Source organism: Luteibacter anthropi (assembly GCF_023699965.1).
Lineage (GTDB): Bacteria > Pseudomonadota > Gammaproteobacteria > Xanthomonadales > Rhodanobacteraceae > Luteibacter > Luteibacter anthropi.
Genome location: NZ_CP077072.1, coordinates 1958377 through 2016047 on the forward strand (window position 1 = coordinate 1958377; position 57671 = coordinate 2016047).

Here is a 57671-nt window from a genome sequence, read left to right on the forward strand (position 1 = left end):
CCCTTATCACCTCGCCGGCCAGCCTGCCTCCGTTCAGGCGGTCGGCGATGACGCCTCCGAACTCCTGGCCGTTCTCGAAGTTATGCAGTACGGCCGACTTGCCGTACAGATCCTCGGCCGCCGATACACGCATGGCAGGGCTGTTCCATGCATCGTTGCCGCCGATCAGCCGGAACGTGGTGCCCTTGGGTATGTCGCGGAGCACGGCCGAACGGGCCTTGCGCGGTGGGCAGCGATGTCCCTTGTCCGAAGCGAAGGACTCCGAGTGGCTGGCCCTGGCCGGGATGGCGCAAAGACGATTACCTGTGCCGCTGACACCATCGAACAGTTCGATCGTTCCCATGTTCAGCGAGCCGGCCACACTGCCGAGTTGGCCGTTGTGGAAGAAATCCACGGCCACGAAGTTCGGTTTGCGTCGCGCCGCCGCGTGGCATTCGTTGTCGATCCGGTTGCGCAGCACGTTGTAGTTGTTGTCGGTGGGCGCATGGTCGCCGAAAGGCGAGGTGTGGAAATGGTTCATCACGAACAGGCGTGACCAGGTGCGGTTCCACACCTGTGCCGTGTCGAGCGGTACCGAGTTCCATCGCGACCGGCACGAATGGTCATGCGTGAAGATGGTGTCGCCGATGCTCCAGTAGTTTTCCACCGTGTAGTCGCTGTCGTACATCACGTGCAACGGTCCGCTGGCGGTATCCATGTCGCCGCTGTTGGCCAGCGTTTGCGAGAAGACGAGCAGTCGTTGGCCGCTGTCGACCATCTGCTGATACGTGGGCCATTGGGCGGTAGCCCAGCGATTGGGGTTGAAGACCTGCGGTGCCAGTCCCGTCACACTGGAAAAGGCATGGGCCAGTTCAGTCCGGTTTACGTAGTCCTCCAGGTGGAGCGTGACGATGGCGTCCGGCTGGCGCGAGAGAAAGGGGAGGATCGTGCCATTGAGCAGTGCCGAGAACGTCGGCTCGGTACCGATGCAACTGCCGTGGCAAAGCCGCACCGCACCTGCGGAATAATGAAGGTCCAGCATCAGGCTGCGGACGCCGGAGTCGAGCTGTTCCCTGATGGAAAGCGTCTGGCTGGGGAGGATCGTGGTAGCGAACGCATTATGCGTCGATATCCACGTGTACTCATTAAACGGCTGGTTCGGGTTGTCGGCGTAAGGAATATCCGCGCGTGCGCTGCTACAGGCGAGCAGTGCCAGCGTTGACAGCATCAACTTCTTCATAAGCATCCATGCTTCGGGTGGGTGCCGGAAAGAATAGATGAGGGTCAGGACTACGCGATGTAGGGCTTCGCCGCGCAGCGGTGTCGGCCTACGGAGGCTTGCCGTTCGTTCAGTGCTGGCAGTTCGGGCAGAAGAAAGATGCTCGCTGTCCCAGTGTCACCACGCGGATCGGTGTGCCGCATACCTTGCATGGTTCGTTGGCACGCCCGTAGGCAAACAGCTCCTGGAAGAAGTATCCGGGGGCGCCGTCGGGCGACAGGAAATCGCGCAGGGTGGTGCCACCGCGCGTGATGGCATAAGCCAGGATGCGTTTCACCTCGTCGGCGAGCTTTGCGTAGCGCTCCCGCGAGACCTTGCCGGCTGCGCGGCGCGGATCGATGCCTGCCGCGAACAGTGCTTCGCTGGCGTAGATGTTGCCCACGCCGACCACGATGGCGTTGTCCATCAGGAAGGTTTTCACCGGCGCACTGCGTCCGCGCGACAGGTGCCAGAGCACGTCGCCGTCGAACGCGTCGGTGAGGGGTTCGGGGCCGAGGTTTTCCAGAAGCTGGTGCGTTTCGCCCGGCTTCTGCCACAGCAGCGCACCGAACCGTCGCGGGTCGGTAAAGCGGAGTACGCGATCACGCTCAAGCACGATATCCACGTGGTCGTGCTTGTTGACCGGCGTGTCGGAAGGCAGCACGCGTAGCATGCCCGACATGCCCAGGTGCAGCAGGGCGGTGCCCAGCTGGGTGCGCAGCAACAGGTACTTCGCGCGCCGGTCTACCGATTCGATAACCTGTCCCGGCAGAAACTGCGTGACCTCGCCCGGGATCGGCCAGCGCAGGTCGGGACGTCGCAGTACGACGTCGCGGATGCGGCGGCCTTCCAGGTGCGGGGCGATGCCGCGGCGGGTGGTTTCGACTTCGGGCAGTTCAGGCATGGGCGAAAGATGGGGTGTTTGTCAGCGACAGGCAAGCACCTGTAGGAGCGCGCCTTGCGCGCGACCGGGTTTTGCGAAAGGCGGGTCGCGCGCAAGGCGCGCTCCTACAGGGGGAGGTTCCGCGTTCTGGGGGCTCTGGGCAGCGCTTGTGCCGCCACGAAAGCGATCCGGTCGCCTACCCGCACATAGCGCTGCTTGCCCAGGGCCGTCATCTCACCGAACTCGATACGTGTCCCGTCGAGCACCAGCACGGCAGCCGGAGAGGCCAGCCCGATCTTCGCCGCATCGAAGTCCGCGGACGGTTTCCATGCGTTCACCGGGGTCGTCGCCAGCGCCGCCAGTTCGTCGGCCCGGCCCTCGTCGGCGGGGATGCCAGAGGTGTCGATCCAGTGCCCCGCGCGACGTTCGAAGCGCTGCGATGGGTAACCCTTCAACGCCACATCGATGCGGCCGATGGTGTCGGGATCGAGCGTCGTCAGCAGGTGGGCGCGTGCGTCGGTTTCGTCGGTGTGCCATTCCCACGCAACGGCGCCGACCAGTATCACCAGCACGAAAAGTGCAGCCAGCCGAGCCTTCATGTCAGCGCTTCCGGCGGCGCCATGCGATGCCCGTGCCCAGCCCGAGCAGGAGCAACGGCAGCGCGACGAGGAAGCCGAAGGTGATGGCGTTGAGTCCGCCCTGGGACAGGGCGATGGCCCGGTCGGGTGCGCCGCGCGAGGGCAGGTTGACCAGTACGTCGTCGCCCAGCAGCCAGTCGATGACCCGCTCGCCGAGCGCGCGGTTGCCACCGTTGCCAGCGAAGGTATTGGAGAGGAAGTCGCCGTCGCCGATCACCACGGCACGCTGTTCGCTCTTTGTCGGATTCGGTGAAAGCCGGTTGAGGGCAAAACCGAAATCCAGCGGCCCCTTCATTTCGCCATGTTCCGGATGAAAGGCGATGGTGGACGGCTTGTCGTTGTCGATGCCACCGAAGGCCGTCCAGCTGCGTTCGCCCGAACGCAGGAAGGGCACCACGGCCCAGTCGTGCGCGGAGACCTGCGCCAGCGCCGACGCCTGCGGAAACAGCGTGGTGTCGCGGAACGCCCGCGTGATCGCATGGAACGGGTAGTCCCCCGGTACGACGATGCGCGGGTCCTGCACGTTCAGCGTGCTGCCCTGGCCATCCACCAGCACGCCCGGCAGCAAGCGTATGCCGAGCACGTCCGCGAGCGGCGCGGTGCCGAGATCGTCATTCGATGGCTCGGTAAGCCACAACAGGTTGCCTCCGTCGCGCACGTAGTCGACGAGGGCCTTCACGCTGCCGGCGGGCAGGGCGACGGAGGGGCTCGCGAGCACGACCAGATCGGTATGCTCGGGCACTCCACGCGTCTGGCTGAAGTTCAACGGCACCGCGCGCACGCCGCGTCGCTCCACCTGGCCCATGAAGGTACCCAGGTCGGCATTGGCGTGGCCGTCGGCCTGGCGTTCACCGTCACCGGTGACGAAGGCGATCACGCGCTCGCCGCCACGCGCCAGTCGTTCGAGGGCATTGGACAGGTTGCGCTCGTTGATCGGGCTTTCCACGCGCTGCTCGCGACCCTTGTAGCGCACCAGCAGGGCACCGTCGCCGCTGATGCCGAGCTGACGTGAGGCGGCGGGATCGAGGTCCGGGTCAATGAAGGAAAGGGTGAGGTCCTTCTTCTCGCGCAGGTAGCGCTCCATGACCCCGGCGATCTGTTCACGCAGGGGGCCGGTCGGCGATAGATAGCCCACCACCTCGACCGGGCCGTCGAGGGTATGCAGCACCGCGATGCTTTCCGGCGCGAGGCTGGCGCGCGCGCCGCGCGTCCAGTCGGCGGTCCACGGACGGCGCGTGCTGAGAAAGCCGATGCAGCCCGCACCGATGAAAAGGGCAATCACGACGAAGAGGCGGTCGAAGCGTCGCATCACTGGCGCTCCCTGTCGGCGCCCAGCCGGCGTACGGCCAGCGTGAGCGCAAGAGCGATCGCCAGCGCGAACCAGACGAGATCGGTGGATGACACGAGGCCGCGCAGCAGGTTCTGGAGATGCGTCGCGAGCGTGAGCCATTCGAGGAAACCGCCGTTCACGCCCGCGGCCTGCGCACCACGATCGATCGTCCATAGCGCCAGGGTGACGATCAGGGCGGCGGCGGCCGCGATGGCGGGAAACGTGGTGGCGGCCGAGCACGCGATGCCGATGGCGGCCAGTGTGGCGAGGGTCAGTGAGGTACCGAACGTGGCAGCGGCAAGCTTGCCCCAGTCGGCCGTGCCCTGGATGCCGACCACGAGCGGCATGGCGAGCGTGGCGAGCAGCCATAACGCCAGCCAGGCGAGCACGGCGAGGTATTTGCCCAGCACGACACGCCAGGGCGAGAGTCCCGTGGACAGCAGTAACGGCAAGGTGCCGGAGCGACGCTCGCCTGCCAGCGCGGACATGGTCATCAGCGGCACCACGAGGAAGGCCAGCTTCACCAGTTCGGCCAGCAGGGGAATGGCGACCAGATCGGTAAAGCCCGGGGCGTCGGCCACGGCGGCCAGCTTCACCTGCGCCCCGAGGAACTGGCCCAGGCCCAGCACGAAGGTCCAGGCCAGCCATGCGATGGTGAGCGCGGCCAGTGCCCAGGCCAGGGGGCGTACGGCAAGGCGGCGCAGTTCGAGGCGGGTCATCGCGGCGAGACTCATGCGGCCGCTCCCGTGGCGATGGCGAAGAAGGCCTTTTCCAGCGTGGCGTGGTCGCCCAGCGGCGCATCGTGGCGCAGGCGCCCTTCGTGGAGAATGACCACGCGGTCGCAGACCGCCACGACCTCACCCAGTACGTGGGTGGAAAGGATCACGGCACCACCTGCCGCCGAGCGCTCGCGGATCAGCTTGCGCAACTCGCCCACCTGCACGGGATCGAGTGCGTTGGCCGGCTCGTCGAGGATCAGCAGCGGAGGTTCGTGCAGCAGCGCGCAGGCCAACCCCAGTCGCTGGCGCTGGCCCTGGGACAGGACCCCGGCAAGGCGGCGGCGCAGATCGCCCAGTTGAAGACGTTCCATGACCGTATCGGCGGCACGACGGGCCTCGGCCCTGCCGATACCGCGCAGCGCGGCGAAGGCGGCGAGGTGTTCGTCCACCGACAGCTCCGGCCACAATGGTGCGGCTTCCGGCAGCCAGCCGACGGTGCGACGGGCGAGGGCAGGGTGGTTGTCGAACCGCTGGCCGTCCAGTTCGATGCGGCCCTCATCAGGGCGCAGGGCGCCTGCGAGCATCGCCAGCGTGGTGGATTTGCCCGCGCCATTGACGCCGAGAAGGCCCAGGACTTCGCCCCGGTTCAGCTTGAAGGAAAGCTCGCTGACGGCCGCACGGCCGGCACGGCGCCGGGAGACCCCGGACACATTCAGGATAGGTGTCGCATTCATGCGGATACGTCGCCCAACGCCGGGTTACGCGCAGCATCTTGCGGACATCTTGCCGCAGCGTGTTGATCTCTCTGAACGGCTTGAGGGGCAATCATCCGGCGATTGTGCGCAAACGGCCGTTGAAACGACAGTCGCCGGCTTCACATTTCTTCTAACACCGTGCTGGTGGGTATGGAAACCCCCCGCTAGACTGGGCCCTGCACATCTCTTTCATCCTTAGCGCGGTACCGACCCGATGCTCGACACCCTGCTCGATTTCCTGGCCAACGGCCTCACCCGCGCAAGCTGGGGCGAGATGCTGGTCTATCTGCTGGTCGTCACGCAGCTCACCATCTTCACGGTGACGCTGTACTACCACCGCAGCGCCACCCATCGCGGTGTCGACTTCCACTGGACCCTCAACGGTTTCTTCCGTTTCTGGGGCTGGCTCACCACCGGCATGGTGGTGAAGGAGTGGGTCGCCATCCACCGCAAGCACCACGCCAAGGTCGAGACCGAGGAGGATCCGCACAGCCCGCAGGTCTTCGGCATCAAGAAGGTCTTCCTCGACGGCGTGGCGCTCTACCGTGAGGCCAGCTACAACAAGGCCGACATGGAGAAGTACGGCCGCGGCACCCCGGACGACTGGTTCGAGAACAACCTGTTCGGCAAGCACCCGTACTGGGGCCCGACGCTGATGGCCATCATCAACCTGTCGCTGTTCGGCGTGGTCGGCATGGCTATCTGGGCCATCCAGATGATCTGGATCCCGTTCTGGGCCGCCGGCTTCGTCAACGGCATCGGTCACTGGTGGGGCTACCGCAACTTCGAAAGCTCCGACACGGCCACCAACATCTCGCCGTGGGGCTTCTGGATCGGCGGCGAAGAGCTGCACAACAACCACCATGCCTTCCCCAGCTCGGCGAAGTTTGCACTGCGCAAGTGGGAGTTCGACATCGGCTGGGCGGTGATCTGCGGCCTGCGTGCCGTGCGCCTGGCTAAGGTGCTGCGCGTGGCTCCCACGCTCAACATCCGCCCGAACGTACACCTGCCGGATGCCGAAACGCTGAAGGGCGTGCTGGCACTGCGTTTCCAGGCCACCACCGACTACTACCGCAACGTCATCCTGCCGACGCTGCGCGAGGAAGCCGGCCAGGCCGGTGAAACCATCAAGGCCGTGCCGCGCCGCCTGCGCCGCGCCCTGGCCGACGGTGGTCGCTGGCTCGACAACGATGCCCGCGAGCGCATGCATGCTGCCCTGGCCAATCGCCCGGCGCTGCGTACGGTATGCGAGTTCCGCGCCCGTCTCGTGGCCCTCATGGAAGAGCGCGGTGCCGAGAAGTCGCTGAAGGCGCTCCAGCAGTGGATCGTCGAGGCCGAGGAAAGCGGTATCCGCTCGCTGCAGCAGTTCGCGCAACGGCTGAAGGGCTATTCGGCGGTGGGCGCGTAAGCGCTCTTCGCCCGGCTCGAAAAAAGCCCGCCATCCGGCGGGTTTTTTTTTGGCTCATCGACGCAACCCGCTTATGTAGGAGCGCGCCTTGCGCGCGACCGGGTTATCGCGACAACCGGTCGCGCGCAAGGCGCGCTCCTACAGAACAGTGCGGTCCATGCATCCGGGAAGCGCCCATAAAAAAGGCCGCCTTGCGGCGGCCTTTTCGCAAGATCACTTGATCTTGCCTTCCTTGTATTCGACGTGCTTCCGGACGACGGGGTCGTACTTCATGAAGACCATCTTTTCCGGGGTGTTCTTCTTGTTCTTGGTGGTCGTGTAGAAGTGACCGGTGCCCGCGGTGGAAATCAGGCGGTGCTTATCGCGCTTGCTTGCCATGGTGCGATCTCCTTAGATCTTTTCGCCGCGGGAACGGAGGTCGGCCAGCACGGCTTCGATGCCGTTCTTGTCGATCGTGCGCAGGGCGTGGTTGGAAACGCGCAGCTTGACCCAACGGTTTTCGCTGGCGACCCAGAAGCGGCGCTCGTGCAGGTTCGGCAGCCAGCGGCGACGGGTCTTGTTGTTCGCGTGCGAGACGTTGTTACCGGTCTGCACACCCTTGTTGGTGACTTGGCATCTACGGGCCATGGTGGCCTCCTTTAGATTCTGTTGGACCGCCCTTTGGCCAGGGTGGCGACGGCCCAGCAACGACCCGGGAAGGGGGCGCCACGCGACGGCTGGAGATGGAACGCTTCCGCCATTGAAGAGGCCCGCATCGCGTAACGGACCCAGCCGACATGTCGGCATGGCATAGGGAAGCCGGGCATTCTCTCAGATTCCGACGGTCTGTAGCAAGTCGGACTGTGCGCTGTCATACGATGTATGAAACAATCCGGCCTTTCGCGCCGCTGGCGTGAATCCACACCAACGACGCATTCGAGGAAAGACCATGGCAGAGATCAACGCCAACGGCCAGGCCGGCCAGCCGCAGCTCGTGCTGCAGAAGATCTACGTGAAGGACGCTTCGTTCGAAGCCCCGAACGCCCCGCAGATCTTCCAGGAAATGGGCGAGACCGAGGCCCAGCCGCAGGTCCAGCTCAACCTCGGCCACAAGGCCACCGACCTCGGCAACGACATGTACGAAGTCGTGCTCAGCCTCACGCTCACCTGCGCCCTGGGCGAGCGCACCGCCTACCTGGCCGAAGTGCACCAGGCTGGCATCTTCGGCATCGCCGGCTTCCCGGAGCTGGACCGCGACGGCATCCTGGGCTCCTACTGCCCGAACCTGCTCTTCCCGTATGGCCGCCAGATGGTCTCGGCGATGGTCCAGGAGGGTGGTTTCCCGCCGTTCCTGCTGCAGCCGATCAACTTCGACGCCCTGTACGCCGAACAGCAGCGCCAGCAGCTCGAGGGCGCCGGGGCCCATCCGCTCAACAGCTGAGCATGAGCGCTCCCTCCCGACCCACCGTCGCCGTCCTCGGCGCCGGTTCCTGGGGTACCGCGCTGGCTGCACTGCTGGCGCGAAACGAGGTTCCCACCCGGTTGTGGGGGCGTGATGCGGATGCGCTGGCGGCCATGGCCGCCGCGCGCCGTAACCTGCGCTACCTGCCCGACCTCGACCTGCCGCCCGAACTCACCTACGAGAGCGACCTCGCTGCCGTGCTGAAGGGCGTGGGCATCGTGCTGATCGTGGTGCCGAGCCATGCTTTCGCGGCCATGCTCGACCAGATCGTGCCGTTGCTCGAACCCGGCGCGAAGGTGTCCTGGGCGACCAAGGGCTTCGAAACCGGTACGGGCCGCTTCCTGCACGAGCTGGTGAACGAGAAGCTGCCGGGTCGTCCCGCGGCGGTCGTCACCGGGCCGTCGTTCGCCCGCGAGGTCACCGCCGGCCTGCCCAGCGCCGTCACGGTGCATGCCACCGACGAGGCCTTCGGCAAGGAGCTGGCCGTGCTGCTGCACGCGCCGAATTTCCGCGCCTACACCGGCCACGACATCCTCGGTGCCGAGCTTGGCGGCGCCATGAAGAACGTGCTGGCCGTGGCCACCGGCGTGGCCGATGGCATGGAGTTGGGCCTCAACGCCCGCGCCGGCCTCATCACCCGCGGCATGAACGAGATGCTGCGCCTGGGCGTGGCCCTGGGTGCGCGTGCGGAAACCCTCATGGGTCTCGCGGGCCTTGGCGACCTCGTGCTCACCTGCACGGGCGACTTGTCGCGCAACCGTCGCCTGGGCCTGGCCCTGGGGCGTGGTACCCCGCTCGACGAGGCCGTGCGCCAGATCGGCCAGGTGGTGGAAAGCGTGGTCACGGCCGATGAAGTAGCCCGCCTCGCGGCGGCCCACGGCCTCGACCTGCCCATCTCCGCCGCCGTCCAGGCGGTGCTCCACGGCGAGGTCACGCCCGCCGAAGGCCTGCGCACCCTGATGGGGCGCGAGCAGAAGGCCGAGTACCCCGTCGACCTCTTTCCGGGTCGCCAGCACTGAAGACGCGGCCCGGTTCGCTGAACCGGGCCGGTCCACTGGGTAAAAAGTCCTACCGGAACGTCATCATCCCTTTGCTAAGCTTCCTGTTTTGGTCGCGCGGGCGGGATCGACACGGATGCATCAACCGGACGACAAACGTAGGCATGCCGGGACGGCGGAAGCCCTGCCACCGGCATGGCGCCGCGTGCTCGGCGACAAGGGCGCGCCGGCCCCCGTCAGCGAGCGCACGGTGCTCGGCTTCTTCCTCGAAGGCGTGAACGACGACCACGAGCCGGCCGCCCGGCTGGATGCAGCTCCCGTACTGCTTTCCGTGGGTGAAGACGGCCGTTACTCGCGGCCGCTGCCGCTGGATGCGCGGCATCTGCCGGAGGTCGCGCTCAGCGTGACCGAGAAGCGGCTGGCCGCCACGGTGCTGGGCCTGCCGCAGACCCTGCGCAAGAGCCGCAGCTATGCCCGCTTCACGGGCACGCTCGGCGATCACCTGCTGGCCGACATCCTCGACAGTGCACCGTGCTTTTTCGGCGGAGTTGCCGGCCTTCAGCTGTCGCGCGGCAAGGCCGTGCCGCTCAACTGGCGCTGGCAACTGGAGAAGGACGGCAGCCAGAAGCTGCTCCCGGTGGTGCCGGCCAGCCAGCGCCTGTTCCGCGTGGGCACGTTGTGGTTCCTCGATGCCGAGCACGCCGAAGTGGGTCCCTTGCAGGGCGACCCGGACGAGAGCGCCTGGCTGGACCTGCCGCCGCTGTCGCCGGAAAACACGGGTGCCTTCCGCGACGGCCTGGTCCGCGCGCATACCGGCGACCGCGTGCCCGCGCCCCAGGTTTTCGGTGAACTGAAGAAAGCCGAGGTCGCGCCACGCCCCATCCTTACCCTGCACGCGCTGACCCGGCATGCCCGCCTGGCAGCCGGTACGCCGCCGCTGGCGTATGGCCGCCTGTCGTTCGACTACGCGGGTGAGCGCCTGCCGGGTCGTGGCGGTGAGCCGCTGGTGCGTCGCGTGCGTAACGGCGTGCTGCTGGAAATCGCCCGTCGCCGCGCCGAAGAACTGGCAACCATGGAACGGCTGGAAGCGGTAGGCCTCAACCCCGCCGTGGATACCGAGGGCCTGCCCTGGGACATGGCCGATACCTTGCCCGAGGATGCCTGGCTGTTTCCCGGCAAAGGCTATGCGGGTGCGCTCGAAGTGAATACCCCCGCACGCTGGCTGGCGCTGCGTCCCAAGCTCGAAGTCGATGGCTTCGTGATGGAGTACGCACCGAGCTTCCCGTTCGAGGTGCTGGAGGGGCCGGTCCACTGGTACGGGCAGGCCAAGGAAGACGACGCCGACCGCGCCTTCGACCTGGAAATCGGTATCGAGGTGGAAGGCAAGCGCGTGAACCTGCTGCCCGCCGTGGCGCAGGCACTGGCCGAACACCAGCTCAGCCTGAGTCCGGCACCGGGCGAGGCTGAGGATTCGGTCTGGTATGCCCCGGTCGACGAGCGTCGCCGCGTGCCGGTGCGCCTGAAGGAGTTGCGTGGCCTGCTTGCGCCGCTGGCCGAATACCTCGAAAAACCGCGCCAGCAACTGCACCTGCCCCGCGTGCAGGCCGGTCGCCTGGAAGAACTCGCGCAGGCGCTGCCCAGCGGTGGTTCGTTCGAAGCGCCGGAGCGTCTGCGTGGTTTTACCCGCCGCCTGCGTGAAGCGGCCGAGCGCGCTAGCGATGCCGTGCCGGAAGCTATCCAGGCCACGCTGCGTGGTTACCAGCGCGACGGCCTGCGTTGGATGAATGCCCTGGCCGAAGCCGGTACCGGTGGCGTGCTTGCCGACGACATGGGCCTGGGCAAGACCTTGCAGCTCATCACCCACCTGGTTGCGCTGAAGGAAAGCGGCTCGCTGAATTCACCTGCGCTGGTGGTGGTGCCGACCAGCCTCGTGCCCAACTGGGTGTCGGAAGTGGCGCGTTTCGCGCCCGGGCTTCGCCTGCTGGCGCTGCATGGCCCGCAGCGTGCGGAGGCATTCGCGCATATCGCGGAGCAGGACGTCATCCTCACCACGTATGCGTTGCTGCCGCGCGATGTAGAGACGCTGAAAAAACAGCCGTTCTCGTTGGCGGTGCTGGATGAGGCACAGCAGGTCAAGAATCCTCGTACACAGGCGCGTCGTGCACTGCTTGCGTTGAACGTGCCGCGTTGCCTGTGTTTGACCGGTACGCCGCTTGAGAATCACCTTGGCGAATTGTGGTCGCAGATCGATCTCGCGGTGCCTGGCCTGCTCGGTGATGAAGGTGCGTTCCGTCGTCACTATCGCGTGCCCATCGAGAAGCATCAGGACATCGCGTGCCAGGAGCGCCTGAATCGTCGCATCGCGCCGTTCATCCTGCGCCGTACCAAGTCGCAGGTGGCATCGGAATTGCCGGCGAAGACCGAAATCACGCGTCGCGTGGTGATGGAGCCGAAGCAGCGTGATCTTTACGAGAGCCTGCGCTTGTCGCTGGCCGAAGAGTTGCGCGAGGTGATCGCGCAGCGTGGCATCGCGCACAGTGGCATCGTGGTGCTCGATGCGCTGCTGAAGCTGCGCCAGGTCTGCTGCGATCCGCGACTGGTGAAGCTCGAAGCCGCGCGCGGCGTGCGCGAGTCGGCGAAGTTCGAACTGCTGATGGACATGTTGCCGGCCTTGCTTGCCGAAGGCCGTCGCGTGCTGTTGTTCAGCCAGTTCACCGAGATGCTGAAGCTCATTGCCCATGAGCTGGATCGCCGTCGCATCACCTACGTGACGCTCACGGGCGAAACGCGTGATCGCGCGGAACCAGTGCAGCGTTTCCAGGATGGCGAGGTGCCGTTGTTCCTGTTGTCGCTGAAGGCCGGTGGCGTGGGTCTGAACCTCACGTCCGCCGATACGGTCATTCACTACGATCCGTGGTGGAATCCGGCCGCCGAGGCGCAGGCCAGCGATCGTGCGCACCGCATCGGCCAGGACAAGCCGGTGTTCGTGTATCGCCTGATCACGGCGGGCACGGTGGAGGAGCGCATCGAGGAACTGAAAACCCGCAAGGCCGAACTGGCCGACGCCGTGCTCGAAGGCGGTGGCAGCCGCGAACGCCTGAGCTTCGACGAAAGCGACCTCGACGCCCTGCTGGCCCCCTCAGCCTGATCCTGTAGGAGCGCGCCTTGCGCGCGACCGGACGTAGCGACATGTCCGGTCGCGCGCAAGGCGCGCTCCTACAAACACGTGTGGTTGCGCGCGACAGCTCGTCAGCGATGCAGCGGCGTACCGCCCGCCTCGACAATCGCCAGGGCGGCGCCGCCGATGAGGCCGGGTTCCGGATTCATGATGGCCTGGGTGGGCACGCCTTCCATGGTGTCGCGGAAACGACCCTTGGCCTCGAAGCGCTCGCGGAAATGACCGGCCTGGATCCAGGGCAGCAGGATCGGGGTCATGCCGCCGGTGAGATACACACCGTCCCACGCACCGAGCGTGAGCACCAGGTCGCCTGCCACGCTGCCGAAGATGCCGGCAAACGTTTCGACGGCGCGCGTGCACATGGGGCAGCTGTCGTCGGCGCCGGACTTCTGGCCCGGCAGCAGTGCGCGCTTGGTGATGTCCTCGGCGCGGATGCTGTCGTCCGGCTTCTGGCCGGCGATCTCGCAGATCGCGGAGTAAAGGTTTTCCAGGCCCTGGCCGCTGATCAGGCGCTCGTTCGAGACACGGCCGTAACGCAGGTTGAGGACCTTGAGGATCTCGATATCGTCGGCGCTGTGCGCGGCGAAGCCGGCATGGCCGCCTTCGGTCTGCAGCACGCTCACCTTGTCACCGCGGATCAGCAGGCCGCCCACGCCAAGGCCGGTGCCCGGGCCCACGACCACGAAGGTCTGTTCTTCCTTCGCGCCGATCTTCGGTACCGGGAGGTTGCCGACGGCTTCCAGCTCGCGGTGACCGGCCTGGTCGACGACCTTGTCGGCGCTCATGAGCATCACGGCCATGGACTGCGCGGCGAAGTCGTTCACCAGGTGGACCCACTCGAGGTCCAGTTCCTTGGCGAGCGCGTGGCCGTTGATGGCCCAGGGATTGTTGGTGACCTTGACGGTCTCGCCGTTATCGATGCGGCCGGCGGCGGCAATGATGGCGCGCTGGGCGGGGTGCCCGGTTTCCTTGAAGTACTGCTTCGCGGCGTCCGCCAGCGAGGGGTAGTCCTTGACGTGGTAGCGACGAATGCTTTCCTGGATAAGCGGTTGTTTTTCTTTCGGATGTGCGATGCCGAACCGCACATTGGTGCCGCCGAGGTCGGCGAGCAGGGTCGGCGCCGCAGCGCTAACGTTGGCCATGTTGAAAAACCTGTCGTGTCACGGATAGCCCGCAAGGTTGCCTCGCGCGGGGGCTGCCGTCCAGTGACGATTTCTTCAGCGGGCTCTTCACGTAATAGCGTGCGAGGCCCTTCATCGACACTTTGACGTAAACGATTACGTCGGCAGAATACTCCATTGTCCGGTGCCTTGGCAGGCTTGCCTTGCGCTTTCCGGACGCATGGGAGAGCAGGTGATGGCAGCGGTCCGCCTCGACAAGGTGCGCAAGGTATACCCCAACGGCCACGTGGCCCTGAAGGAAGCAAGCTTCGACATCGCCGATGGCGAACTGCTGGTGCTGGTCGGCCCCTCGGGCTGCGGCAAGACCACCTTGCTACGCATGATCGCGGGCCTGGAATCCATCTCGGGCGGCACGATGACCATCGGCGACCGCGTGGTGAACGACGTGGCGCCGAAGGATCGCGACATCGCCATGGTGTTCCAGAACTACGCGCTGTATCCGCACATGAGCGTGCGCGAGAACCTGGGTTTCGGCCTGCGCCTGCGCGGCGTGGCAAAGGAGGACATCGACCGTCGCGTCGGCGATGCCGCTGCCATGCTCGGCCTGGATGAGCGGCTGGATCATCGTCCGGCTGCGTTGTCCGGCGGACAGCGCCAGCGCGTGGCCCTGGGCCGTGCGATGGTCCGCGATCCGGCCGTGTTCCTGCTCGACGAGCCGCTGTCCAACCTCGATGCGAAGCTGCGCCTGTCTACCCGCGTGGAGATTGCACGCATCCATCGTCGCGTGGGTGCCACCATGGTGTATGTCACCCACGACCAGATCGAGGCGATGACGCTGGGCCAGCGCATCGTCGTGCTCAACGGCGGTGTCATCCAGCAGCTCGATACGCCGATGAATCTCTACAACAAGCCGGCCAACCTGTTCGTGGCCGGTTTCCTCGGCAGCCCGGCGATGAACCTGTTCCACGGCACGCTGCGTCGCGAGAACGGCCTGCGCCTGGTCATGAAGGATGCCTCGATGGCCCTGGGCACCGATTCACCCGCGCTCGCGGCCTGGATCGACAAGCCGCTGATCGTGGGCGTGCGCCCGGAAGACCTGCTCACCGTGGCGGACCATCCGGGCACCGACGAGCGCCTGCATGCCCATGTGGACGTGGTCGAGCCGGTGGGTAATGAGGTGTTCCTCAACATGCGGCACGGGCAGGACGAGCTGGTTTCCCGCGTGCCCCCGCACAGCACGGTGCAGGCCGGCACCGACGTGGCGCTGGGTTTCCGGCCAGAACGCCTGCATTTCTTCGACCCCGACACCACGGCGCGCATCGACGCATGATCGGTGCCTGGCCGGTTGTTCGTGATCATGTTGTGAATAAGAACCATTCTTATTAAGATGGGTGTGACGCCGCTCACGTAATGCGGTGACCCGACATCCCGGCCGCCAGCCGGAGGCCCCGCCTCCTTCGCAAGCACCCGCCACCGTGCCCTCCGGGGCACGTACGTCCTTAGCGAAGGAAGACATCCGTGTTGCAGAAGAACGCCCTCGCCGCGCTGATTGGCGCGGCTCTCACCTGTGCTGGCGCCGCGCATGCCGCCGAGGCTGCCGCGCCCGCCCCCTCCACCGACGACCTGCCCCGCGTCACGGTGACGGCCATCGGCTCCGCCTTCAAGTTCGATGTGCCGGCCACGGTCACCGTCATCGACCGCCAGAAAATGGACCGCCACCTCGTGGCCGACATCCGCGACCTGGTGAAGTACGAACCCGGTGTGTCCGCCGTGGGCACGGCCGGCCGCTGGGGTCTGGACAGCTTCAATATCCGTGGCCTGGACGGTAACCGCGTCGCGATTCTCACCGATGGCGTGCCGGCATCCACTTCGTTCGGCTTCTCCACCACCGGCATGCGTGCGGGTCGCAGCTTCGTCGATCCCGACACGCTCAAGAGCGCGGAAATCATTCGTGGCCCGGCGTCGGCGCTCGATCCGTCCGACGCGCTTGGTGGCACCGTGCGTTACGTCACCAAGGACCCGGCCGATTACCTGAAGAACGGCAAGGACACCTACGCCTCGATCAAGGAGCGCTACAACAGCGCCGACCGCTCGCTGGGTACGTCAGTAACGCTGGCCGGTGGCACGCCCACCAACGGCGTGGTCTTCGTGGCCGATCACCGTGAAGGCAGCGCGCTGAACAACAAGGGCGACATCTCCACGTCGAACTACCTGCGCACGCGTCCTGATCCGCTGTCGTTCAGCACCACCAGCGTGCTCGGCAAGTACGTGCACATCGCACCGTCCGGCCGCGAGGATCGCGTCACCGTCGACATGTACCGCAACAGCACCACCACCAACGTGCTGAGCGCGCTGGGCCAGCCGGGACAGACCCTCCTGGGTTCGGACAAGGCCGACGACCGAGCCACGCGTTTCCGTCTGTCGGTGGGGCAGCGTTACACCAACATCGACCTGGGCATTGCCGATCGTCTGGAATGGGATGCCTACTGGCAGAAGTCCGAGACCGAATCGACCACGCAGACGCTTGCGAACGTCGTATCACGCAAGGCTACTTATGACCGCACCTTCCTCAGCGATCTGAACGAACGGTTGTTCGGTGGTCGCCTGGCGCTGTACAAGTCGATCACCGGCGGCAGCGTGGAGCAGCGTATCGCCTACGGCGTGGAAGCCTCGCGCACGACGCCCACCGGTTCGCTGGGCGGACAGGGTCGCGATATCGCCACGGGCATCGTCTCAAGCAACACCCCCTACATGCCTGAAAACTATCCGCTGCGCTTCTTCCCGCGCAACGACACCGATCGCTACTCGGTCTTCGGGCAGGATGAAATCGCCATGCTCGACGGGCGCCTGCGCATCACCCCGGGCGTGCGCTGGGATCACTACGCGTTCAAGCCGGACCATAACGACCCGTATTACAACAGCTCGTTCGTGGCGAGCGGCCTCAACGAGGTGAAGAAGGACCGCTTCTCGCCGAAGCTGGGCATCACCTATGCGGTGACCGATGCCATCGAGGTCTACGGGCAGTATGCGCAGGGCTTCCGTCCGCCGCTGTATAGCGAGCTGGCCGTGGCATGGGGCACGCCGCGCCTGTACGGCATCATTCCCAACCCGAACCTCAAGCCGGAAACCAGCAAGGGCGTGGAGATCGGCATCCGCGGCAATGGCGAGCTGGGCTACTTCTCGGCCAGTGCGTACTACAACCGTTATCGCGATTTCATCTTCGGTGGCTATACGCTCAACGACAAGAGCCAGTGGCCGCAGTGGGCAGTCCAGCAGAACCTGCTGATCCTGATGCAGGCCGTGAACTTCCCGAAGGCCACGATCAAGGGCGTGGAAGCCTCCGGTGGCCTGATGCTCGGTGCCTTCAGCGACACGCTGCAAGGCTGGCGCATCGAGGGCAACCTGGCGGCATCGCGCGGCGACAAGCAGGTGGCCGGGCAGCCGGGCTGGACGCCGCTCAACAGCGTCGATCCGCTGAGCGCCGTGCTGGGCATTTCCTACGATGCGAAGACCTGGGGCGCCGAGCTGATCGGCAAGGGCGTGCGCCGCAAGACGCGCCTGGACAGCCCCACGCTGTTCCGCGCACCGGGGTACGCCACCCTCGATTTCTACGCGCACTGGAAGCCCGTCGAGCCGGTGGAGCTGTCGCTGGGCCTCACCAACCTCACCGATCGCAAGTACTGGGACTGGGGCAACCTGCACGGCGGCGTGCTCGCCAATGTCGGCAGCCTCAACGGCGGTGGCGTCGATGACGCCCAGGTCGCCAGCGCCCAGATCGAGCGCCTCACGATGCCCGGCCGCGCCATCAGCGCCTCCGTGCGTTACACGTTCTGAAGGAGTCAGTCGTCATGCAAGAAATCACCGCTCCCCCGACCCCGCGTATCGATATTCCCGCGTTGATCAGCGGCTGGCGCCATCTGCGCGAAACCGAGCCCGGCCTGCGTGCCCGTGACGCCGCCGAGCGCCTTGGCGTGAGCGAAGGTGCCCTCGTGGCCAGCCGCGTCGGCGACGGGGTGACCCGCCTGGAAGGCGACCTGCCTACGTTGATTCGCGATCTGCCTCAGCTGGGCCGCGTGATGGCACTCACGCGCAATGCGTACTGCGTGCATGAGAAGAAAGGCCAGTACAACAACATCGACATCGGCGGCACGATGGGTATCGTGCTGGACGAGGAGATCGACCTGCGCCTGTTCCTGAAGCACTGGCGCTATGGCTTCGTGGTACGCGACCAGTCGCGTGGCCGCGAGCTGGAAAGCCTGCAGTTCTTCGATGGCGATGGTCGCGCCGTGCACAAGATCTACCTCACGGACGAAACCGACCGTTCGGCATGGCGCATGCTGGTGCATCGCTACACGGCGGCGGTGCAGTCGCCGCTGATCGATTGCGTGACAGTGGAAGAACCCCTGCCCGAACAGCTTGCCGACGATGCCGTGGATACCGCTTCGTTGCGTGACAGCTGGCGTGCGCTGCGTGATCCGCACGATTTCTTCGCCATGCTCCGCAAGCACAAGGTCACCCGGACCCAGGCCTTGCGCCTGGTGGGTGACGAGTTCGCGGACCGTGTCTTCGACGACGCCCTGCGCACCGTGCTGGAAGCCGCTGCCGAAGGCGGCGAGCCGCTGATGGTCTTCGTCGGCTCGCCAGGCGTGGTGCAGATCCATACCGGTGCCGTGCAGAACGTGAAGATGGCCGGTCCCTGGCTCAACGTGCTCGACAACGGTTTCAACCTGCACCTGCGCACCGATGCCATCGACAGTGCGTGGATCGTGCGCAAGCCGGTACCGGAAGGCGTGGTGACCTCGCTGGAACTGTATGCCGCCGATGGCACGCAAATCGTGCAGGTGTTCGGCCAGCGCAAGCCAGGTATCCCGGAACGTGACGACTGGCGTGCGTTGCTCGCACGCGTGGAGAAAAAGGCATGAAGATGAAGCGCTATGGCCTGTTCGTGGCCCTGATGCTGCCGCTGGCGGCCACCGCCGCCACGCGCGTGGTGTCGCTCGGCGGCGATGTCACCGAGACGATCTATGCGCTGCATGCGCAGGGGGATCTTGCCGGTGTCGACTCCACCAGCCTGTTCCCTGCCGATGCGACGAAGCTGCCCAACGTGGGTTATGTGCGCCAGCTCAGCGCGGAAGGCGTGCTGGCCCTGCGCCCGCAGCTGATTCTCGCCACGCATGATGCGGGCCCGGATAGCGCGATGGGCCAGATCCGCGATGCGGGAGTGCGTATCGAGACCCTGCCGGTCTCCCGCACGCCGGAAGACATCGAGAACAAGATCCGCACCATCGGTCGGTTGCTCGGCCATGAGAAGGATGCCGCCACGCTCGCCGACCAGGTGGCAGCGCGCTTCACCGAACTGGCGAAGGCCGTGGCCGCCATGGGTACGCATCCGCGCGCCGTGTTCCTGATGTCCACGGGGCAGGGCAGCCCGATGGCCGCAGGCAAGGACACCGCCGCCGACCGGGCCATCGTGCTCGCCGGCGGCGTCAATGCGGCGACCGGCATCGAAGGCTACAAGCCGGTGTCGCCCGAGGCACTGGTGGGACTCAAGCCCGACGTGATCCTGCTCATGAAGGAACGCGAGGATGCCGTGGGTGGTCTCGACGGCGTGCTCAAGCTGCCGGGCGTGGCCGATACGCCGGCCGGCAAGGCGAAGCGGATCTACTTCGTCGAAGGACAGGCCTTGCTCGGCTTTGGCCCGCGCACGGCAGAGGCCGCCTCGGACCTCCAGCGCCGCTGGGCGACGACCGCACGATGAATGCCGTGACCGCCGCCATCCCGCGCGTACGCTCCCGTCGCGGTGTCGCCCTCGTGGCCCTCGTGGCCCTGCTGCTGGCGACATCGCTGTGGAATCTTTCGCGTGGCGCCATCGATATCCCGGCGAGCCAGATCATAGGGGCCCTGGCTCGCTGGTTCGACGGGATGGCGGCGGTCGGGGATGACAACGTGGTGCTGATGCTGCGCCTGCCACGGCTGGTGCTTGCCGTGCTGGTGGGTTCGGCGCTGGCAAGCGGCGGCGCATCCATGCAGGGCCTGTTCCGCAATCCCCTGGCCGATCCCGGACTCATCGGTGTGTCGTCGGGTGCGGCGCTGGGCGCGATCGCCGCCATCGTCATCGGCGGGCAGGCCGGTTCGTGGCTGGTGGCACTGTGCGCCTTCATGGGCGGCCTCATCGCCACATCCACGGTGTACGTGCTGGGCCGCCGCCGCCCGGGTGTGGCGAACCTTTTGCTGGCCGGCGTGGCGATCAATGCCATTGCCATGGCGGGCGTGGGCCTGCTCACGTATATGGCGAACGAACACCAGCTGCGCGACCTTACGTTCTGGACGCTGGGAAGCCTGGGTGGCGCGGGCTGGTCGAAGGTGGGCATCGTGGCGCCGTGGATCCTGCTGCCGCTGCTGTGCCTGCCGAAGGCAGCGAATGCGTTGAATGCACTCCTGCTGGGTGAAGGCGAGGCGTCGCTGCTGGGTTTTCGACCGGAGCGTTTGCGACCGTTGCTCGTTGGCCTCGTCGCCTTGTCAGTCGGCGCGGCGGTGGCGTTTTCGGGTGTGATCGGTTTTGTCGGTCTCGTCGTGCCGCATCTGCTGCGCATGATGTTCGGTCCCGATCATCGCTTCCTGTTGCCGGCTTCGGCACTTGGCGGGGCATCGTTGCTGGTGGCAGCCGATGCACTCGCGCGCACGGTGGTGGCGCCGGGCGAACTGCCCATCGGCGTGCTGACGGCGCTGGTGGGTGGCCCGTTCTTCCTGTGGCTGCTGATTCGTCGCAACGTGGGGGAGGGTGTGCGATGACAGCCTGTCTGGTAGCAACCGAGGTTTCATTGCAGCGCGGTGGGCGCCTGGTGCTGAAGAAGGTTTCGATCACGGCGTGGCCCGGTCGTCTGCTCGTCCTTGTCGGGCCGAATGGTGCGGGCAAGAGCACCCTGCTCGGCGTGTTGTCGGGACGCCTTGCACCGGAAACCGGCAGCGTGACACTCGACGGCCGTTCGTTGCAGCAGTGGCATCCGCGCGACCTCGCGCGTCGACGTGCGATGCTGTCACAGCGTGTCGATCTTGAATTCGGTTTCGGCGTGGATGAAGTGGTGGCGCTTGGTCGCAGCCCGCATGCCGCCGATACGCTGCGCGATGCCCGCATCGTCGACGGCGCGCTGCGCGCTGCGCACGCGTGGAATCTCCGCGGCCGCAGCTACATGGGCCTTTCCGGTGGGGAGCAGCAGCGTGTGCAGTTGGCCCGCGTGCTGGCCCAGGTATGGGATGGTGCGGCGGAAGGCAGCTGGTTACTACTGGACGAACCCGAAGCCGGTCTCGATATCGCGCACCAGCATTTCATCCTGCGTCGCGCGAAGGAATGCGCAGAGCAGGGTTTCGGTGTCATCGCCGTACTGCACGACCTCAACCTGGCCGCCCGCTACGCGGACGACATCGCCGTCCTGGCCAACGGCGAACTCCATCGTTACGGCGCCCCCGCCGAGGCCCTCGACACCGCGCTGCTCTCCAGCATCTACGGCATTCCCCTGGCCCGCCACCCCGGCATCGACGCCGCCTGACCCGTGCAGGAGCGCGCCTTGCGCGCGACCGGTATGGCCAGTAAATCCACGTTTTCGCGATAACCGGTCGCGCGCAAGGCGCGCTCCTACAGGGAGCCGCTGCCTGCGCCTTGTTGAAAACCGTTCCCTTCCGCTGGCAGAGTGGCTGACGCACGAAGATAAAAGCCTCGCAGCGAAGGAGACGGCATGACGGAACAGAGCACCCTTGATAGCTCGCAGGCCTCGCCCGCGAAACGCGGTATCGGCCTGATCCCCGCGGCGCTGATCGCTCCACTCGCCGTGCCTGCGGCTTTCCTGGTCGTCCTGTTGATCTCGGCCGCCGCGAACGGCAATTTCGGCGCGTGGCATGGGGTGGATACGCTGCTCCTGGTGATCACCATCCCCACGTATGCCTGCATGATCGTTTTCGGCCTGCCGCTGGCGTTTTTCCTTCGTAGCTGCGGCATGCTCAATGCGATTCTGTTCTGCCTCGGCGGAAGTGTCGTGGGTGGGATTGCCTCGGCGGTGATCATGTCGACACTGTTCGGTGCGTGGCAGCAGTCGCAGGCGGTTTATCTCGAAGGGGGTATCGGGGCCTTGCTGGGGTTGGTCGTGGCCGTGGCGTTTTGTCTGCTGGCGCGGGTGCCGGTGTTTGATGGGAAGAGGGCAGGGGGCGAGCCCTGAGGCGACCTGGGTCGCGGACGAGGCCCGCTCCTGCACATTCCGGGCTGCGACGCTTTGCCCGGCGCCAGGGGCGGGGTGGGGAGTAAAATGGGTGGATCGCCACCCAGACAGGTCGCCACCATGAGCTTTCCCGCCGTTCGCATGCGCCGCATGCGTCGCGATGCCTTCTCCCGCGCTCTCATGCGTGAGAACGTCCTTACCGTCTCCGACCTGATCATGGTCGCCTTCGTCGTCGAGGGGCAGGGCGTGCGCCAGCCGGTGCCGTCGATGCCGGGCGTCGAGCGATTGTCGATCGACGAGCTGGTGAAGCTGGGCGAGGAGTGCGTGGCCCTGGGTATCCCGGCGCTGGCGCTGTTTCCCTCCGTGGACGCCTCGGTGAAGACCGAGGATGCCCGCGAGGCATGGAACCCGGACGGCCTGTTCCAGCGCGCCACCCGCGAGCTGAAGAAGCGCTTTCCGGAGCTGGGTCTCATCGGTGACATCGCGCTCGACCCGTACACCACGCACGGCCAGGATGGCCTGATCGATGAGAACGGCTACGTGATGAACGAGCCGACGGTGGAAGCGCTGATCAGGATGTCGCTGGCCCAGGCCGAGGCAGGCATGGATTTCGTGGCGCCCTCGGACATGATGGACGGCCGCATCGGCGCCATTCGCGAGGCGCTGGAAGACGAGGGCTACATCCATACCCGCATCCTGGCCTATTCGGCCAAGTATGCATCGAGCTTCTACGGCCCCTTCCGCGATGCCGTGGGCTCCGCCGCCAACCTGGGCAAGGGCAACAAGCACACGTACCAGATGGACGTGGGCAACAGCGACGAGGCCCTGCGCGAGGTGGAGCTGGACATCACCGAGGGCGCCGACGCGGTGATGGTGAAGCCGGGCCTGCCGTATCTCGACATCGTGCGTCGCGTGAAGGACACCTTTGGCGTGCCGACCTTCGTGTACCAGGTAAGCGGCGAGTACGCGATGATCAAGGCGGCCGCACAGAACGGCTGGCTCGACGAAAAAGCCGTGGTGCTCGAATCGCTGCTGGCGATGAAGCGCGCGGGCGCAGATGCGATCCTGACCTACTTCGCCGTGGACGTAGCGCGCTGGCTGAAGAACTGACGTTTATACATGGCCCCATGACGCGCCGGATAGCTACGGCGCGTCGGGCGATGTGATCCCATCGCGGTCGCTGTCCTCCCTTGCATGACATAATCCCCGGCAGCACGTCGGGAGTCGCTGGATGGACGGACATCACTTTCTCGAGACGGCGGTCGTCTTTCTTCTGGCGACGGTCATCGCGGTCCCCTTGACCAAGCGATTCCGGCTCGGTGCGGTACTCGGCTATCTGCTGGCCGGTGTCGCCATCGGGCCTTCCGCGCTCGGGCTGGTCAGCGACACCGAAGGGGTCGCCACCATCTCCGACTTCGGCGTGGTGCTGATGCTCTTCGTCATCGGCCTCGAACTCTCTCCTTCACGACTCTGGGTCATGCGCCGCGCCGTCTTCGGCACGGGCAGCCTCCAGGTGGTCGCCTGTGCCACGGCACTGGGGGCCATCGGATACTTCCTCTTCGGCCTGACCTGGAAGGCCGCGCTCATCGTCGGTGGCAGCCTGGCGCTCTCATCCACGGCGTTCGGCTTGCAGATCCTTGCCGAACGCAAGGAAGCGGGCACGGTGTACGGACGCCAGGCCTTCGCCATCCTGCTGTTCCAGGATCTGGCCGCGATTCCGCTTATCGCAGCGGTGCCTCTGCTGGGCGGAGCCGTCGCGCGTGACACCCATGCACCCGACCTGATGAGCGTGCTTCGCGTGGTGGGCACCATTTTCGCCGTGATCATCGGCGGCCGCGTGCTGTTGCGCCATGTGTTCCGCTTCGTGGCCCGTGCGAAGAGCACCGAGGTGTTCACTGCCACGGCCCTGCTGGTAGTGATGGGCACGGCATGGCTGATGGAAGTGGCGGGCATTTCCACCACCCTGGGTGCCTTCCTCGCTGGCCTGCTGCTGGCGGATTCGGAATACCGTCACGAGCTCGAATCGAATATCGAGCCCTTCAAGGGTTTGTTGCTCGGCCTGTTCTTCGTCAGCGTCGGCATGTCGGTGGATCTCGCGTTGCTGGTCGCCAAGCCGCTGCTGGTCATCGGCATGGTGCTTTTGCTGCTGGCCGTGAAGGCGGCGCTGATCGTGCCGCTGGGGCGTCTGGTCGGCTCACTGACCGGAGCCGATTCCGTTCGATTGGCGGCGGTGCTCGCCAGCGGCGGCGAATTTGCCTTCGTGATCCTCAACCTGGCGCAGCAGAAGCGCCTGATCGACGACAGCCAGCGCGGGCTGATGGTGATGGCGATCTCACTGTCCATGGCACTTACACCGCTGCTGGTGCTGGCCGCATCGCGGCTGGTGCACGAGAAGGTGCGCAAGCCGGATCGCGAGTTCGATCACATCGAAACGGATACGCCGCGCGTCATCATCGCCGGCTTCGGGCGCATGGGGCAGATCGTCGCCCGTGTGCTGCGTGCGCAGGGCATACAGTTCGTGGCGCTGGAAAGCTCGGTCGAGCAGGTGGAAACCTCGCGTCGCTTCGGCGGTACGTCGCTGTTCTTCGGCGATCCGGCGCGTCCGGAAATGCTGCGCGCCGCGCAGGCGGACAAGGCCGAGGTGTTCGTGATTGCCACGGACGATCCTGAAGCCAATATCCGTACGGCGCGACTTATTCGCCGCCAGTATCCGCATCTGAAGATCGTGGCGCGTGCGCGTAACCGTCAGCATGCGTTCCGGCTGATGGATATCGGCGTGGAAGACCCGGTGCGCGAGACGTTCTATTCCAGCCTGGAAATGACCCGTCACGTTCTGGAGTCGTTGGACATGCCGGCCGACGTGGTCGAGAGTCGCATCAAGCGTTTCCGCAAGCTGGACCACCAGACCCTGCGTGCGCAGTACCTCGTATATGACGACGAGGCCGCACTGGTGCAGACCTCGAAAGAGGCGCTGCACGATCTACAGCAGCTGTTCGAGGCCGATGCGGCGGAAGAGCGGGAGCGTTCGGAGAAGTAGGCTTCCCAGCCGGTTGGCATACCCGCTTGTGTAGGAGCGCGCCTTGCGCGCGACCGTTTGAAACGTCCCGCTGCCGACCGAAAATCCCTCCCTGGAAGGCGTGGGAGCCAATCGCATCGGCGATGGGTGCTCGCGAAAGCATACCTATCGCACCGTCGCCATCGCCGACACGCTCGGTTCACTCCGCCGGTCGCGCGCAAGGCGCGCTCCTACAAAAAAGCCCCCGCATGCGGGGGCTTTTGCGTCAGTCCGGCTGGGCCGGTTGCCGGAGGGTCTGGCGCACGCTGGGCACAGCCCCCTGCCGTACACCGAGTTCGTGGGCGATGTCGACATATCCAAGATGGCGGGCCACATCGCCGGCCGTGCGTCCGAAGGCATCCGCCGCGTTGCGGTTGGCCCCGCGATGCAGCAGCACGCGCGCCGGTGCGAGCAGGGCATGCATGGCGCACGCGTGCAACGCACTGACGCCACGATGGTCGGCGTGTTCCATCTTCGCGCCGGCATCGAGAAGCACAGGCACCAGCGCACCCAGGTGCGTGGCATCGGCATCACTGCCGGGGCGCATGTGCGAGCCGAGCAGCAACAACAGGGACGTGGCGCCGTCCTTGTCGGCCTTGTTCACGTCGGCGCCCTTGCCGATGAGGATGTCGAGCAGGCGTCGTGCACGCAGGCTGTCGCTGCTGCTGAAGCAGTACTGGGCGGCAGCATGCAGCGCGGTGTGCCCGTGTGCATCTTCGGCGTTGGCTTCGGCGCCGCCCGCGAGCAGGCGTTCGACGATATCCGGATAGCCAAGGGCGGCCGCGATCATCAGCGCCGTGGTATCGCCAGGCAGGCGCTGGTCCGCGGCGACGCCGCGCGAAAGCAGTAAGTCGACGACACCGTCGCGACGCGTGTTGACCGCAGCAACGAGCGGCGTGACACCCGACGTGGCGCTGGCGCTCGCGTCGGCACCGGCATCGAGCAGGCGCTGCACGACGTCACGCTGGCCGGCACCTGCCGCGCGCAACAGGCCGGTGGCACCCTGCGCATCCCGGCTGTCCACGGCGAAACCGAGTTCGAGCAGGCGTTCTACCGCATGCACATCACCGGCGGCGGCCGCGGCGGGAAGGTCGTCGGCGCGCAAGGGACGACGCGGAGGCTGCCAGACGGGCCAGCTGAGCCAGCGCTCGATCTCGCCCTGGCCGATGCCGAGACCGTAAGGCGTTTCGCCGTTGACGTCGGCAGCTTCCGGGTCGGCACCGTGCGAGACGAGCAGGCGGACCAGCGGCAACGGATTGCCGCCATGTTCGAGGGCGGCGTGCAGCGGCGTACGGCCGCCGCTGTCGCGGGCATTCGGATCGACGCCACGGGCGAGCAGCGCGCCGAGGATGGCGGCCTGTCCCGTGGCGGCAGCCATATGGACCGGCGTGCGGCTGCGGGCATCGGCACCGAACGGATCGGCGCCGGCCTCCAGCATCGCCAGCGGCAGGCGGGCGTCCACGCCGTCGAGACGACAGATGGCCTGGCCCAGCAACCCCGTGCCTGCGGGAGATGCGCCTGCACGCATCAGTTGCAGCAGGGCATCGGCGGAGTGCGGAAGCTGGGGCAGCAGGGCGTCGAACAGGCGCCGGCCAAGGGCCGTGTCATCCCCCGGGGCGGTGGCGAGACGGGCGTCGGCGGGCAGGCCGTGGTCGAGCAGCCAGGCGCGGGCAGCGTCGTGGCCGCTGCCGGCAAGATCCACATACAGCGCAGCCAGTTCTTCCAGCGGCCACTCGCGGACCTTTCCATGGAACGTGGAAGCCACGGCCCAGTGTCCGAAGCGCAACGCGTCATAGAGATGCTGCGGCGAATCGGCACCGGCCTCGGGTAGCACGGCTTCGCTCAGGGAGGTGGGTAGCGGCGTATCCGGGTCGAGCAGGGCCACGAAGTCCCAGCGGCCGGCCGAGGCGGCGTGGTCCAGTGCGCTGCGTCCGTCGGCGCCGGTTTCCTTCGGCTGGGCGCCGAGGGCGAGCAGGGCACGGACAGTGGCGGCCTGCGCGCGGGGCGACTGGCAGGCCAGGGTCAGCGCGTCGCGGCCATGGGCATCACGCGGCGACGCATCGGCCTGGGCCTCGGCCAGCAACTGCACGATGCCGTGTGCGCCCGAACGGGCGGCTTCCATCAGGGCAGTGGTGCCGTGGCGATCGGCGAGATTCGGATTGGCGTGGGCCTGGAGCAGCGCGCGGACGATCTGCTCGTGGCCTTCCGCGGCGGCGGCGATGAGAGCGGTGCGACCCTGCTGGCTCACGACATTGACCGAGCCCTTGTGGCGCAGCAGCACCTTGATGCCTTCGGCGTCGTCGTCGGCAATGCCGGCGGCTGCCACCAGTGCCGGCTCGGCACCTACCGGCGCGGCCTTGGCACCGTGTTCGAGCAGGAAACGCACGAGTGTCCAGTTGGCGGTGCGCGCGGCAATGGCCAGGGGCGTTTCGCCAGCGCCATTGATCGCATCCACGGGGGCGCCGGAGTCGAGCAGCATCGCGGCGATGGTCGGCTCCGCACACAGCACGGCACCGTGCAGGGCCGTGTTGCCTTCCGCATCGGTGGCGGCGGCGTTGGCACCATTGGTGAGCAGGGTCAGCACGGCTTCCGGGCGCCCATGCCAGCTGTCGCGCGTGGCGGCGAGCAGGGCGGTGAGGCCATGGTGGGGACGATCCACCTTCGCGCCACGCGCGATCAGTGCGCGCAGCAGGCGGGTATCCGGCGAGAGGGCGGCCAGGGTGAGCACGGGGCGCTGGTCACGGTCGCCGGGCTCAGCCTGCGTGTTCGGATCGGCGCCTGCTTCCACCAGCGCCACGGCGCGGGCGATATCGCCACTGCGCACGGCGGCGAGCAGCTCGCGCTCGCGCACGCCCGGCTCGCTTTCTTCCTGGCTCAACACCGGAATGGGCTCGGGCGTGGGTACGGTATGGACCTGGCTCAGCTCCACCACCGGTTCGCGGCGGGGTTCGGCACGTGCGGTGCGGATATGGCCGCGGCGGTCACTGAGCAGGGCGCGCAGCGTGCGATTGGCGATCAGCATGCAACCCAGCGGCAGCAGCACCACGCCATAGATGCCCAGCGCGGCGATGCGCAGCTCGGACGGGAACACGCCATACAGGCCGGACAGCGCCACGGCACAGAACGCCAGCACCAGCAGGGCGAGGGCGGCGGGCAGGAAATGCGAGAAGAAACGTTCCTCGGCCGAGAGGTGACGCCCAAAGCTGACCGAACGGGCCACGGCGGTGAAGATCCAGGAGCCGTTGCCGCCGTCTTCCGGATAGGCGTCATCCCACAGGAACAGCAGGCCGAAGGCCGGCCACATGCGCCACAGCGCAGCCAGGGCCACCACCAGGGTGCCGGCCAGCAGCAGGGCGATGCCGAGGCTGGGTGCCTGGGTCAGGCGAAGCAGCGGCCACGCCACCAGAACGAACACCACGAACGTATAGACGGTGAAGATCACCACGTGCGCGGCGCCCCGGCGCAGGGCTGTGCGCAGGTAGCTGGATTCAGGGTCGAAGCCGATGGCGTGGCAGACCGCGCCCATGGCCAGGGCATTGGCGAGCAGCAGGGGTATCAGCGCCAGGGGTGACGCCGTGAGTCCGGCGCACGCGACGGCGACCAGGGCGGGAAGGAACCAGGGCAGAGCCTTGATGAGCGGCGGACGTCGACGTTTGGGATTGGCCATGCGCAGGAGTATACGAAGCAGGTTTGGGCAACGCGGTAACGTGGTGTTAACCCGCGTTCCACATGGCCAGGATGTGCATTTTCGGCCGGATCAGTTCCGGACGGAAGGATCGATGTCGAGTTCGCGGTTGTGATTGGGCCGGTTGCAGCTCACCAGGGTTTCGTTGGGTGGCGTCTGCAGGTGCCAGCCCTGGTCGCGCAGGCTGTCGAGGACGCGCTGGGTGTCCTCGTGGGGCAGTTTTCGCTGTGGAGTGAGTTCTACCTCAAGAGCGAAGCGCAGATCGCCCAGCATCAGGGCCAGGGTTTCGGGCAGGAGGTCGAAGCCGTCGCGGCGGCTGAGCCATACATAGGTATCGGGCTTGCGCAGGCTGGCGTAGACGAAGCAGTGCATGACGGCAGGTCTCTCGCTGCGGCTCTTGGTGCATAACCCTAGCAAAAAGCGGGTGCCAGATGGGGGCAGAACTTGCGATCGTTTCAAGGTTGTTGCGGTTGCACTTGCAAAAACTGCGTCAAGTCGTCCAGAGTTCAACCCCGGATTGTTAAACGCGCGTATGAAAACGGATAAGTTTTCAGATAACGCGACATCAACACAGAAGAAGAAGCAGGAGCCCCGCATGCAGATGAAACTCCGTACCCGCCCGCTGGCCGTCGCCGCCCTCACGCTGGCCATCGCCGGCGCGCTCGTGGCTCCGCAGGCCGCCCACGCCAGTGCCTTCCAGCTGAAGGAAAACAGCGCCAAGGCTCTCGGCCGCGCGTTCGCCGGTTCCACCGCCGCGGGCGACGACGCCTCGGTCATCGTGAACAACCCCGCCGCCATGAGCCTGCTGCAGGGCAACGTGTTCCAGGCCGACGTCACCGGCATCAACTTCAGCACCAAGTTCAAGGGCACGGCTTCCGACGCCCAGGGTCGTCCCATCTCGGGCGGCAACGGCGGCGACGCAGGCACCACCATGCCGGTCCCGGCGCTGTACTTCGCCACCCAGGTGGCCGACAAGTGGCACTTCGGTCTCGGCCTCACCGCCCCGTTCGGCTTCAAGACCGAATACGACAACGACTGGAAGGGCCGCTACAACGCCATCAAGTCCGACTTCAAGTCGCTCGATGCCACCCTGTCGGCCTCGTATGACGTCACCGACAACTTCGCCCTGGGCGTCAGCGCCATCGCGCAGAAGACCAGCGCCGAGCTCACCAGCGCCATCAACTACAACACCGTCGGCCTGGGCCTGATCCAGCGCGCTGCCGCCGCTGGCCAGATCTCGCCGGCCGCTGCCCGCCAGCTCGCCACCACCTATGCCACCGTCGTGCCCCCGGGCAGCGACGGCATCGCCCGCGTGAAGGGCGACGACTGGGCCTACGGCTGGCAGATCGGCGGCCTGTGGAAGATCACGGCGAACGATCGTCTCGCCCTGAACTACCGCAGCAAGATCAAGCACACGCTCGACGGCACCGGCAACTTCACCATGCCGTCCAACGTCACCGCCGTGCTGTCGAACCCGGCCGTCGGCGCCCTGCTGGGCACCGGCCAGCCGCCGTTCACCCACACCGACGGCACCGCCGGCTTCACCACCCCGGCCGTTGCCAGCGCCAGCTTCTGGCACCAGGACGTCAAGTTCGGCCTCGGTTTCGACCTGTCGTGGACCAAGTGGGATTCCTTCCAGAACCTCACCGTCAACTACTCGAACCCGAACCAGCCGCAGACCACCGAGAAGTACGCCTGGCGCAACAGCTGGTTCGTCTCGGTCGGTGGCGAGTACTACGTCAACGATCGCTTCACCGTTCGTGGCGGTGTGGCCGTCGACAGCACCCCGACCTACGACGACACCCGCTCGCCGCGCGTGCCGGACTCCACCCGCAAGTGGCTCGCCTTCGGTGTCGGCTACAAGGCCACCGAGAAGTTCGAGATCAATGCCGGCTACGCTCACATCTTCGTGAACAAGGCGCACATCGGCGGCGTGAAGAGCTCCACCAACGACCTGCTGGTCGGCGAGAACGACGACAAGGGCAACCTGCTCTCGGTCTCGGCCAAGTACCAGTTCTGATCCCCTCTCGGATCAGGGTCTGAAAAAAAAACCTCCCCGGCAACGGGGAGGTTTTTTTATGTGCCGAGGCCCTGGCTTGTGTAGGAGCGCGCCTTGCGCGCGACCTGTCTGGCCGAAACGATGAACCTGTTCGCGATACCCGGTCGCGCGCAAGGCGCGCTCCTACAGGGGGCGTGGTCGGGTGGTTGATCGCCGGTTCGGTCGCGCGCAAGGCGCGCTCCTACAGGAGGGGGCTGGAGGTTTGTGGGGTTAGTCCTGGTTGCCGCAGCACTTCTTGAACTTCTTGCCGCTGCCGCAGGAGCAGGCGTCGTTACGGCCGACCTTGGCCGTATCGCGGCGCACGGTCTGCCCGTGCTGCGGATGACGGCGGCGGTACAGCGTGGCCAGCTGGAACGGAATCTCGTTGAGCAGGGTCATGCGCTCTTCGAACGACGGCAGCGCAACCTCCGGCGTACCGGGCACCGGATCGGTCTGGTCGGCCGTAAGGGTGAGTAGCATGCCGACAAACGGATAGAGGCTTTCGTCCATCCATTCGGACCAGGCTTCTTCCCACTCACCCATGGCCATGCGGAAGCCGAGCGCCCAGTCGCTGGCGATGGGAAAATCGCCCGTATACGAGCTTACGTCGTCGATCTCATCGAATTCTTCCGGCGAATCGATGAAGGGCAGCGAGTCTTCTGCCAGTGCGATCGGGTCACCAGCAACACGCGCGGCGATGACCGCCCAGAACTCGTTGAGCAGCGCGTGGACTTCATCACGCACCGCATCCGACGGCCACGGCAGGGCATCGTCCTGTTCCAGGACCTCCATGCACTCATCGACGCCAACCTCGACGGGCCCCACCAGCGCAGCGGAGAACAATCCGTCGAGCGTTTCGAGCGAGTAACGGTTGGTGGTGGCGAGAAGTTCGTCCAGCCGGCCGAGCTTCGTATCGTTCATCTGCATCATGCAATCTCAGTAAGCGTATTCGCGAAACAGCGGATCGACGCTGCCGTGCCACTTGCCGTGGAACAGTTCGAGCTTCGTATCCGCCTGGGTCTTGCCGGAAAGGGCGATCTCAAGCAGCGGTTCGAGGTAGATCGATTCGTCGGCGCCGCGCGAACCGTGTTGGTTGCGACGCTTCAGGCCGTGCTCGGCGATCTTCAGCGACTCCAGTGCAAGTTCACGCACATGGTGGCCACGGAACGGTAGCGCGAGCGCATGCTCGGGCACGCCATCGCGCAAGGCATGGCGCTCGGCCTTGCTGAAATCCTTCACCAGGTCCCAGGCGGCATCGAGGGCCACATCGTCGTACAGCAGGCCGACCCAGTAGGCCGGCAGCGCACACAGCTGGTTCCAGGTGCTGGTGTCGGCACCACGCATTTCCAGGTACTGCTTCAGGCGCACTTCCGGGAAGGCCGTGGTGAGGTGGTCGGCCCAGTCCTTCATGGTGGGCTTCTCGCCCGGCAGGGCGCTCAGCTCGCCGCGCATGAAGCGCTTGAAGTCCTGGCCCGAAAGGTCGATGTACTTGCCATCGCGATAGCTGAAGTACATCGGCACGTCGAGGATGTAATCCACGTAACGCTCGTAGCCGAAGCCTTCTTCGAAGACGAAGTCGAGCATGCCGGTGCGATCGGCATCGGTGTCCGTCCACACGTGCGAGCGATACGACTTGTAGCCGTTGGGCTTGCCTTCGGTGAATGGCGAGTTGGCGAACAGCGCCGTGGCGATCGGCTGCAACGCGAGCGCAACACGGAACTTCTTCACCATGTCGGCTTCGGTCGCGTAATCGAGGTTCACCTGCACGGTGCAGGTGCGCGTCATCATGTCCAGGCCGAGCGAGCCGACCTTGGGCATGTATTCGCGCATGATCTTGTAGCGGCCCTTGGGCATCCACGGCATCTGGTCGCGACGCCACTTCGGCTGGAAGCCCATGCCGAAGAATCCGATGCCGAACTCGTCGGCAATGGAGCGCACTTCCTGGAGGTGGGTGCTGACTTCGTCGCAGTTCTGGTGAATGGTCTCCAGCGGTGCGCCGGAAAGCTCCAGCTGGCCGGCCGGCTCCAGGGTGATGTTGGCCTTGCCCTTGGTGAGCGCGACGGGCGTGTCGCCTTCACGCGCAATTTCCCAGTCGTAGCGCGACGCCAGCCCTTCGAGAATGGCGCGGATGCCCGGACGCTCTCCCTCGAACGGCGGCGGTGTCAGGTCGTCGGTGTAGAAGCCGAATTTCTCGTGTTCGGTGCCGATGCGCCACTGTTCCCGCGGCTTTTCGCCCTCGGCGAGGTAGGCGACCAGGTCGTTGCGGTCACCGATGGGCGTGCTCTTGGCTGCGCTGGGGATGGACACGGACTTTCCTTGGAGAATGAACGGCTGCGATGCCGGAGCCGCTCATATGGGGGCGGTCCTGCCGGGAAAAAGGGATCATCCCATGGCGCCGCGGCAGGGTAGCAAAAAGAAGCCAACTTCGTGTCGCTACAGGCCTTTTTCCTGTACTGATTTGCCTTCCCAGTAGCTGAAAAGCAAAAGGCCCCGGTGCATGCACCAGGGCCTTTGCCGGCCGGGAGCTCCCAACCCTTTCGATCGTCGGCCGGGAACTCCCAACCGACGCGTTACGACTGCCAGACGACTTTTTGAATTATCGGGCAGTGGCGGCGTTCGTTTATCGCTTCATCGAATTGAAGAACTCGTCGTTCGACTTGGTGTTCTTCATGCGGTCGAGCATGAACTCCATCGCGGCCAGCTCGTCCATCGGGTGGAGGAGCTTGCGCAGGATCCAGATCTTCGCCAGGAGGTCCGGCTCGATGAGGAGATCTTCGCGGCGGGTGCCCGAACGGTTGATGTCGATGGCGGGGTAGACGCGCTTCTCGGAGATGCGGCGGGACAGGTGCACTTCCATGTTGCCCGTGCCCTTGAACTCTTCGTAGATCACCTCGTCCATCTTCGAGCCGGTGTCCGTGAGGGCCGTGGCGATGATGGTGAGGCTGCCGCCTTCCTCGACGTTGCGTGCCGCGCCGAAGAAACGCTTCGGGCGCTGCAGCGCGTTGGCGTCGACACCACCGGTGAGCACCTTGCCGGAGCTGGGTACCACGGTGTTGTAGGCACGGGCGAGGCGGGTGATGGAGTCGAGCAGGATCACGACGTCCTTCTTGTGCTCGACCAGGCGCTTGGCGCGCTCGATCACCATCTCGGCGACCTGCACGTGGCGCACGGCCGGCTCGTCGAAGGTGGAGCTGATCACTTCGGCGCGGACGGTACGGGCGATTTCCGTGACTTCTTCCGGACGCTCGTCGATCAGCAGCATGATCAGGTGGACGTCGGGATGGTTGTACTGGATGGCCTGCGCGATGTTCTGCAGCATCATCGTCTTACCGGACTTCGGCTGGGAGACGATGAGACCGCGCTGGCCGCGACCGATGGGCGCCACGAGGTCGAGGATGCGGCCCGTGATGTCCTCGGTGGAGCCATTGCCGCGCTCCAGCTTGAATGCCTTGCGCGGGAACAGCGGGGTGAGGTTTTCGAACAATAGCTTGTTCTTCGACGCTTCCGGCGGATCGCCGTTGATGTCGTCGACCTTGAGCATGGCGAAGTAGCGCTCGCCTTCCTTCGGGTGACGCACGCGTCCGGTGATGTAGTCGCCGGTACGCAGGTTGAAGCGGCGGATCTGGCTGGGCGACACGTAGATGTCGTCCGGGCCGGCCAGGTAGGACTCGTCGGCCGAGCGCAGGAAGCCGAAGCCGTCCTGGAGGATTTCGAGCACGCCCTCGGCCCAGATGCCGCCGCCCGAACGGGCGTGGGCCTTGAGCACGCTGAAGACGACGTCCTGCTTGCGCTGGCGGGCCACGCCTTCGCGGATACCCAGCGACTCGGCGAACTCCAGGAGCTGGATCGAGTTCTTGCGCTTGAGTTCGGTGAGGTTGATCAGGCGATCGTTGCTGCCGGCGTCGGCGTTCTCGTCGTCGTCGACGGGGTAGCCGTTGTTATTGTTGTTGCGCGGATGCTGGTAATTGCCGTTGTTACCGTTGTTGCCATTACCGTTGCCACCCTGGCGCTGCGGCGGACGGTCATTGCGGTCGTTACGGTCATTGCGCTCGTTGCGACGGCGGCGGCCGCGGCCTTCGCGATCGTTGCGATTGCCCTGACCCTGGCCACCCTGGTTGTTGCCGCCACCCTGGTTCGGGTTGTTGGTGGCCTGGGCGACGGGCTGGTACGGATTGGGCTGCTGGGCCGGTGCGTTGCCACCCTCGCGCGGCGCTTCGGCCGGAGCGGGGGCAGGGGCCGACTTCGCCTCGACAGGAGGCAGCGGGGGCAGTTGCAGTTCGGCCTGCGGTGCGGGAGCCGGAGCGGGCGCCTTGGCCGGAGCCGGTGCGCTCGTCTCGACCGCGGGTGCTTCGGCGGCCGGCGCCGCCTTGCGGCGCGTGCGGGGACGCGGTTCAGTCGCAGGCGTGTCGCCGGCGCCCTTGGCGTCGATGGAGTCTTTGGTTTCGATATCGGACACGGGCAAACCTCACGGGGCGCCGTTGGAAGAAAAATGGGAGAGGGTTCGCAGCGAAGGGGACAAGTGCATGTCCCGGCGAACACCTAGAGCCTAGCATCGCGTGAGGCGCGAGGTAAAGCGCCCCACGCGGCGGCTGTGTAAAGCGTCAAAGCTAAAGCGTAAAGAAAGCCTTAAATGGACTTTTCGATCAGCTGGGCCAGCTGGCTCTTGCCAACGGCGCCGATCTGGGTGCCCGCGACCTTGCCATCCTTGAACACCATGAGGGTGGGGATACCACGGATGCCGAACTGGCGCGGGGTGGCCTGGTTTTCGTCGATATTGATCTTGACGATCTTGATCTTGCCTTCGTATTCGCCGGCGAGCTGATCCAGGACCGGAGCGATCGACTTGCACGGACCGCACCACTCCGCCCAGAAATCGAGCAGCACGGGGGTTTCGGACTCAAGCACGTCCTTCGAGAAGGCGGCATCGCTGGTATGGGTGATCTTGTCGCTCACCGTGGTCTCCAAAAAAAGTGAAAAAGGGGGGTTGACGACCCTGACGCTGGCATCGGCTACACTTAGGAGCCCCATGTCGCGGGTCCAACCGGAACCGAAGGTCTTGGCCATTGCAGCCGGCGGCCCTCATTCCAACCCAACTAGGGGCGCGATTCAAGCAATTCAAGGCCACCGCCGGGTGGTTTCCGTTGACATAGGTGAACCGGTTTCCGTAGCCGGTTCACCTATGCCAGCGGAAGCCGTCGGGCCGGCCACCTCCGCCTCCGGCCTTCGCGCGCCGGGCGCGTCGACAGCCCGCCGGACTGACAACCGGCCGCTCCCGACTCTCCCGTGACGCCGGCCGGATCATCCTCTCCGTCCCGTGGTGAACTTGCCGCAGGGACGGCGCCGCGTATGCGCGGCGCGTGCTTCCAGGCTTCCCATACACCATGTCCGAAACCGTTCTCACCGACGTCTTCTACGAAAACCTCGACCTCCACCCGCTGCTTCACCAGGGCCTTGCCGCCGCCGGCATCACCCGTTGCACGCCGATCCAGGCGCTGACCCTCCCGGTCGCCCTCACCGGCCGCGACGTGGCCGGCCAGGCCCAGACGGGCACGGGCAAGACCTTCGCCTTCCTCGTCGCGCTGGTCGATCGCCTGCTCAAGAACCCGGCCCACGCCAACCGCAAGGATTCCGATCCGCGCGCGCTGGTGATCGCGCCCACCCGCGAGCTGGCGATCCAGATCGAGAAGGATTTCCGCACCATCGGCAAGGCCACCGGCCTGCGCAGCGCCCTCATCTACGGCGGCGTCGACTACGACAAGCAGCGCCAGCAGCTGCGCGACGGCTGCGACATCATCATCGCCACCCCGGGCCGCCTGCTCGACTACTACAAGCAGGACGTCTTCGGCTTCGGCAGCGTCGAGGTGATGGTCATCGACGAAGCCGATCGCATGTTCGACCTGGGCTTCATCAAGGACGTACGCTTCATCTTCCGTCGCCTGCCGGCCCGCGAGCAGCGCCAGGTGCTGCTGTTCTCCGCCACCTTGAGCCACCGCGTGCTGGAGCTGGCCTACGAGCACATGCACGAGGCCGAGAAGCTGGTGGTGGAGACCGAAAACGTCACCGCCGACCGCGTGCGCCAGGTCGTCTACTTTCCGTCGAAGGAAGAAAAGATGCCGCTGCTGTTCAACCTGCTCGAACAGAGCAAGGCGGAGCGCAGCATCATCTTCGTGAACACCAAGGCCGCTGCCGAACGCATCACCGACCGCCTGAAGCGGCATAACTTCCGCGTGGGCGCCATCTCCGGCGACGTGCCGCAGGTGAAGCGCCAGAAGCTGTTGCAGCGTTTCCAGGACGGCCAGATCGACATCCTGGTGGCCACCGATGTGGCCGCGCGCGGCCTGCACATCCCGGCCGTGAGCCACGTCTTCAACTACGACCTCCCGCAGGACGCCGAAGACTACGTGCACCGCATCGGCCGTACCGCGCGCCTGGGTGCCGAGGGCGATGCGATCAGCTTCGCCTGCGACCTCTACGCGATGGGCCTGCCGGACATCGAGACCTACATCAACCAGAAGATCCCCACCGCCTCCATCGAGGCGCAGATGCTGGTCATGCCGGCACCGCGCCCGCGTGCCGATGGCGTACAGGATGAAGTGGACGATCCCAACGACAACGACGGCCACGTGCCCACCCGTGGCGCACCGCCGGAGAAGGGTGGTCGTGGTGGTGGCCGTGGCGGTCGCAGTGGTTCGCGTCCGGGCGAGCGCTCGGGCGAACGTTCCGGCAGCCGCGAGCGTCGTCCGCGCGTGCCGCGTGAAGACAAGCCGGTTTCCACCGAAGTGCCGGTGAAGACCGTGGTGGTGGCCGAAACCGTCGCCGATCTGCCGGCCGCCGCCGAAGCCATCGGTGCCGATGGTGCCGCGAAGAAGCGTCGCCGTCGTCGTGGCGGTCGTGGTCGCGGCCAGCGCGAAGGCGGCGAGAATTCGGCACCGCAGACGCAGAACGGTGGCCGTCCGCAGGCTGAGCCGCGCCAGTCGCAGGCCTCGTCCACGCCGGGTCAGCGTCCGTCGCGCCAGGTGGCCGCCACGCGTCCGGGCAGCAGCCCGAGCCCGGCGCCGGCTGCGCCGGTGAAGGAGAAGGTGGGCTTCTTCCGTCGTATTGGGCGGTTGTTCGGCGGTAACTGAGGCGGGTTTTCGCTTTGTAGGGGTCGCGCGCAAGGCGCGCTCCTACAAGGCGGCTTGTGTAGGAGCGCGCCTTGCGCGCGACCCCTGCAACACGACCTGCCCCGATGAACACCACCTCGCGAACCGCGACCCAGCTTCCCGCAAACCCCCGCCACATCCCGTATCCTCTAGGCCTTCACGGGACAACGGGTAACGCGGTGATCGGTTTCGATCTGGTGAGCAAACGATACGAGGGCGACCACCAAGCCCTCACCGACGTGTCGTTCCGGGTGGACGCGGGCGAAATGGCCTTCGTCACCGGGCACTCCGGCGCCGGCAAGAGCACGCTGCTCAAGCTGCTGGCGATGATCGAACGCCCCACCAACGGCGTGGTCACGCTCGACGGCCAGAAACTCAACACCGTCCGTGCCCATGACATCCCCCGTCTGCGCCGCAAGCTTGGCATGGTCTTCCAGGACCACCGCCTGCTGCTCGATCGCAGCGTCTTCGGCAATGTCGAACTACCCCTGGTGATCGCAGGCGTCGCCCCGTCCGAGCGCAGCCGCCGCGTGCGCGCCGCGCTGGAGAAGGTGGGCCTGCTCAGCTACGAGAAACAGCTGCCGTCGGCCCTGTCCACGGGCGAACAGCAACGCGTGGGTATTGCGCGCGCCATCGTGGCGAAGCCGGCGGTGCTCATCGCCGACGAACCCACCGGCAACCTCGATCCGCAGCTGGCCATGGAAATCATGAGCCTGTTCGCCGAGTTCCAGCAGGTGGGCACGGCCGTGCTCGTCGCCAGCCACGACCTGATGCTCATCAAACGCATGAAGAAACGCGTGGTCGTGCTCGACCACGGCAAGCTCGTGGCCGACGTGCCCGCGACGGAGGTCCAGTGAATACCGTGCGTGAGCCGCGTCGCGCGGCCGAACCCGAAAAGACCCGCCGCAGCGAACCGCACAAGGTGGGCGCATGGCGCGAACACCACGCATGGAGCCTGTCGATCAGCCTGCGCCGGCTTCGTGCGCGGCCGCTGGGCACCCTGCTCACCGTCGCCGTGATGGGCGTGGCGCTGGCACTGCCCCTGGCGTTCTACCTGCTGCTCGGCAACGTGGAGCGCATGGGCGATGCGCTGGGCCGCAACCAGGCCATCAGCGTCTTCATGAAGCCAGGCCAGAACGCCGGCATGGCCGATACGGCAGCCTCCGCGCTGCGCGGGCGCCCCGAAGTCGCGGACATCACTGTGCGCACGCCGAAGGACGGCCTCGACGAACTGGCCGAAGTGCAGGGTTTTTCCGGCGCACTGCAATCGCTGGATGCCAATCCGCTGCCCTTCGTGCTTTCCGTGCAACCCAAGCCGGGCCTGTCCGCCGATGACGTGGCGCGGCTCGTCGACGCCATGAAGAACACCCCGGGCGTGGACATGGTGCAGGACACCGGTGCATGGCGACAGCGTCTCGATGCCCTGCTGGGCGTCGGCACGCGGGCAGTGACCCTGCTCGCGGGCCTGCTCGGCATGGCCGCCTTGCTCGTGGTCGGCAACACCATTCGCGTGGACATCCTGAGTCGCGCCGAGGAAATCGGCGTGCTCCTGCTCATCGGTGCCAGCAAGCCTTTCGTGCGTCGCCCCTATCTCTATACCGGCGTGTGGCTCGGCTTCCTTGCCGGCGTACTCGCCGTGGCGCTCGCGGTGCTGCTCGAACTGTCGATGGTCGGCCCGGTATCGCGTCTGGCGGCCGCCTACGACGGCAGTGTCAGCTTCGGCGGCCTGCCTGCGTGGCTGCTGGTGTCCGTGCCGTTCGCCGCGGCCTTGCTTGGCTGGCTGGGTGCCCGCCTGGTGAGTGCGCGGCAGATCCGCCGCATGGCGGCTGCCTGAGGAAACGACGATGGGGGCGGGCACTCGGATCGGTTCGGCGGCGGGGGCCGCGCCGCGCATCCTGCTGGTGGACGGCTCGAAGGTCGTCCGCCAGCTGATCACCCGCGTGGTGAAGGCGGAGGTGCCCGATGTCGAGATCGTGGCCGTGGCCACGGGCGCCGATGCCCAGGCCGAACTCCAGCACGGCGTTTTCGACTTCATCACCGTCGCCCTGCGCCTGTCCGACATGGATGGCCTGGCACTGGCGCGCTACGTGCGCGAATCCGCGCCGCAGATCTACATGCCCATCGTGGTGGTATCGGGTGACGTCGAGCAACGCCTGCAACGGCGCGAGCTGGGCGAGTTCGTCACCGATTACTTCGACAAGTCGCTGGGTTTCCAGGCGCTGGCGGAATTCATTCGCGGCTATGTGTCGCCCGAAGGCGGCGCGGAAGGCGAGGTACTCTACGTCGAGGACAGCCGCGTGGTGGCGCTTGCCACGCGACGCATGATGGAAAAATACGGTCTCACCGTGCACCACGTCATCAGCGCCGAGGATGCACTGGCCCATCTTCGCGCGGCGAAGGCGCGGGGTGAGATGGGCGCCGACGTGGTCCTCACCGATGTCAGCCTCAAGGGCGAACTCACCGGTGGCGATCTCGTGGAACGCATCCGCAATGAATTCGGTTACGGCAAGGGGCGGCTGCCCACCCTGGTCATGACCGGCGACGAAAACCCGGCCAACCAGACGGCCCTGCTGCGTGCGGGCGCCAACGATCTGGTGGAAAAGCCGGTGGAGGAAAGGCTCTTGATCACCAAACTGCTGTTCCAGCTGCGCGTGGCGCGGCACCTGCGCGAAAGGACCGAAGGTTGAACGATCGCGTCCGCCTCGAACCCTCCTGGAAGGAGCGTATCGGCTCCTATCTCGACCGCCCCGACATGCATGCGCTGTCGACCTTCCTGCGTGACGAGAAGGCCCAGGGCAAGGTCATCTACCCGCCGGGCCCGGAGATCTTCAACGCCTTCACCCATACGCCGTTCGATCGCGTGCGCGTGGTGATCCTGGGGCAGGATCCGTATCACGGCCCCGGCCAGGCCCACGGCCTCAGCTTCTCCGTGCGCCCCGGCGTGCGCGTACCGCCGTCGCTGCTGAACATGTTCAAGGAGATCGAGGATTCCCTGGGCATCCCGCGCCCCGACCACGGCTGCCTCACCCCATGGGCCGACCGCGGCGTGCTGCTGCTCAACGCCTCGCTCACCGTGGAGGCCGGGCAGGCCGCCTCGCACCAGGGCAAGGGCTGGGAAGGTTTCACCGACGCGGCCATCGACGCCCTCAACCGCGAGCGCGAGGGCCTGGTCTTCATGCTGTGGGGCAGTCACGCCCAGAAGAAGGGCCAGCTGATCGACGGCAAGCGCCACTGCATCCTGCGCAGCGTCCACCCATCGCCCCTGTCGGCCCATCGGGGCTTCATGGGCTGCGGCCACTTCGCCAAGGCCAACGACTATTTCGCCTCCCGCGGCGAGCCGCCCATCGACTGGTCGCTGCCGCAGCGGGCGGAACTGGACGTTTCGTAAGCGGCCGGGGCCTCCTGGCCTTGGCAAAAGCGCATCCCGCCCTAGATAGGGGTGTAAGCCATGTCCTGGCACATCCCGTAGGCCCCCCGTCGAAACGGGCTCCCGATTGTTGACGCCCAGGACTATCGCTTTTGCGCGAGGCGGTTGAAAGCGTTCCGGTCGTCCCCATATTTTCCTTGCGCGACAGTTACATGGACGCGCCGACGCTGCCCGCCGGGTACCTCCTGGCCCGGTCGGGCAGTTGTCTGTCGGCTGAATCCCCCGGGCCTCCAACTGGACAATGAGGGGTGGTTTCTGTACTATTGAGTACAGCTAACCGCCCTGGAAGCTCATGTTGAACTTCCGGCGGGGTTAGCACTCCCTAATGGGGACTGCTAACCTGCACCAAGATTTCAGGAGGTTCCACTCATGTCCCAAGCTCTTGCTACCCGTAACTACGGGCTTCCGAGTGTCGTTGGCAGTCTGGATTCCTACATCGCGGCCGTCCATCGCATTCCGGTGCTCAGCCTTGACGAGGAGCAGACGCTTGCGCGGCGCTTCCACGACGACGCCGACCTCGACGCCGCCAAGCAGCTCGTGATGTCCCATCTCCGCTTCGTGGTCCACGTGGCCCGCGGCTACAACGGCTACGGCCTGCAGCTCTCCGACCTGATCCAGGAAGGCAACATCGGCCTGATGAAGGCGGTGAAGCGTTTCGATCCGGACCAGGGCGTGCGCCTGGTCAGCTTCGCTGTGCACTGGATCCGTGCCGAAATGCACGAGTTCATCCTGCGCAACTGGCGCATCGTGAAGGTCGCCACCACCAAGGCCCAGCGCAAGCTGTTCTTCAACCTGCGCAAGAGCAAGAAGCGCCTGGGCTGGATGAACGCCGAAGAAGTCCGCGTGGTTGCCAACGACCTGGGCGTGCCGGAAGCCACGGTGCGCGAGATGGAATCGCGCCTGTCGGGCCGTGACGTGGGCTTCGAAGCCCCGGCCGACGCCGATGACGACGACAAGCCGGCACCGGCCGCCTTCCTCGTCGACGAAGGCGCCGACCCGTACGACAACCTCGCCGAGGCCGATGCGTCGAGCAACCAGATGGGCGCCCTGTCGTCCGCCCTGGCAAACCTCGACAACCGCTCGCGCGACATCATCCAGCGCCGCTGGCTGGCCGAAGACAACAAGGCCACCCTGCAGGATCTGGCTGACGAGTACGGCGTTTCGGCCGAGCGCATCCGCCAGATCGAGGCGAATGCCATGAAGAAGATGCGCGTCGCCATCGCCGCCTGAGCGGCAGGAACGGCGTAAGATCGGAAACGGCTCCCTCCGGGGAGCCGTTTTCCGTTGTCCCCCAGCGTGGAGTCACACAGGATGCCCAGGGCCCTGGTCATCGAAGACGATGAAGTCACCGCCCGCGATATCGTCGCGGAGCTGGGCGCCCACGGCCTTACCGCCGACTGGGTGGCCAATGGCCGCGACGGCCTGCAGCGCGCCCTGGCCGATGGCTACGACATCATCACCCTCGACCGCATGCTTCCCGGCATGGACGGCATCGACGTGGTCTCCGAACTGCGCAAGCGTTCGGTGGAAACACCGGTGCTCATGATCAGTGCCTTGTCCGACGTGGACGAACGCGTGCGCGGCCTGCGTGCCGGTGGCGACGACTACCTCACCAAGCCCTTTTCACCGGACGAACTCGCCGCCCGCGCCGAGGTGCTGTTGCGCCGCCGTCGCAGTGCGGCCAGCACGCCGGAAACCCGCCTGCGCGTGGACGACCTGGAACTCGATCTGGTCCGTCACAACGCCTTGCGCAAGGGCAAGCCGCTCACCCTGCTGCCCACCGAATTCCGCCTGCTCGAATTCCTGATGCGCAACGCCGGCCAGGTGGTGACGCGGCAGATGATCTTCGAGCACGTGTGGGGCTTCCATTTCGATCCTGGTACCAACGTGATCGATGTCCATATCGGCCGGCTGCGTCGCAAGATCGACGGTGCCGGCGAACAGCCGCTCATCCGCACGGTGCGTGGCTCGGGGTATCTCCTTGCGCCCGCTGACTGACGCCTGGCGTTCGGCCACCTCGCGGCTGATCCTCATCTACGGGGCGCTGTTCGCGATCTGGTGCATCGCGCTGGTGGGCGTGGTGCAGTGGGAGTCGTCGAACTACCTGTCCAACGTGGTCGACCAGATGCTGGTCGCGCGTATCCATTACCTTGAGAACACCGATCCCAGGCGCCTGCCGGATACGGTGGATGCCGCGAGTGCCATCGATATCCAGGGCTTCATGTGGGTAGGCCTGTTCGATGCGCAAGGCCACCGCCTTGCCGGCAATATCGACGGCGTGCCCAAGGGTATGTCCGAGGATGGCGTGGTTGTTCCCATCAAGGCGAGCCTTGTCGATTCAAAGCGCGTGGGGCTCACCCGTGCGCGCGGCATTACCCGTGAATTGCCGGGTGGCCAGCGGCTCGTGGTGGCGAAGGAAAGCACCACCATCGACGGCCTCACGGCGATCATCTGCCGCGGCCTGCTCTGGGGCCTGTCACTCACCCTGCTGCCTGGCGTACTCGGCGGCATCCTCATCGCCCGTGGCCCCGCGCGGCGCATCCGCGCCATCCAGCAGGCCATGGAGCCCATCCGCCAGGGCGACCTGAGCGTGCGCCTGCCGGTCTCCCGCGGCGGCGACGAGGTCGACCTGCTGGCCTCGACCGTGAACCAGGCGCTGGGCGAGATCGAGCGCCTGCTGGGCGAGGTGAAGGGAGTCACCGACAACATCGCCCACGACCTGCGCACGCCGCTCACGCGTATGCGCACGCGGCTTTACCGCCTGCAACAGCAGTTCGACGGGCGTCCCGAAGGCCAGCAGCTCGACGACTGCGTGGCCGAGATCGACACCGTGCTGGCGCGCTTCCGTGCCCTGCTGCGCGTGTCGGAACTGGAAGACCGCCAGCGCAGCGCCTGTTTCGCGGCGATGGACCTGGGCACCGTGCTGCGCAACGTGCATGAGTTCTATGCGCCGCTGGCAGAAGACCGCGACCAGTACTTCGAGCTGGACGTGGACCACCTGCCGGCCCTGCGCGGCGATCCGCAGCTGCTGTTCGAGGCGCTGGCGAACCTGGTCGGCAATGCCATCAAGTTCACCCCCAATGGCGGCAGCATCCGCCTGCGCGCGTTCACCGATACCACCGGCGACGCCCGCATCGACGTGGCCGACACCGGTCCCGGCATTCCGCCCGACGAACGCGAAGCCGTCTTCCGGCGCTTCTACCGGAGCGACGAAACGCGCGCCAAGCCCGGCTGTGGCCTGGGCCTGGCCATCGTGAGCGCCATCGTGCGCCTGCACGGGTATTCCCTGTCGGTGGGCGGCGACGAGCGCGGGGCGGTATTCACCGTGCTGTGCCCGGCGGAGCTTCCGCCCCTGGCCGGACGGCTTGCCGCAGCATCCGTCGCTCCGTCCCGGGTGAAAGCGGCCGAGGCGACGCCACTGGGCGACACCCTGCCGGACGTACGCCCGGTCGTGCATTGACGGGCGCAACTCCTTAGCCGGTCAGGCATTTCCGGTGTCCGGCTGGACGTCTAAATAAATCTTAACTACGCCGCAGGAAGGTACGGGCGCAGAATTCGCCGCGACGCAACATTCGCGCACGGAATCCGTCCTCCATGATTGGCATCGTCCGGATCGCACTCTCGCGACCGTATACCTTCGTCGTCCTCGCTCTGCTGATCCTCATCGTGGGTCCGCTGTCCGCGATGCGTACGCCGACGGACATCTTCCCCGACATCAAGATCCCCGTGATCGCGGTGGTCTGGCAGTACACCGGCCTTCCGCCCGACCAGATGGTGGGTCGCGTGTCGTCGCCGTTCGAGCGCGTGCTCACCACCACCGTGAACGACGTGGAGCACATCGAGGCCAACTCGATCTCCGGCTTCGGCATCGTGAAGATCTTCTTCCAGCCCACGGTGGACATCCGCACGGCGAACGCGCAGGTCACCGCCGTCGCGCAGACCCTGCTCAAACAGCTGCCGGCAGGCAGTACGCCGCCGCTGATCCTGAACTACAACGCCTCGACGGTGCCGATCATCCAGCTCGCGCTGTCGGGCGATGGCCTGACCGAGCAGAACCTCGCCGACCTTGGCCTCAACATCATCCGTCCGCAGCTCACCTCGGTGCCGGGCGCGGCGATCCCGTATCCCTTCGGCGGCAAGACCCGCCAGGTGCAGATCGACATCGATCCGGCGGCCTTGCAGGCGCGTGGGCTGTCGGCGCAGGACGTGGCCAACTCGCTCGCGGCGCAGAACCTGATCACGCCGGTGGGTACGCAGAAGATCGGCGACTTCGAATACACCCTGCAGCTCAACAACTCGCCCTCCGTGGTCGACGAACTGGGCAACCTGCCGGTGAAGGTCGTCAACGGCGCGACGGTGTTCATCCGCGACGTGGCCCACGTGCGCGATGGTTCGCCGCCGCAGACCAACATCGTGCACGTCGATGGCAACCGCTCGGTGCTGATGACGGTGCTGAAGAACGGTTCGGCATCGACGCTGGCGATCATCCAGGGCATCAAGGATCGGGTGGCGGGCATGAAGGATGCCCTGCCCGAGAACCTCAAGATCAGCCCCATCGGTGACCAGTCGCTGTTCGTCAGCGGCGCGATCGCAGGCGTGGCACGCGAAGGTGTCATCGCCGCCGCGCTCACCAGCCTGATGATCCTGTTGTTCCTCGGCAGCTGGCGTTCGACGGTGATCATCGCCACGTCGATCCCGCTGGCCATCCTGGGCGCCATCGCGATGCTGTCGGCGTTCGGCGAGACACTGAACATCATGACGCTGGGTGGCCTCGCGCTCGCGGTGGGCATCCTGGTGGATGACGCCACGGTGACCATCGAGAACATCAACTGGCATCTCGAACACGGCAAGGACGTGGAGACGGCGATCCTCGATGGCGCGGCGCAGATCGTGACGCCGGCCTTCGTCTCGCTGCTGTGCATCTGTATCGTGTTCGTGCCGATGTTCTTCCTGGAAGGCGTCGCCCGCTTCCTCTTCGTGCCGATGGCCGAAGCGGTGATGTTCTCGATGATCTGCTCGTTCATCCTCTCGCGCACGCTCGTGCCGACGATGGCGAAGTACCTGCTGCACCCGCATTCGCATGAAGACCCGCACGGCGAGCACGGCAAGGTGTCGCGCAACCCACTGGTTCGTTTCCAGCGTGGTTTCGAGAAGCGCTTCGAGGCGATCCGCCAGAGTTACCACGGTCTTCTCGAACTCGCGCTGCGCAACAGCCGGCCCTTCGTGATCGGCTTCATGGCCTTCGTGATCCTGTCGTTCGCCCTGGTGCCGATGCTCGGCCGCAACTTCTTCCCGGCGGTGGACTCGGGTCAGATCCTGATGCATGTGCGTGCGCCGGTCGGCACCCGCGTGGAAGAAACCGCCAACCTGTTTGCGGCGGTCACCCGTGAGGTGCGCAAGATCATCCCGGCCGACGAGCTCGGTACCGTGGTGGACAACATGGGCCTGTCGTCGTCGGGCATCAACAACACGTACAACAACACCGGTACCGTCAGTTCTGCCGATGGCGATCTGCAGATCTCGCTGAAAGAAGACCACCGGCCCACGGCGGATTACGTCCGCCAGCTGCGCGAGAAGCTGCCGCGACTGTTCCCCACCGCCACCTTCTCGTTCCCGCCGGCGGACATCATCAGCCAGATCCTGAACTTCGGCTCGCCCGCGCCGATCGACCTGCAGATCCGCGGTCCCAACGTGGCGGCGAACTTCAAGTACGCGGACACGCTGCTGCGTGAGATCCGCCGCGTGCCGGGTGTCGTGGACGCGCGCATCCAGCAGTCGCAGTCCAGCCCGACCTTCAACGTCGACGTGGACCGCAGCCGCGCACAGCAGGTCGGCATCACCGAGCGTGACGTCACAAACAGCCTGGGCGTGAACCTGGCCGGTTCCAGCCAGATCGCACCGACCTTCTGGCTGAACCCGCAGAACGGCGTGTCGTACCCCATCGTGATGCAGACGCCGCAGTACGCGATCGACACGCTGCCCGACCTCGCCAACGTGCCGATCAGTCCCAGCGCGGGCGCGGCAGGTTCGCAGATCCTCGGTGGCCTGGCTTCGTTCAGCCGCACCACCAGCAGCACCGTCGTCAGCCAGTACAACATCAACTCGATGGTGGAAATCTTCGCCACCACGCAGGATCGCGATCTCGGCGGCGTGGCCGCGGATATCCAGAAGATCGTGGACGCGCACAAGAAAGACCTGCCGAAGGCGTCCAGCACCGCGCTGCTCGGTCAGGTGCAGACGATGAACAGCGCCTTCACCGGCCTGATCTTCGGCCTGCTCGGCGCCATCGTGCTGATCTACCTGCTGATCGTGGTGAACTTCCAGTCGTGGGCCGATCCGTTCGTGATCGTCACCGCGCTGCCCGCCGCCATCGCCGGCATCATCTGGATGCTGTTTGCGACGCATACGACGTTGTCGGTGCCCGCGCTCACCGGTGCCATCATGTGCATGGGCGTGGCCACGGCCAACTCCATCCTGGTGGTGAGCTTCTGCCGCGAGCGCCTCGCGGAAACCGGCGATGCCTTCATCGCGGCGTCGGAAGGTGGCTTCGTCCGCTTCCGTCCCGTGCTGATGACCGCGCTGGCCATGATCATCGGCATGCTGCCGATGGCCCTGGGCCTGGGCGAGGGCGGCGAGCAGAACGCGCCGCTCGGTCGCGCCGTGATCGGCGGCCTCATCTTCGCTACCACGGCCACGCTGCTGTTCGTGCCGGTGGTCTTCAACATCGTCCATGGCCGTCGTGGCCACGCCTCCAAAACCCCGGTGAATGCTTCCGGAGAGCCCGCCCATGTCGTCTGATACGAACCACACTCCTCCGCCGCGCCGTCTGCGCCTTGCCGGCGTCATTGCCGCCATCGTGATCCTGGCCATCGTCGTCGCTGGTGTGGCCACCCGCGCCAACGAATCGCGCAACCTGCGCGAGTGGACCAACGAGCAGGCCACGCCGTCTGTCACCCTGGTCAGTCCCGAGGGCGGACAGGGCGGTGGCGACCTCAACCTGCCGGGCCGCCTGCAGGCCTATGCCCGTGCGCCCATCTATGCGCGTACCAGCGGTTACCTGAAGTCGTGGAAGTACGACATCGGGCAGAAGGTAAAGGCCGGCGACGTGCTGGGTGAACTCGAAACTCCCGACCTCGACCAGCAGTTGCTCCAGGCCAAGGCCGACCTCGCCAGCGCACGTGCCAACGAAGCCCTCGCGAAGACGACAGCCACGCGCTGGCAGTCCATGCGCGATTCCGATTCGGTTTCCAAGCAGGAAGTGGACGAAAAGACCGGCGACTACGACGCCAAGCGTGCGCTGGCCGAAGCGGCCCAGGCCAACCTCGAACGTATCCAGGCCACCAAGGGTTTTGCCAAGCTGGTGGCGCCGTTCGACGGCGTGGTCACGGCGCGCGAGACCGATGTCGGCGCCCTGATCAACGCCGGTGGCGGCGGCCAGGAATTGTTCGTGGTGTCGGATACGCACAAGCTGCGCATGTACGTGAACGTGCCGCAGAACTATGCGCCCTCGATCAAGCAGGGCGCGACCGTGAAACTCAGCGTACCGGAATATCCGGGACAGACCTTCGAGGGCAAGGTGGAATCCACGTCGTCGGCGATCAATGCTGCCAGTGGCACCACACTGGTCCAGGTGGCGGTCGACAATGACGACGGCAAGCTGCTTCCCGGCAGCTACGCCAGCGTGATCTTCGACCTCCCGGCCAATGCCGCGCTCTTCCGCGTACCGGCCAGCGCGCTCGTGTACGACGGCAGTGGCCTGCGCGTGGCCGTCGTCGACGCGCAGAACAAGGTCAGCTTCAAGGACGTGACCATCGCACAGGACTTCGGCAAGACGGTGCAGCTGGCCTCGGGCATCGCCGCGGGCGATCGCCTGATCGAAAGCCCGCCCGACGGCCTGGCCAATGGCGATACCGTGAAGGTGATCCCGGCGAAGAAGGAAGGCGGCAATGGCAAGGCGTGAACCCTTGCGGCTGCTCACGGGCCTGCTGCTTTCAGCGGGTCTCGCGGCCTGCTCGATGGCACCGACGTACAAGGCCCCCGAGGTGCCCGTCGCCCCGCAGTTTGCCAACACCGATTCGCCGTGGGTGGAGGCAAAACCGGCCGATCACCTTGATCGTTCGAACTGGTGGGCGCTGTATGGCGATTCGCGCCTCGATGGCTTGCAGGGCCAGTTGCTGAAGAACAACGCCACGCTGGCGGCTGCCTATGCGCATTACCAGCAGGCGGAAGCGTTCACCAAGCAGGCGCGCGCGGGATTGTTCCCGACGTTTGGCCTGAACGGCAACGCCACACGTAACCGTGAGTCGGACACGAAGCCCCTGCGCGGTGCCACGTCGCCTGCGTATTACAACTCCTACACCATCAACGGCCAGCTCGATTACGAGGTGGACCTGTGGGGGCGCGTGCGCGACACCGTCGCGGCGGGCACCGCAGAACAGGTCGCCTCGGCCGCCGATCTGGCGGGTGCGCAGCTCAGCCTGCAAGCCCAGCTCGCGGACAACTACCTCCAGCTCAATGGGCAGGATCGCCAGATCAAGGTGCTCAACGAAAGCATCGTCGCCTTCACCAAGGCACTGGAACTGACCCAGTCACGCCATGACGGCGGCATCGCATCGGGGCTGGACGTCGCACGTGCGCAGACCCAGCTGTCCAACGCGAAGTCGCAGCTGACCCAGGCGCAGGCGCAACGCGCGGTGGTATTGCATGCCATCGCGGTGCTGGTGGGCGACAACGCGTCCACGTTTGCCCTCGACACGAAGGATGACGTCGTCAAGGTACCGACCATTCCGCTGGAAGTACCGTCGGCCCTGTTGCAGCGTCGTCCCGATATCGCGGCGGCGGAGCGTCGTACGGCTGCGGCCAATGCACGCATTGGCGTAGCGCGCGCGGCATTCTTCCCGCAGATCACGCTGGACGGGCAGGGCGGCTGGCAGAGCAGTGCGTGGGGCAACATTGCCACGGCACCGAACCGCTTCTGGGCCATTGGCCCCACTGCGTTGCTGAACATCTTCGATGGTGGCCGCCGCAAGGCCGCAGTGGAGTCGGCGAAGGCCGCGACGGATGAAGCGGGCGCGAAGTATCGTGACGTGGTGCTCAACGCGTTCGCGCAGGTGGAAGACAACCTCACCCTGCTGCGCGATCTCGGCACGGCGCTGACCGACCAGCGCGCCGCGGCCGACGCTGCGCAGAAGTCGGTGGACCTGTCGCTCAATCGCTATCGCGAAGGCGCCGTGGGTTACCTCGACGTGGTGCAGGCGCAGACCTCCGAGCTGGATGCGCGTCGCAGCGTGATCGACCTGGAAACCCGTCAGCTCCGTGCCAGCGTGGCGCTGATCCGCGCGCTGGGTGGCGGTTGGTCCACCGGCGCCTGACGAGCCATCCTGCGTTCTCTGCGCCGCCCGATGGCGGCGCCCTTGTAGGAGCGCGCCTCGCGCGCGACCGGTCATCGCGAACCCAATCAACGCCTCGCCGCGGACCGGTCGCGCGCGAGGCGCGCTCCTACAACAGCATCCGGGGTGTTAGCCTCGGCGGATGCAGGACATCCTCAACCTCCAGCGCCACGCCCAGCAGACCGAAGGCACCCCGGGTGCCGCCGTTCGCATCGATCGCCTCGACCGTGCCATCGGCATCCTTGTCGACCACGCACGCGAGATCGCCGAGGCCCTGCGCGAGGACTTCGGTCACCGCTCCATCGAAGGTTCCCTCATCACCGATGTCGCAGCGTCCATCGAGCCGCTGAAGCACGCCAGGCGCCACGTCAGGCACTGGATGCGACGCGAGCGTCGCGCGGTGACACCCGCAGCCCTCGCCCTGCTCGGCGCACGCGCCTGGGTGGACTACCAGCCCAAGGGCGTCGTGGGCGTCATCGCGCCGTGGAACTTTCCGTTCAACCTCACCTTCTCGCCCCTGGCAGGCATTCTCGCGGCAGGCAACCGCGCGATGATCAAGCCCTCGGAATTCACGCCCCGGTCGTCGGCGCTGATGCAGTCGATGGTCGCGAAGGCTTTCGATCCTGCCGAGCTGACAGTCGTAACCGGTGATCAGTCGGTCGGCGAGGCATTCGCTGCGCTGCCGTTCGATCACCTGCTTTTTACCGGTGCCACGCAGGTCGCAAAACATGTGATGCGCGCCGCCGCAGCCAACCTCGTGCCGGTGACGCTGGAACTGGGCGGGAAGTCGCCGGCCATCATCGGCCCCGATGCCGACCTGGACATGGCGGCCGATCGCCTGCTCTTCGGCAAGACGCTCAATGCCGGACAGATCTGCGTTGCGCCGGATTACGCGCTGGTTCCCCGGGGAAAGGTCGATGCCTTTGCCGCTGCGCTGGCGCGCAGCTTTGCACGCATGTATCCCTCGGTACGCAACAACGCGGCGTATACGAGTGTCGTCAACGAGCACCATCTCGAACGCCTGCAGTCGTATCTATCCGATGCCAGGGAGAAGGGCGCGTCAGTGCGCTCGCTGGATGCATCGATCGACATGGTGGAAGACCGTAAGCTTCCCCTTCATCTCGTGCTGGATGTCAGCGATGACATGCGGGTCATGCAGGAAGAGATTTTCGGCCCGATCCTTCCTGTCGTCTCCTATGGAAAGCTGGACGATGCGCTGGCTTATGTCAATGCACGACCAAGGCCTCTGGCGCTGTATTACTTCGGCCAGGATCGTGCGATGCAGGAAGCATTACTGGCGGGCGTAGTAGCCGGTGGCATCACGATCAACGATACCGTGATGCATCTGACGATGGATAACCTGCCCTTCGGAGGTGTGGGGCCTTCCGGCATGGGGTCATATCACGGCTTCGACGGGTTCCGCACCTTCAGTCATGCACGTGGTGTCTATCGCCAGGCATGGCTTGATGTGGGCAAGTTCTTGCGGCCGCCTTACGGCAAGGTGGTCGACGCCGTGCTGAGAGCAAAGCTCAGACGCTGAGAGCTTTTGTAGGAGCGCGCCTCGCGCGCGACCGGTTGTCGCGAAACCATCCCTCGCCCGCAAAGCGCGTTCCTGCAGTTATTCTCAAGGGCCGGGCCCATCGTGTAACGTATAGGCTCATGTCGGGGGACAGGGGAAAAACATGGGGTCAATGGACTGGATCGTGGCGCACGCTCCACTGGGCACATTTGCGTGGATCGTCCTGGGGGCGATGTTTGCTTGGATTGTTTTTGTCGAGCCGTGGCTGGGCATCAGGAGCCACCGGGGCTTTCTTGCCGAGTTGACGCAGCACGCCGATGCGCGCCGGCGTTTCTATCTACGCTGGACGATTCTTCTCGTCGTGCTGGGTGGCGTGGTGCTTGCGGCATTTGCCACATTACCGGGTCTTGACTGGGCGGCGCTCGGGCTGCGTGTGGATACGTCACGTGCCAGTCCGATGATGATTGGCGCGCTCGCAGGAGGCGTCATCGTCGGGGGACTGGCTTCGGCATGGATCGCGCGGCGACGAGGTGAGGCCGTGCCTCTTGTCGGCGACATCGAAGCCATGTTGCCGACGACGGCCGTTGAACGCCGGTATTTCATCCTGCTTGCATTCGCCGCGGGGATCTTCGAGGAAATCGTCTGGCGCGGCATGGTGGTGTTCGCCGTGTATGCCGTGGCACCGGATGCGGCCGTGTACTGGCCAGTGGCGATATCCGCCGTCGCGTTCGGCATCGTCCATGTCTACCAGGGCGTACGCGGCGTGCTTGCAACGACGTATCTGGGTGCGTTCCTGTGCGTGCTTTACCTGTATTCGGGAAGCCTGCTGCTGCCCATGGCATTGCACGTGCTGATCGACCTGCGGGTGGCCTTCGTGCGGCCGTTGCGGCAGCAGACGCCCGTGGCCGTGTAGGAGCGCGCCTCGCGCGCGACCGTTTGATACGCTGCACCACCGATTAAAGCGGCCTCCCTACCGGAGGTGTGGGGAGCCGATCGCATCGGCGATGTTGCGCGCTGTAGGAACCCAGCCCATGTGGTGTTTCGCTTCGTAGGAAGGGCTCGCCAATCGCCCTCGCATCGGCGCTGGAACGTGACATTGCAGAGGCGACGGGGGCGGCCCTTGGCGCTCCGGCCTGCGGTGTCCCTCGGGAAAGGAGGAGCCGCTGCGCGGCTCAGTGTCTTATGGCTTGCGCCCCTTCGGGCACGGGGAGCGGGCGGGGTTTCTCGACTCGGCCTCCGTGCCTCGGCGAGAAAGACGGGTCTTCCTGACCCGTCCCCTTCGGGCCTTATCCGCCCACTCCCCTCACCTCCATCAAGTCACGCCAAGGGCCGCCCCCGCCGCCTCTGCCGAACGTGATCGCGGCGTGTTGTAGGAGCGCGCCTGCGCGCGACCGATTGTCGCGAACATCATCATCGTTCCGATCCATCCGGTCGCGCGCAAGGCGCCCTCCTACAGGGATCGGGTTTTACGGTATCGGTCGCCGGGTTCCTAGGAAACATCGACCGCATTTTCAGACCAGTCCTAAAGACATTCCCCTTCGCATGCCTACACTGGGGAACCTCTTCAGTCACTGACGAGGTCGCCTCCCTTGAGGCTGCGCAACAGGCTCTTTCCGGTGATCGGCATCGCGCTGTCGATCATGGCGGCCCCTTATCTGGCCGGCCAACTTACGCTCTGGCTTCTCAGCCTCACCGATCCTCCGGTGACCTGGCACCTGTGGTCGGACTACGCCCGGGTGATGCATCAGGCCGGTTATGCCGCCTACGCCTGGCGCATCCGTCTCGCCGGTGGCCTGGGCTTCGGCATACCGCTGCTGGTGATCCTCGCCTGCGTCGTCGCGTTGATTCGTACTTTTCGCGCTCATCGTGCCTTGCGCCCGACACCGCGCTTCGAACCCCTGACCCACGTATCGGCAGCTTTCCGGCATGGCGTCATCCTCGCGCGCGGTATCGCCACGGATCATTCGGTACTGGTCGTCGCGCCAAATGCCCGCCGCGCACTGCAAGGCACCCTCGTGCCAACCCTGCGCCGCGCGCGTGGCCCCTGGCTGCTCGTCGGCACCCCGGAGGTCATTGCTGCCGCTGCGTCGCAGACCCGAGGCCGGCCTGTGGTTCGCGTCGCTGCGTTCGGCCACGGCCATCGCTGGAATCCCTTCGCGGCAGCGTGGAGCGAAAACGGGCTGCACCTGCCTGTGCTGGAAAGTCTCGCCGAACGCTGGTTTCCGGTCACCGACCCTCGCCAGCGCTTGCTCACCAGCCATGCGCGGCAGGCGTTCGTGGCGCTGGTCCGGGCCATCGATGACGTACTTCGCCATGGTGGCGAGGTGGTTATCCCGGCGCCGGGTGACCTTCAGCGTTTCATTGAGCCTTTGAGTAGGGATTCACGCCGGTCCTATCTGGATCACCTCATCGCGGCACCGGGTATCTCGGAAGCTACGCGGCAGGCGCTGCAGCCCTGGTGCGCCCTGGACGACAAGGCCTTCGCACGGGTCAGCGAGGCCTTGCGGGGTGGCCTTGGCCTGTTCAGCCGTCCGCTGGCCGATGCGGCGACCCGGGGCAATGACCTTGCCGGCATCGACCTGACGAAGGCAGTCGTCCTGTTGGAACTTCCGGCCGACATGCAGCGACAGGCCCGGCCTCTGGTCGATGCCTTCATCGCGTGGTGGCGACATGCCACGCGCGAGGTACCGCATCGACGGCTGATCCTCGATGGACTCGACCACCTTGGCCACCTGCCGGTGCTGCTCGACGGCGACGTGTCATGCCTTGCCACGACGCGCCGCCTGTCGAACCTCCGCACGGTCTACGGTCGTGACTTTTCCGCCTTGCTTCAGCGCTTTCCCTGCGTGGTCATGCAGACCGCCCCCGATCAAACCACCGCGGAGGCTGAACAGGCCGCACTGGAAGCTTATGTGTCCGTGCATGAGCCGCACCGGCATCCACCGACGCGCCCGGCGACGACACGCGATATGTGCGAACTGAAGGCCGATCACCAACTCGTGCTGATTCGTCCGCATTCGATACCGCGTCTATGCCGCATACCCACTATGCGCTACCGGCCTGCCACCTTGCCAGACCGTCCCGATGGAGATGCCATGCCTTTCCCCCGTTCCCTCGCCGGCCTGCTGGCCTCACTGATGGCAGCGTGCTCGGCAAAAGCGCCCGAAACCACAGTGCCCCCGTCCGCAACGGCTTATGACAGCAACCGTCGATGCGATATCTCGAGCGGCATTGAGGGCCAGCCGGCATTCATTGGAGCGTGCCTCGGGCGGCATCGATTCCGTCTTCCTCTCAATTTGTTTGAAGGGCAAGTCTGGCAGGGCTCAGATCCAAGGCGTCTTGGTCTGGTTTTGCTGTGGCCCGAACTGACACCTGTACCGCCAGACGTGGACTATCACGATTCCACGGATATGTTTCTTTCGAGCGTGAGAATTACGCTGAGACATCTCTCGCGGCTTTCAGATGACAAATACACATCCACGCTGCGTCGCATGATGGAGCCGTTTGATAGCCAGAAAGAGAATCCAGATTACAACCTGAGCTTGCGCATCAAAGGCGACCCTGTCGACGGACTCACACCTTATTACGCTGATTTCAGAAAGCTCGTCTCGTATTACGAGAAGAAGTTTGGCTTCGCATCGAGGGAGACCCTGAATGCCACTAAACCTGATGGGCATGAGGATTGGTACGTGGCGATGGGAAAAAATAACCTACCTTCGACCTTCATTAGATGCAGCGTGAAAGCAATACCTGACGGAGTAAAGCTCGTTAATGGGCGGATTATGGATAACCCGGAAGATCGCCGGCGATCAACCTGCTCTCATTTTTTCTTGCTGCCAAAGTACAAGGCGATAGTGGAAGTGGGCTATTTACGTGCTGTGATGTTCGATTGGAAACGCATCGAACAGCGAGTCACGTCCATCATGGAAGGGGCTGAGGTGAAATAATGAATGACCATAAAGAGTCTTTAACTCAGCACGATATTAATATTTTGTCGTCGTATACCGCATCAGGAAATCGAGAATTGTATTGGAACTACCTCGCTGGCGTTCCAGGAAATGATGGGTATGGCGCCTTGGCGTTAGGTGTCGTACGAAACGACAATATGCCCGGTGCCACCGCGAATGCTTATGCTCAGGCCTATGCGCGTGAGCATAGCGGGAAAGTGCTTACCGAGCGGGAATGGGATTCTTTTGGCGTTGACCTGATGCAGCGCGATTACGCCGCTCGAGCCGAACACTTTCAGTTCGGTGAGACCGGCCTCGCGTTGAATCTTCCTGTCGGTGACATTCAGGCCGTTCACGACTTGTCATTCACAAAAATCGAGATCGACCCAAATGCCTGGACGCCCCGCAAGCTACTGGAAGCCGCTCACAAACGGGACATGGTGGAGGATGGCCTCATCAAGCAAGGCCAAATGCGCCCCGAAGACGCCGGGCATCACGCCCACACGCATTGGTCCACGATGCTCAACAACGGCTACGGCGGACTGCACCGCATGAGCGCCACGGCCCTGCAAGCGTCGGTCGATCGCGTCATGTCACCGGACGACCAGAAGGGCTACATCACCGACATGGCAGCAGCGTACTTCACGGCCATGAAGGATCGCTCCCATCTTTCACCCGACATCATCGGCCAGAAGGATCACTACTTCGGTCGTGACCGCAATGGTGACTGGAGCGAATTCCGTACCCTGCATACGGCAATCGGCACCGAGACCGACATGCGGGACGTTACCGATCCGAAGACCATCCAGGAGCTGGAAGACACCCGCAGCCTTCGCCTGGAACGCAAAGCCGCTCGCGAGGCGTTTCATCCGGATGATCCAGGTAAGCTGCAGGCGTCGCCGCATCCGCTGGCGGATAGCCGGCCGTCGTCGAGCTTTCCTTCAGAGGCAGATGATCCTGTCTACGCCAGCATGCGGCTCCAGCTGCCGCTGGACGTATCCGATGAGAAGGTGGCGCAGATGGCGGTGCGGGCGAGGGGTATCGGCATTCACCACGAGCGTGATCTGGCCGGGGTGGATGTCGAGGGGAGGGAGCTGGTGTGTCGGGGCGTGCGACCGGGGAGCGAAGTAACGGTAGCGATGGATACGCCGGCGCCGCCCAAGGAGCAAAGCATCGCACTGGCACGGGGGCTGGATCAGCAGGTATTTGAGCAATCGCAGCAGCAGGCCCAGCAAATGGCCATGCAGCAGGAAGGCCCGGTCATGCGGTTGTAGGAGCGCGCCTTGCGCGCGACCGGTTATCGCGAAAACCATCAACGCATTCGCCTTACCGGTCGCGCGCGAGGCGCGCTCCTACAGGGGTTGCTTTAGAGCTTCGCGCCCAGCAGTTCTTCCAGCTTGCGCTGGTCAACCGCGAACTTGCGGATGCCTTCGGCCAGCTTGTCGGTGGCCATCGCGTTTTCGTTGTGGCCCCAGCGGAACTTCGCTTCCGTGAGCTTCTCCGGTGTGGCTTCGCGGCGGCCGGCGTCCTTCAGTGCCACCGGCAGGTCGG

The 57671-nt window shown here is 65.5% G+C and carries 45 protein-coding genes (2 of these 45 only partly in view); 29 read left to right on the forward strand and 16 right to left on the reverse strand.

All coding sequences use genetic code 11. The features are described from left to right. The 6 genes from KR767_RS08710 to KR767_RS08735 all read right to left on the reverse strand — a co-directional run. Positions 1-1219, reverse strand: partial view of a phosphatidylinositol-specific phospholipase C domain-containing protein gene (locus KR767_RS08710; protein ID WP_250878840.1) — the 5' portion only. The gene continues 23 nt to the left of window position 1, outside the view; only the first 1219 of its 1242 coding nucleotides appear in the window; it begins with the start codon at positions 1217-1219; the stop codon falls past the left edge of the window. A gap of 109 nt (positions 1220-1328) precedes the next feature. After that, positions 1329-2141: a bifunctional DNA-formamidopyrimidine glycosylase/DNA-(apurinic or apyrimidinic site) lyase gene (gene mutM / locus KR767_RS08715; protein ID WP_250878841.1), complete on the reverse strand. Its 813-nt coding sequence runs from the start codon at positions 2139-2141 to the stop codon at positions 1329-1331. 104 nt (positions 2142-2245) lie between these two features. Next, complete coding sequence (locus KR767_RS08720) at positions 2246-2719, reverse strand: DUF4340 domain-containing protein (protein WP_250878842.1); 474 nt, start codon at positions 2717-2719, stop codon at positions 2246-2248. Position 2720: 1 nt separating this feature from the next. Further along, a complete protein-coding gene (locus KR767_RS08725) occupies positions 2721-4067 on the reverse strand; it encodes a GldG family protein (RefSeq protein ID WP_250878843.1) in 1347 nt (448 codons plus the stop codon). Next, positions 4067-4822: an ABC transporter permease gene (locus KR767_RS08730; RefSeq protein WP_250878844.1), complete on the reverse strand. Its 756-nt coding sequence runs from the start codon at positions 4820-4822 to the stop codon at positions 4067-4069. The genes KR767_RS08725 and KR767_RS08730 overlap by 1 nt, the downstream gene beginning before the upstream one ends. Further along, the gene (locus KR767_RS08735) at positions 4819-5541 is read right to left on the reverse strand and encodes an ABC transporter ATP-binding protein (protein ID WP_250878845.1); all 723 of its coding nucleotides are present in this window, start codon (positions 5539-5541) and stop codon (positions 4819-4821) included. Before KR767_RS08735 ends, KR767_RS08730 begins: the two co-directional genes overlap by 4 nt. A 235-nt stretch (positions 5542-5776) precedes the next feature. Here KR767_RS08735 and KR767_RS08740 point away from each other — a divergent pair, with 235 nt between their 5' ends. After that, a complete protein-coding gene (locus tag KR767_RS08740; protein WP_250878846.1) occupies positions 5777-6970 on the forward strand; it encodes a DesA family fatty acid desaturase in 1194 nt (397 codons plus the stop codon). Between the two features lie 213 nt (positions 6971-7183). Here KR767_RS08740 and rpmG read toward each other — a convergent pair whose 3' ends face one another. Further along, positions 7184-7348: a 50S ribosomal protein L33 gene (gene rpmG / locus KR767_RS08745; RefSeq protein WP_036109728.1), complete on the reverse strand. Its 165-nt coding sequence runs from the start codon at positions 7346-7348 to the stop codon at positions 7184-7186. 12 nt (positions 7349-7360) lie between these two features. Then, positions 7361-7597, reverse strand: a complete 237-nt coding sequence (gene rpmB / locus KR767_RS08750; RefSeq protein ID WP_089981369.1) for a 50S ribosomal protein L28 — start codon at positions 7595-7597, stop codon at positions 7361-7363. Positions 7598-7898: 301 nt separating this feature from the next. Here rpmB and secB point away from each other — a divergent pair, with 301 nt between their 5' ends. The 3 genes from secB (at position 7899) to KR767_RS08765 (ending at position 12557) form a co-directional block, all read left to right on the forward strand. Then, positions 7899-8390 (forward strand): protein-export chaperone SecB, encoded by a 492-nt coding sequence (secB, locus tag KR767_RS08755; RefSeq protein WP_166946327.1) that lies wholly within the window; start codon positions 7899-7901, stop codon positions 8388-8390. 2 nt (positions 8391-8392) lie between these two features. Continuing rightward, on the forward strand, positions 8393-9430 hold the full coding sequence (locus KR767_RS08760) for an NAD(P)H-dependent glycerol-3-phosphate dehydrogenase (protein WP_166946329.1): 1038 nt from the start codon (positions 8393-8395) through the stop codon (positions 9428-9430). 115 nt (positions 9431-9545) lie between these two features. Next, the gene (locus KR767_RS08765; RefSeq protein WP_250878847.1) at positions 9546-12557 is read left to right on the forward strand and encodes a DEAD/DEAH box helicase; all 3012 of its coding nucleotides are present in this window, start codon (positions 9546-9548) and stop codon (positions 12555-12557) included. A gap of 101 nt (positions 12558-12658) precedes the next feature. On the opposite strand, the gene glk is transcribed toward KR767_RS08765, so the two are convergent. Continuing rightward, the gene (glk, locus tag KR767_RS08770; RefSeq protein ID WP_250878848.1) at positions 12659-13729 is read right to left on the reverse strand and encodes a glucokinase; all 1071 of its coding nucleotides are present in this window, start codon (positions 13727-13729) and stop codon (positions 12659-12661) included. A 214-nt stretch (positions 13730-13943) separates the two neighbouring features. Between glk and KR767_RS08775 the strand changes: the two genes are divergently transcribed. The 9 genes from KR767_RS08775 to KR767_RS08815 all read left to right on the forward strand — a co-directional run bounded on the left by KR767_RS08775 (position 13944) and on the right by KR767_RS08815 (position 24955). Further along, a complete protein-coding gene (locus tag KR767_RS08775) occupies positions 13944-15038 on the forward strand; it encodes an ABC transporter ATP-binding protein (protein ID WP_250878849.1) in 1095 nt (364 codons plus the stop codon). A gap of 188 nt (positions 15039-15226) precedes the next feature. Then, entirely contained in the window at positions 15227-17542 is a 2316-nt protein-coding gene (locus KR767_RS08780; RefSeq protein ID WP_250878850.1) for a TonB-dependent hemoglobin/transferrin/lactoferrin family receptor, read from the forward strand. Between the two features lie 14 nt (positions 17543-17556). Continuing rightward, positions 17557-18630: a hemin-degrading factor gene (locus KR767_RS08785; RefSeq protein ID WP_250878851.1), complete on the forward strand. Its 1074-nt coding sequence runs from the start codon at positions 17557-17559 to the stop codon at positions 18628-18630. Beyond that, complete coding sequence (locus tag KR767_RS08790; protein ID WP_250878852.1) at positions 18627-19466, forward strand: heme/hemin ABC transporter substrate-binding protein; 840 nt, start codon at positions 18627-18629, stop codon at positions 19464-19466. The genes KR767_RS08785 and KR767_RS08790 overlap by 4 nt, the downstream gene beginning before the upstream one ends. Continuing rightward, positions 19463-20500, forward strand: coding sequence for a FecCD family ABC transporter permease (locus KR767_RS08795; RefSeq protein ID WP_250878853.1), 1038 nt, complete (start codon positions 19463-19465; stop codon positions 20498-20500). The genes KR767_RS08790 and KR767_RS08795 overlap by 4 nt, the downstream gene beginning before the upstream one ends. After that, positions 20497-21255, forward strand: coding sequence for a heme ABC transporter ATP-binding protein (locus KR767_RS08800; RefSeq protein WP_250878854.1), 759 nt, complete (start codon positions 20497-20499; stop codon positions 21253-21255). The genes KR767_RS08795 and KR767_RS08800 overlap by 4 nt, the downstream gene beginning before the upstream one ends. A 186-nt stretch (positions 21256-21441) precedes the next feature. Beyond that, positions 21442-21918, forward strand: coding sequence for a hypothetical protein (locus KR767_RS08805; RefSeq protein WP_250878855.1), 477 nt, complete (start codon positions 21442-21444; stop codon positions 21916-21918). 120 nt (positions 21919-22038) lie between these two features. After that, a complete protein-coding gene (gene hemB, locus KR767_RS08810; protein ID WP_250878856.1) occupies positions 22039-23028 on the forward strand; it encodes a porphobilinogen synthase in 990 nt (329 codons plus the stop codon). Positions 23029-23149: 121 nt separating this feature from the next. Continuing rightward, positions 23150-24955: a monovalent cation:proton antiporter-2 (CPA2) family protein gene (locus KR767_RS08815; RefSeq protein WP_166946350.1), complete on the forward strand. Its 1806-nt coding sequence runs from the start codon at positions 23150-23152 to the stop codon at positions 24953-24955. A gap of 244 nt (positions 24956-25199) precedes the next feature. Here KR767_RS08815 and KR767_RS08820 read toward each other — a convergent pair whose 3' ends face one another. Further along, positions 25200-28640, reverse strand: coding sequence for an ankyrin repeat domain-containing protein (locus KR767_RS08820; RefSeq protein WP_250878857.1), 3441 nt, complete (start codon positions 28638-28640; stop codon positions 25200-25202). 90 nt (positions 28641-28730) lie between these two features. After that, positions 28731-29030, reverse strand: coding sequence for a YcgL domain-containing protein (locus tag KR767_RS08825; protein WP_166946354.1), 300 nt, complete (start codon positions 29028-29030; stop codon positions 28731-28733). Between the two features lie 223 nt (positions 29031-29253). On the opposite strand from KR767_RS08825, the gene KR767_RS08830 reads away from it, so the two are divergent. Then, positions 29254-30678 carry an OmpP1/FadL family transporter gene (locus tag KR767_RS08830; RefSeq protein WP_166946356.1) on the forward strand — a complete coding sequence of 475 codons (1425 nt, stop codon included), beginning with the start codon at positions 29254-29256 and terminating at the stop codon, positions 30676-30678. Positions 30679-30927: 249 nt separating this feature from the next. Here KR767_RS08830 and KR767_RS08835 read toward each other — a convergent pair whose 3' ends face one another. From KR767_RS08835 to trxA, 4 genes are all read right to left on the reverse strand, one after another. Next, positions 30928-31626, reverse strand: a complete 699-nt coding sequence (locus KR767_RS08835; RefSeq protein WP_250878858.1) for a UPF0149 family protein — start codon at positions 31624-31626, stop codon at positions 30928-30930. A gap of 6 nt (positions 31627-31632) precedes the next feature. Further along, the gene (locus KR767_RS08840) at positions 31633-33003 is read right to left on the reverse strand and encodes a glutamate--cysteine ligase (RefSeq protein WP_250878859.1); all 1371 of its coding nucleotides are present in this window, start codon (positions 33001-33003) and stop codon (positions 31633-31635) included. A gap of 313 nt (positions 33004-33316) precedes the next feature. Beyond that, complete coding sequence (gene rho, locus KR767_RS08845; protein ID WP_425602747.1) at positions 33317-35143, reverse strand: transcription termination factor Rho; 1827 nt, start codon at positions 35141-35143, stop codon at positions 33317-33319. A gap of 179 nt (positions 35144-35322) precedes the next feature. Then, positions 35323-35649 (reverse strand): thioredoxin TrxA, encoded by a 327-nt coding sequence (gene trxA, locus KR767_RS08850; protein WP_166950725.1) that lies wholly within the window; start codon positions 35647-35649, stop codon positions 35323-35325. A gap of 428 nt (positions 35650-36077) precedes the next feature. Between trxA and KR767_RS08855 the strand changes: the two genes are divergently transcribed. The 15 genes from KR767_RS08855 (at position 36078) to KR767_RS08925 (ending at position 57394) form a co-directional block, all read left to right on the forward strand. Next, positions 36078-37820 carry a DEAD/DEAH box helicase gene (locus KR767_RS08855; RefSeq protein ID WP_250878861.1) on the forward strand — a complete coding sequence of 581 codons (1743 nt, stop codon included), beginning with the start codon at positions 36078-36080 and terminating at the stop codon, positions 37818-37820. Positions 37821-38017: 197 nt separating this feature from the next. Next, entirely contained in the window at positions 38018-38695 is a 678-nt protein-coding gene (gene ftsE, locus KR767_RS08860) for a cell division ATP-binding protein FtsE (protein WP_166950721.1), read from the forward strand. Next, positions 38692-39672 (forward strand): permease-like cell division protein FtsX, encoded by a 981-nt coding sequence (gene ftsX / locus KR767_RS08865; protein ID WP_345779897.1) that lies wholly within the window; start codon positions 38692-38694, stop codon positions 39670-39672. Before ftsE ends, ftsX begins: the two co-directional genes overlap by 4 nt. 10 nt (positions 39673-39682) lie before the next feature. Then, entirely contained in the window at positions 39683-40525 is an 843-nt protein-coding gene (locus KR767_RS08870) for a response regulator (protein WP_166950717.1), read from the forward strand. Further along, positions 40522-41226, forward strand: a complete 705-nt coding sequence (gene ung / locus KR767_RS08875) for a uracil-DNA glycosylase (protein ID WP_250878862.1) — start codon at positions 40522-40524, stop codon at positions 41224-41226. Before KR767_RS08870 ends, ung begins: the two co-directional genes overlap by 4 nt. Before the next feature lie 408 nt (positions 41227-41634). Beyond that, positions 41635-42495, forward strand: coding sequence for an RNA polymerase sigma factor RpoH (gene rpoH / locus KR767_RS08880; RefSeq protein ID WP_166950713.1), 861 nt, complete (start codon positions 41635-41637; stop codon positions 42493-42495). Between the two features lie 81 nt (positions 42496-42576). Then, entirely contained in the window at positions 42577-43263 is a 687-nt protein-coding gene (locus KR767_RS08885; protein WP_166950711.1) for a response regulator transcription factor, read from the forward strand. Beyond that, positions 43247-44725 carry a sensor histidine kinase gene (locus tag KR767_RS08890; RefSeq protein WP_250878863.1) on the forward strand — a complete coding sequence of 493 codons (1479 nt, stop codon included), beginning with the start codon at positions 43247-43249 and terminating at the stop codon, positions 44723-44725. Before KR767_RS08885 ends, KR767_RS08890 begins: the two co-directional genes overlap by 17 nt. A gap of 134 nt (positions 44726-44859) precedes the next feature. Further along, a complete protein-coding gene (locus KR767_RS08895; RefSeq protein WP_166950709.1) occupies positions 44860-48063 on the forward strand; it encodes an efflux RND transporter permease subunit in 3204 nt (1067 codons plus the stop codon). Beyond that, the gene (locus KR767_RS08900; protein ID WP_166950707.1) at positions 48053-49225 is read left to right on the forward strand and encodes an efflux RND transporter periplasmic adaptor subunit; all 1173 of its coding nucleotides are present in this window, start codon (positions 48053-48055) and stop codon (positions 49223-49225) included. Before KR767_RS08895 ends, KR767_RS08900 begins: the two co-directional genes overlap by 11 nt. Beyond that, the gene (locus KR767_RS08905) at positions 49212-50636 is read left to right on the forward strand and encodes an efflux transporter outer membrane subunit (RefSeq protein WP_250878864.1); all 1425 of its coding nucleotides are present in this window, start codon (positions 49212-49214) and stop codon (positions 50634-50636) included. The genes KR767_RS08900 and KR767_RS08905 overlap by 14 nt, the downstream gene beginning before the upstream one ends. Before the next feature lie 160 nt (positions 50637-50796). Continuing rightward, positions 50797-52194, forward strand: coding sequence for a coniferyl aldehyde dehydrogenase (locus KR767_RS08910; RefSeq protein WP_250878865.1), 1398 nt, complete (start codon positions 50797-50799; stop codon positions 52192-52194). Positions 52195-52405: 211 nt separating this feature from the next. Beyond that, a complete protein-coding gene (locus tag KR767_RS08915) occupies positions 52406-53086 on the forward strand; it encodes a CPBP family intramembrane glutamic endopeptidase (protein WP_250878866.1) in 681 nt (226 codons plus the stop codon). Positions 53087-53762: 676 nt separating this feature from the next. Then, on the forward strand, positions 53763-56120 hold the full coding sequence (locus KR767_RS08920; RefSeq protein WP_250878867.1) for a hypothetical protein: 2358 nt from the start codon (positions 53763-53765) through the stop codon (positions 56118-56120). Continuing rightward, positions 56120-57394 carry a hypothetical protein gene (locus KR767_RS08925; RefSeq protein ID WP_250878868.1) on the forward strand — a complete coding sequence of 425 codons (1275 nt, stop codon included), beginning with the start codon at positions 56120-56122 and terminating at the stop codon, positions 57392-57394. The genes KR767_RS08920 and KR767_RS08925 overlap by 1 nt, the downstream gene beginning before the upstream one ends. Before the next feature lie 92 nt (positions 57395-57486). Here the strand turns inward: KR767_RS08925 and tal are convergent, their stop codons facing one another. Next, positions 57487-57671 carry the final stretch of a transaldolase gene (gene tal / locus KR767_RS08930; protein WP_250878869.1) on the reverse strand. It continues 769 nt past the right edge of the window, so the window shows 185 of its 954 coding nt (coding positions 770-954); its start codon lies beyond the right edge, outside the window; its stop codon occupies positions 57487-57489.

Excerpts from the sequence above, each read along its gene's own strand:
- mutM (WP_250878841.1), bottom strand. The coding sequence starts at position 2,141 with ATGCCTGAACTGCCCGAAGTCGAAACCACCCGCCGCGGCATCGCCCCG.
- KR767_RS08720 (WP_250878842.1), bottom strand. The coding sequence starts at position 2,719 with ATGAAGGCTCGGCTGGCTGCACTTTTCGTGCTGGTGATACTGGTCGGC.
- KR767_RS08725 (WP_250878843.1), bottom strand. The coding sequence starts at position 4,067 with ATGCGACGCTTCGACCGCCTCTTCGTCGTGATTGCCCTTTTCATCGGT.
- KR767_RS08730 (WP_250878844.1), bottom strand. The coding sequence starts at position 4,822 with ATGAGTCTCGCCGCGATGACCCGCCTCGAACTGCGCCGCCTTGCCGTA.
- KR767_RS08735 (WP_250878845.1), bottom strand. The coding sequence starts at position 5,541 with ATGAATGCGACACCTATCCTGAATGTGTCCGGGGTCTCCCGGCGCCGT.
- KR767_RS08740 (WP_250878846.1), top strand. The coding sequence starts at position 5,777 with ATGCTCGACACCCTGCTCGATTTCCTGGCCAACGGCCTCACCCGCGCA.
- rpmG (WP_036109728.1), bottom strand. The coding sequence starts at position 7,348 with ATGGCAAGCAAGCGCGATAAGCACCGCCTGATTTCCACCGCGGGCACC.
- rpmB (WP_089981369.1), bottom strand. The coding sequence starts at position 7,597 with ATGGCCCGTAGATGCCAAGTCACCAACAAGGGTGTGCAGACCGGTAAC.
- secB (WP_166946327.1), top strand. The coding sequence starts at position 7,899 with ATGGCAGAGATCAACGCCAACGGCCAGGCCGGCCAGCCGCAGCTCGTG.
- KR767_RS08760 (WP_166946329.1), top strand. The coding sequence starts at position 8,393 with ATGAGCGCTCCCTCCCGACCCACCGTCGCCGTCCTCGGCGCCGGTTCC.
- KR767_RS08765 (WP_250878847.1), top strand. The coding sequence starts at position 9,546 with ATGCATCAACCGGACGACAAACGTAGGCATGCCGGGACGGCGGAAGCC.
- glk (WP_250878848.1), bottom strand. The coding sequence starts at position 13,729 with ATGGCCAACGTTAGCGCTGCGGCGCCGACCCTGCTCGCCGACCTCGGC.
- KR767_RS08775 (WP_250878849.1), top strand. The coding sequence starts at position 13,944 with ATGGCAGCGGTCCGCCTCGACAAGGTGCGCAAGGTATACCCCAACGGC.
- KR767_RS08785 (WP_250878851.1), top strand. The coding sequence starts at position 17,557 with ATGCAAGAAATCACCGCTCCCCCGACCCCGCGTATCGATATTCCCGCG.
- KR767_RS08790 (WP_250878852.1), top strand. The coding sequence starts at position 18,627 with ATGAAGATGAAGCGCTATGGCCTGTTCGTGGCCCTGATGCTGCCGCTG.
- KR767_RS08795 (WP_250878853.1), top strand. The coding sequence starts at position 19,463 with ATGAATGCCGTGACCGCCGCCATCCCGCGCGTACGCTCCCGTCGCGGT.
- KR767_RS08800 (WP_250878854.1), top strand. The coding sequence starts at position 20,497 with ATGACAGCCTGTCTGGTAGCAACCGAGGTTTCATTGCAGCGCGGTGGG.
- KR767_RS08805 (WP_250878855.1), top strand. The coding sequence starts at position 21,442 with ATGACGGAACAGAGCACCCTTGATAGCTCGCAGGCCTCGCCCGCGAAA.
- hemB (WP_250878856.1), top strand. The coding sequence starts at position 22,039 with ATGAGCTTTCCCGCCGTTCGCATGCGCCGCATGCGTCGCGATGCCTTC.
- KR767_RS08815 (WP_166946350.1), top strand. The coding sequence starts at position 23,150 with ATGGACGGACATCACTTTCTCGAGACGGCGGTCGTCTTTCTTCTGGCG.
- KR767_RS08820 (WP_250878857.1), bottom strand. The coding sequence starts at position 28,640 with ATGGCCAATCCCAAACGTCGACGTCCGCCGCTCATCAAGGCTCTGCCC.
- KR767_RS08825 (WP_166946354.1), bottom strand. The coding sequence starts at position 29,030 with ATGCACTGCTTCGTCTACGCCAGCCTGCGCAAGCCCGATACCTATGTA.
- KR767_RS08830 (WP_166946356.1), top strand. The coding sequence starts at position 29,254 with ATGCAGATGAAACTCCGTACCCGCCCGCTGGCCGTCGCCGCCCTCACG.
- KR767_RS08835 (WP_250878858.1), bottom strand. The coding sequence starts at position 31,626 with ATGATGCAGATGAACGATACGAAGCTCGGCCGGCTGGACGAACTTCTC.
- KR767_RS08855 (WP_250878861.1), top strand. The coding sequence starts at position 36,078 with ATGTCCGAAACCGTTCTCACCGACGTCTTCTACGAAAACCTCGACCTC.
- KR767_RS08870 (WP_166950717.1), top strand. The coding sequence starts at position 39,683 with ATGGGGGCGGGCACTCGGATCGGTTCGGCGGCGGGGGCCGCGCCGCGC.
- rpoH (WP_166950713.1), top strand. The coding sequence starts at position 41,635 with ATGTCCCAAGCTCTTGCTACCCGTAACTACGGGCTTCCGAGTGTCGTT.
- KR767_RS08885 (WP_166950711.1), top strand. The coding sequence starts at position 42,577 with ATGCCCAGGGCCCTGGTCATCGAAGACGATGAAGTCACCGCCCGCGAT.
- KR767_RS08895 (WP_166950709.1), top strand. The coding sequence starts at position 44,860 with ATGATTGGCATCGTCCGGATCGCACTCTCGCGACCGTATACCTTCGTC.
- KR767_RS08900 (WP_166950707.1), top strand. The coding sequence starts at position 48,053 with ATGTCGTCTGATACGAACCACACTCCTCCGCCGCGCCGTCTGCGCCTT.
- KR767_RS08905 (WP_250878864.1), top strand. The coding sequence starts at position 49,212 with ATGGCAAGGCGTGAACCCTTGCGGCTGCTCACGGGCCTGCTGCTTTCA.
- KR767_RS08910 (WP_250878865.1), top strand. The coding sequence starts at position 50,797 with ATGCAGGACATCCTCAACCTCCAGCGCCACGCCCAGCAGACCGAAGGC.
- KR767_RS08915 (WP_250878866.1), top strand. The coding sequence starts at position 52,406 with ATGTTTGCTTGGATTGTTTTTGTCGAGCCGTGGCTGGGCATCAGGAGC.
- KR767_RS08925 (WP_250878868.1), top strand. The coding sequence starts at position 56,120 with ATGAATGACCATAAAGAGTCTTTAACTCAGCACGATATTAATATTTTG.